The sequence below is a fragment of the Megasphaera sueciensis genome (genome assembly GCF_050219315.1).
In the GTDB taxonomy this organism is placed as follows: Bacteria; Bacillota; Negativicutes; order Veillonellales; family Megasphaeraceae; genus Megasphaera_A; species Megasphaera_A sueciensis.
The window spans coordinates 692,057-749,727 of the sequence record NZ_CP116939.1 but is presented as its reverse complement, the minus strand read 5'-3'; the positions used below and the strand labels follow the sequence as shown (position 1 = coordinate 749,727).

Here is a 57,671-nt window from a genome sequence, read left to right as displayed (position 1 = left end):
ACTTGCTTGCGAAGCTTTCCCTGCCAGGTTAATGGATTCCTTTAAAATCGGGGCTTTGACACGGTGGGCATTGGAACTTCAATATCGCATTATTCCTGATAATTTGGAAAAGGTTATTACTGCAAAAGCTCTCCATACGGATGCCGATACAAATCCACTTGAAGTGGAACGCTGGACAAAAATCAATAACTTACGTACTGAATTAGGTCGTGATACAGAAAAAGGATTATCCATTTTCTCAAGAATAAAAAAGGCATTAGGTGAAAAAAATTATGATGAAGCTTCCGATTTGATGATTACCATGAATGCAAAAATGGATGAATTAGATGCTTTGTATTATGAATATTCTCACAATGCATTTTAAGATGTAAAAAGAAAAGTCTGCTCATTTTAGATGCTATAGATGAGCAGGCTTTTTTATATGTTACGTATGTATCATACCTTGCTTTTAAATGTCATAATTTTTAATCAATAGTAATTAAGAGTGTATAAACAAGATCTTCTATATTTGTAGGTTTGTCAAACATATGTTACATAGCGGAGAGAAAAGATCGGAGAACTTCATTGGGAGATTTCCAAGCCAGGGGACGCATAGGAAAATTATTGTATTCTCTACTACGCACTGCTAACTGTTTTTTGAAATCTGCAAAAGAATAAAAACGATGCTCCGCATAGAAGTACTCGTTGTCTTTTCGATGAGAGCGCTCTACCTTTCCATTATGCCGCGGCGTATACGGCCGTATTTTTTGATGGATAATGTGATAGGCTGCCAATTGTCGTTCAAACAGCGTGAGTTCCGCTGTCTTACTTCGACCAAATCGGTTGGTGAATTCAAAGCCATTGTCGGTTTGGATTTTACAAATGGGAAACGAGAATCTTCGTACCAAGTGTTGGAGAAATATCGTGGAAGAATAGGTGCTCTGTTCTTGGAATGCTTCCAAATACCGAACGCGCGTACATTCATCGATAGCCGTGTATTGGTACATTCTTTCACCCAGCGCATGTGCCTGCCCCACGATGCAAGCAGAAGGAACTACTTTGACATCTACCTGCACTTTTTCTCCAGGGAACAGTGCTTGTTGATAGGGCTTGGGGATGTACTTTGGGTTCGGTACGGATTCCCGTGTGAGTCCGATACGCTTTAAACAGCGATATAGGCCAGTGATGGATCGTGTATATCCCCGTTTTCTTAGCTTGATCCAAAACACGACCAGCCCGGCATGCGGATTTCGTCGTCGCATATTCTGAATAAACGTTATCTCTTGAGACGTGTGTTGATTGGGATGATGGTGAGGGCGTCTGGATCGGGGCTGTAACGATGCCGGGGTCCCATCATAGCGCCATTGCAAGCGATAGATAAACTGGCGATTCGTACGATATTTTATAGCAGCAATAGTCACACCATATTTTCTGGCGTAAGAAAGAATAGATAGACGATACTTTACATCTTGTGTTATGCTGTTCATGAGAGGACTCCCTTTCTGTTATGGTTTTGCGTAGTAACTTAAGCATAACACAAAAAGGTGTTCTCTCATTTCTGTTTTTGTAACATATCTATGGTAAACCTACAGTGTATAAACAAGATCTTCTATATTCCGTATAGAAGATTTAAATTTTTCATGATATAATTAAATTATTGTATTTAAATTTTGTAAATGAGGGAAGCAGATGGTTAAAAAGGGAATACTGTTAGGAATCTTTATTGCCATATTGATTATAATGACTGGTTGTACTACAGATACAGAAAAAAGGGAGCAAGCTAAGCAAATTTCACAGGTGGAACAGGAGACGACAGCACCGGATATCCTATTGAAAATGGTGAGGGGGAATGGTCAACAGCTGCGCTTACGGGATATATATATGGATAAACCTGTATTTCTTAATTTTTGGGCATCATGGTGTCCACCTTGCGTAAAAGAAATGCCTCATATCGATGCACTATATAAAAAATATGGGGATAAAATAAACTTTGTGGTAATTAATATGGATTCAAATGAGGGGGATGTAAGAGCATTTCTACAGAACAATTCATTTGAAATACCTATTTACAGAGGAGATTTGAATAGTATATCGGAAGCTTATCATGTAAATGCGATTCCTATATCTTTTATTATTGATAAAAGAGGTAAAATAATATCACAGCACACGGGGGGGATGAGTGAAAGAGAGATGGAGAAGTTTTTAGGTCCTATTTTATAATATTTTCTCATGTGTATATAAAAACACGTATTAGAAGTAACAGATTATGTAGTGACCCCCATAAGTTAGACCTAGAAATCTAGCTTATGGGGGTCACTACAATATTTCTAATACGTGTTTTTATATACAACGTATCAAATTGCAAAATCTCCATTTATAAAAACGGGGATTTCCGTTCCATCCTCTTTTTTTCCGATAATCGTCAAATCCTCGGAGCCAATCATAAAATCTATGTGAATCATAGAGTTGTTTATACCTGCAGATTTCCGTTCATTTTCGTTTAATTCGGAACCGTTTACCAGGCATGTAGGATATGCTTTTCCCAAAGCCAAGTGGCAAGAGGCATTTTCGTCGAATAAAGTTTCGTAGAAAAGTACATTTGAAAGTGAAATAGGAGAATGGTAAGGAATCAGTGCTACTTCCCCCAAACGAGAAGCGCCGTCATCTACTTCTATTAATTGTTTCAGTATAGATTCCCCTTTATCCGCCTGCAGGTGGATAATACGTCCATCGCAAAAAGTGAGGTTAAAATTATCTATGACATTGCCATTATAGACAAGCGGTTTTGTATTATAGACGATGCCGCTGGTTCCTGTGGATAAGGGTGCCGTATATACTTCTTCAGTAGGAATGTTTGCATTGAAAGGAATATGTGAAGTTGTTTCTTCCGTACCCCCTTGCCAGATATGTTGTTTGGGCAGCACGACCGTTAAATCTGTTCCCCGGTTGTTTGTATAATGCAAACTGTTAAAATGCATATCAGAGAGCCAATTACGGCGTTTTTCCAAAGAAGCCAGATGTTTATCCCAGTCATGTAACGGATCTATTCCATCGGCACGAGAGGAAGATAAAATTTGTTTCCACAACCTTTCATAAGCGCTATTTTCATCCATTTCAGGATATAAAATTTTTGCCCATGTGGTACTGGGGACAGCAGCAACGAGCCACGATACTTTAGATGCCATCATTCCATCTATATATTCTTTTAAAGCTGCATTTTGTGCTTTTTGCCAAGAAAAAATTTTTTCCTGATCTACATGGCTCATTAAATATGGATTTGCTGAAATCAAACTGATAAAGGCAGCTCCTTTGTGGTAGTAATGCAGACTGAATTCACGGCGCCAATTTGGAACATGATTAAATTTTTCTAATGCTTCATATTCATACTGCAATCGTGTGGTATCATCACAGTGCCAATTTATGATTACTTGTGAAGCACCGCAGTTGTAGGCTGCTTCTGTTAATATGGTAACAAATTTACTGGACTCTACGGGGGCACTGACAACCAGTATCTGTTTTTTTTGCAAATTAACTCCTTTTTTTAATAGTGTAAGAGCATACGAGTGAAGCTTATTTTTTTCAATCATTAGGCTGATCTCCTTTTTGTTGATATATATATGCTGTGTGGCCCCATAACCGTGTATTGTAAGCAATTGCAGCTATTCCCAGACTGATAATAAAACCTACCCAGTATCCATATGCTCCCAAGTAAGTCCAATGGGATAGTCCTAAGCCCAAGGGCAGACTAATGATCCAATAGGTAATAAAAGCAATCCATGTAATGCTTTTTACATCTTTGTATCCGCGCAGTATTCCCTGAACTGGAGTGCCCATCGCATCGCAAAAGGCAAAAATAACAGCAAATGTTATAAAAGCTTTAATATGTATAAACGTAGTTGTATCAGATGTGAAAAGAGATGCAATGGGGTTTATAAAAATAAATGTTGCCGCAGAGGTAAAACAGGCAATAATTAAAGCAGTCATTTGACAAAGTACGGCATATTGCTGCGCTGTTTTATATTGTTTAGCTCCTACTTCATAACCAACAACAATTGTAGCAGCAAGACTGATGCTCCAGGGTACAGTATACGTAAGGGTAGAGTAGCTTATAGCCGCTTGATTGGCGGCGAGAAATACAGTACCATATTCACTCATCAACAGGCCTACGATACTGAAAAGGCTTGTTTCACAAAATATGGCAATGCAAATAGGTAATCCTAAACGTAATTGCTGTATCCATAAAATAAACATCACCGGTCTTAAGCGTGTCCAAATATGATAGGAGTTAAAGGGGGCCAATTTTTGAAATAAAATAATAAAAACAAACAATGAAATCCAGGCTGCTATTGAAATGGCATATCCTGCGCCAACTCCTCCCATGGGAGGAATGCCCATACCGCCAAAAATCAATAAACGGAATAACACGATAGTAATAGCCATGTATAGTAAGAGAATTGTCATGGATATATGGGTTTTACCGTGAGCATCGACTATATTTCGCAGCGTCGCTATCATAAATAGAGGAAATACGCCAATACCAAGCGCATGCATATATCCACTGGCAATTTCCCGTACAGGTGGTTCCAGCGTCAGCCAGGAGAGAAAAGGATCAATTACGAGATATCCTGCGGCAAGTATAAATAAAGAGAAAAAAGCTGCAATATAAATGCTTTGCATGATATAAAAAGGGATGCGTTCCAATTTTCGAGCGCCTCTTAATTGTGCGAGGATAGGGGTTATACCAAAAAATATACCGGAAACACCCGCAAAAATAGGATACCATATATTTACACCGACTGCGACACCTGCTAAATCTATAGTACCGGCCTGACCACTGAAAATACTGCTGAAAACAGCAGTTCCAACTTGGGCTATCTGTGTTAAAAAAATAGGGGGAAATAATTTCATAAAATGTTTGCATTGTTCAGGCTGCGGGAATAGCATAGGACCTCCGGATAATAGATATAAAACAAGCCCCGTATAATACGGGGCTGTGTCGGCATTCAAATTATTTTCCCATAGCATTTACTTTCGATGCTAGACGGGATTTTTTACGAGCTGCACTGTTTTTATGGAGAACGCCCTTGGATGCAGCGCTGTCAATAACGCTGCTGGCCTTGTTAAATGCTGTTTTAACGTTATCAGCGTCACCTGCAGAGATAGCTTCTACAGTGCGGCGAATAGCGGTTTTAACAGAAGATTTAACCTGAGAATTTTTTGCATGACGAACTGCGTCTTTTTCCATAGTTTTAATATTGGACTTAATTTGCGGCAATTGATTCACCTCCTCAATCTACAACACACTAAAGTAGTGTAACATAAATAATCAAAAAAATCAATGTCATTCAAATGCTTTTTAAATTTTATGAGAACAATTCAATACATCCCGCATTTTATGCTGAACCATGCCTTTAATGGCTGTACGCGCTGGACCTAAATATTTTCGCGGATCAAAGTTGGATGGATCGTTGATGAGTTGTTCGCGGATAGAAGCCGTCATAGCAAGACGGAGATCTGTATCTATATTTATCTTGCAGACGCCCATTTTTCCCGCTCTGAACAGCATATCCTCAGGGACACCTTGAGCACCGGGGATTTGTCCGCCGAATTCATTGCATTTTTTTACAAATTCAGGCATGACAGTAGACGCTCCATGTAATACAAGCGGATAATCCGGCAGCATATTTGAAATTTTTTCAAGCCGTTCAAAGTCGAGGTACGGAGTACCTTTAAATTTGTAAGCACCGTGGCTTGTGCCTATAGCAACAGCTAGAGAATCGACTCCGGTTCGTTCTACAAATTCTACAGCCTGATCGGGGTCGGTAAAAGTCGCGTCACGGACATTTACATTTACGGCATCTTCAATGCCGGCTAATTTTCCTAATTCTGCTTCTACTACGACTCCTTTATCATGTGCGTAGGCTACTACTTTTTTAGTCAATGCAATGTTTTCTTCAAAAGGATATTTGGAACCATCAATCATAACGGAAGTAAATCCGCCGTCAATGCAGTCTTTGCAAAGCTCATAACTGTCACCATGATCCAAATGCAGGCAAATCGGCAAATCATCAGAGTCAGCAAGCGCGGCTTCTACTAATTTTACTAAATATATATGCTTAGCATATTTTCTCGCACCTGCAGAAACTTGTAAAATTACAGGTGACTGTTCTTCTTTTGCCGCATCTGTGATGCCTTGGATAATTTCCATGTTATTTACATTAAAAGCCCCAATGGCGTATTTACCTTCGTACGCTTTTTTGAACATTTCTTTAGTTGTCACTAATGGCATTTGTAATTCCTCCCAGCGTAGTTTTTACCATATTCTCCCATCCGGCTTCCCGTATTAATTTCTGCATATCTGCCGGGACAGGAGATATAATATTAATTATTTTACCAGTTACAGGGTGAGTAAATTGTACACAATATGCGTGCAGTGCCTGGCGGTTGATTCGTTCTTTGGAACCACCGTACAAATCATCACCGAGCAACGGATATCCTAAATTACTGCAATGCACACGAATTTGATGTGTTCTGCCTGTGTGCAGGGTAACTAGTATCAAGCTGTATTCTGTATTGGCGGCAATACGTTTAAAATCAGACCATGCAGGTTTTCCGTCTTTAGAAATAATTCGTTTTACAATACTTTCCGGGCTTCTGCTGATAGGAAAATGAACGGTTGCTTGAGAAGAGGGAAAGTATCCGCTTGTGATGGCTAAGTAAAATCGATTATAGAATAGATGTTTTCGGGAAAATGCATACTGTATCTGCGGCTGTTTTGCCAGCATAACGATACCCGATGTGTTTCTATCCAGACGATGCATCGGATGAAAGGCACAATGCTGTTTTGTCTGCTGATAATAATAGATAATACCATTGGCTAAGGTTCCTTCTGCATGTCCTGACGTAGGATGCATGAGAAGACCATGAGGTTTATTGATTAATAATAAATAGTCATCTTCATACACAATATCAAGGTCCATAGGTTCCGGATCAAAAAACTGTGTGATCGGCAAATCTACATTCACCTTATCACCCTGTACGACAAAATCACGCCATGTGGCAGGGATATCGTTAATTTTGCAGATGCCGTTGTGTTTGATCTTTCTGCGCATTGTTGCCGATATGCCGTTATGACGCAAAGCGCCTAATAATGAAGTGCGTTTTGTAAGTGATCCAACTGTAAATTCAATCATAGATGTGCATCTCTTTCCCATGCTTTTTCCAATACTTTATACATATCTATTATACAAAATGCTTTGCAATAAATCTATATGTGGAATGATAATTTCATGGTTAAGAATTGTCCCGATATGATGATAACAGTGGATATAATTTTTTTATATTGCCGGTATCGTCATTAGAAAAAGATTGTTATAAAAAAAAGGATATTAGAAACATTTATGGAATAAGTATATATGATGGAAATATCCTCGTTGAATATTATGAAATGTAATATTTCAATTGCTATTTAAATACAATTAGAAAGCAGGAATTTTATATGTTATAAAGAATAATATATATTCGGCAGTAAATATATTTCTTTATCAGGTGATAGATGTGAAGTTTTCCAATGAATTTATTGAACAGGTTCGGCAGGCTAATGATATTGTCAGCGTTATATCTGATTATGTTTCGCTGAAACGACAAGGGCGTAACTTTTGGGCCTGCTGTCCTTTCCATAACGAAAAAACAGCTTCTTTCAGTGTAGCCTCCGATAAGGGATTTTTTTATTGTTTTGGTTGTCATGCTTCTGGAGATGTATTTAAATTTATAATGATGAAAGAAAATTTGACTTTTGGCGAAGCGGTGACCCGATTAGCAGAAAGAGCGCATATTCCGCTTCCGGTTATAGAAAAGTCAGCGCAAGAAATCGAACGAGAAAGGAAAATAGCGCAATTATATGAAGTGAACGAAATGGCTGGGAATTTTTACCATAATTGTTTGCTGAAGACACATTATGGTACAACGGGACTGGATTATTTTCATAAACGGCATTTAGACGATGACACGATCCTTCGTTTTAAACTAGGATATGCACCAGACAGTTGGAATAAATTGACCGAAGCATTTATGAAAAAAGGAATTTCAGGAACCTTGCTGGTAACGCTGGGCTTAGCTAAGGAAAAAAATGGCCGCTTTTATGATGCGTTTCGTAATCGTGTTATTTTTCCCATCAAGGATGGTCGGGGAAGAATAGTAGGCTTTGGCGGCCGTGTTCTTGATGACGGTAAGCCAAAATATTTAAATTCTCCGGAAACTCCTATATTTAACAAGCGCCGTCTTTTATTCGCCATGGATATTGCTCATAAATCTATTTATGAACAACAAAATGTTATCCTGGTGGAAGGGTATATGGATGTTATTGCGGCTCATAACCGAGGAATTTCTAATGTAGTGGCTTCTTTGGGAACCTCTTTTACCACTGAGCAAGCCCGCATCCTGCAGCGGCAGGCAAAAGAACTTATCTTATCCTATGATATGGATACTGCCGGTCGTAAGGCAACGTTGCGTGCGATGGAAATTGTTCGGGGCATGGGAATGCGTATTCGCGTTGTTTCACTGCCGCAGGGGAAGGATCCTGATGAATACATTAACAGTGCAGGACCCGATGCATTCCGGACAGCTGTTAATGATGCTCCGAATGTACTCGATTACATGCTTCAGACGGCGATGCAGCAGTATGACAGCAGCACGCTGGAAGGGAAAGCTGCAGTAACGACAATGATTATGCCCGCTTTGGCAGCGGTAGATAATCGAATTATACTAGAAGCTTTTTTGACGAAAACAGCAAGACAACTTCAAATTGATGAAAGTGCTGTTCGCAGTGAGTTTAATAAATATATCGCGCAACACCCTGAAACCGGCCAATTACAGGTCCATGTATCTAAGGACATTTTAGATAAAAATATGGCTGCCAGGGGAACCGGGACAATGGCTGTAGCCGAAGAAAACATACTCCGTTTTCTGATGGAACAGCCTAAAGCCTGCGAACGCATTCAAGCTAAAATTGATGTAGAATTTTTTATGAATGAAAAACGCCGTAATATTTATCAAATAGTATTGAATGTTTATGGACACCAAGGGATGTACACAAAATCGGACATCCAAGAGAAATTGACCCCTGAGGAGTCCGAGGAATTGGCTCGTATTATGGTTCTGCAGGATATTCCTATGGATGAAGCCGTATTAATGGATTACGTTAAACGGTTCCGCTTGGCAGAATTGCAGAAGCGGTATGAAATCCACAGTAAAAAGGCTGCTGCGTTCAGTCACAGTGGTGACACGCGGTTTGTTGAAGAATTGACTGAATGCAAGCGAATAAAAGAAGAAATGAAGAAGTGGTCATGAAAGGGAGGAAGGAGCTGTACATCATGGTGAAAATGAAGAAAACAGCGGAATTGAAAGACGCAAATATAAATATTGCTGAGGAAGCAGATACTATTATAAGGAAAAAGAATACAAAATCTATGAAAAAATCAACGAAAAAAAAGTCATCTAAAAAGGACAAAGTGGATATTTCACAATTAACAGAGGAAGAACGTAAATTATTAGCGGTCTCCCACATCCAGCAATTAATAACCGAAGGTCAGAAAAAAGGAAATCTGACATATACTGAAATCATGAATGTCATGGAAGAGGATGAGTTGACACCAGACCAGATTGATAAAATGTATGAAACCTTTGCAGAAAAAGGCATTGATATACTGGGAGAAGTCGATCAGGTTAATCCAAATGAGGATTTGGATGAAGAAGATAATGAAAAGTTATCGGATACGGATTTGTCAGCAGTTGATTTGACCGTTCCCGAAGGGGTTAATATAGATGATCCGGTTCGCATGTATTTAAAAGAAATAGGTAGAGTACCGCTGTTGTCGGCAGATGAAGAAATTTCTCTGGCAAAAGCAATCGAAAAGGGAAATGCGCCGGAAGCGGAACAAGATGATATTCATGTCGGCGTTATTGCTAAAAAGAAACTGACAGATGCTAATCTGCGACTTGTTGTCAGTATTGCAAAACGTTATGTAGGGCGGGGGATGTTGTTTCTGGATTTGATTCAGGAGGGGAATCTGGGACTACTAAAAGCGGTAGATAAATTTGATTACAGTAAAGGATATAAATTCAGTACCTATGCTACATGGTGGATCAGGCAGGCAATTACCCGGGCGATAGCCGATCAAGCACGGACTATTCGAATTCCAGTGCATATGGTGGAAACAATCAACAAACTTATCCGGATTTCCCGGCAATTGTTGCAGGATAAAGGTCGAGAACCGTTGCCGGAAGAAATTGCTGATAAAATGGGGATTTCTGTAGAACGTGTGCGGGAAATTATGAAAATTGCCCAGGAGCCGGTTTCTTTGGAAACGCCTATTGGGGAAGAAGAGGATTCTCATTTGGGTGATTTTATTGAAGATCAGGAAGCGGTTGCTCCTGATGATGCAGCTTCTTTTATTTTACTGAAAGAACAAATTGAAGATGTGTTTTCGTGTCTTACAGAACGTGAACGTAAAGTGCTATATCTTCGTTTTGGGTTAAAGGACGGCAGACCGCGGACCTTAGAAGAAGTCGGACAGCATTTCAATGTTACGCGGGAACGTATTCGCCAAATTGAAGGAAAAGCTCTTAGTAAACTACGTAATTGGGGCAAGCGCGAAAAGATTAAAGATTTTTTATAATAAATTCAAGTCTTGACGGCTCGGTGTTATTAGCGTATACTATTCGAGTAAGGTTTGATGACCTTACGGCCCGGGCCTATAGCTCAGCGGTAGAGCCACCGGCTCATAACCGGTTGGTCCCTGGTTCGATCCCAGGTGGGCCCACCATGAATAAAAGAAGCTATTTCCTCTGGAAATAGCTTTTTTGATATCAAATTTCAGACAGGATGAGTTCTATGAGGTTATCTAAGCGTTTAGCATCAGCATTATCTTTAGTGGTACCAAACACCCGTATTGCCGATATAGGGACAGATCATGGATACATTCCTGCTATTGCCTGTGTCAATGGAATTTCCCCGGAGGCTATAGCGGTAGACATAGCTCCTGGGCCGCTGGCAGCGGCTAAAGAACATATTGTTCAATTAGGGGTGCTTGACCGTGTTTCTTGTCGGTTGGGAAATGGATTGCAGTGTATCCAGCCCGGTGAAGTAGACGGCATCGTTTTCTGTGGCATGGGAGGATTGTTGATTTGTCAATTGCTGTCGGAAGCACCGGATATATGCAGTACGTTGTCTTATTTAATCATTCAGCCGATGAGGGATGTTTCTCACGTACGGCGTTATATATATGAAATAGATTGGCATATTGAGAACGAAAGGCTTGTCTTTGAGGATAATCATTTATACGAAATCATATATGCTGTCCCAGGACACCGAGCGTCTTTGGAGGAATGGCAATATGAAATCGGTCCGGTGAATTGGGAAAAGCAAGGTCCGTTGTTGTCGACGTTGATTTGCCAGTTGATTGAAAAATATAAGGTGATACGTGCAGGGCTTCAGAAAAGTAAATTTGATGCAACGAAACAAATAAAAGAAGTTCAAGCACATATTACTGTATTGGAGGAAAAAAAATGGCTGTACAATTGCAAAAAATAATTCGTCTTATGGAATCCTTTGCTCCACCGGAACTTGCAGAATCATGGGATAATCCGGGATTGCTGCTGGGAAATCCTGATGATGAGATTCAGTCCGCTATGGTAACGCTTGATGTAACGATGGAAAATGTAGATTATGCAGCTCATCACAATATAGATCTTATTATCAGTCATCATCCTGTGATTTTTAATAAACTCGCAGCTATCCGTACGGATACATATGATGGACGATTATTGCAAAAACTCCTAGTTCATCATATTGCGGTGTATAGCGCGCATACAAATTGGGATAGTGCCGAAGGCGGTGTTAATGATATACTGGCTGAGCAAATTGGATTGAAAGAGGTGGAAGGTCTTATTCCGGTAAAGAAAGAAGCGTTATATAAGTTTGTTGTATATGTTCCCCGAAATTATGAAGATACCGTACGGCAGGCTTTGGGAGAAGCCGGTGCCGGATTTATCGGGAAATACAGCCACTGCATGTTTTCCGTTTCCGGTGAAGGACAGTTTAAACCGCTGGCAGGAACACATCCTTTTATTGGAGAAATCAACAGATTAGAGAAAACTGCAGAAATCCGCGTGGAAACCATTATTCCCGAATCGAGACTCAGCCTTGTAGTATCCGCTGTAAAGATGGTTCATCCCTATGAAGAACCCGCTTTTGACATATATCCTATGGTCAATAAAGGCAGAACGTATGCGTTGGGCCGCATTGGCTGCCTGAATGAACCGGAAGAAGCTCGTATCGTATTGCGAAAAATAAAGCGTGCTCTTCATATTCAAATATTATCATATGCCGGCAGCGAAGGCTTGCCAATAAAAAAAGTAGCTCTTTGCGGTGGAGCGGGAGCATCGTTACTTAAGCAGGCTAAGCAGGCCGGCGCAGATTTATATCTTACAGGCGACGTGAAGTATCATGAAGCGCAGGAAGCGGTAAAATTAGGCATTGTTATTGCTGATGGCGGTCATTTTGGTACAGAAAGATCGTCTATGACTGTTTTACTGCAAAGATTACAGACTGCGTCTATAGAACGAAACTGGGAGGTTGCTTGGAAAGAAGATAGGACCAGCTGCGATATTTTTAAACATTGCTGATACACTAAAGATGATTGTTCGTGCAGGGAGAAAGGAAGAATATCATGAGCAGAACAAAACAGATGGAGCAACTGAAAAATGAACCTTTGTATGCTATTTTAGGAGAATCACTGTCATTGGGTCGGAATAATCTTGAAACGGCAGCAGCCGTTATAGATGCAGGCGTAAAAATTATTCAATATCGTGAGAAGAATAAGACATGGCGTCAAAAATATGCAGAAGGAACAGCTATTGCGGAAATGTGCCGCCAACATGGGGTGACGTTTATTATGAATGACTCCGTTGATCTGGCAATTGCCTGCGGTGCTGATGGTATTCATGTCGGACAAGATGATGCGCCGTTTGCCATTGCACGTAAGATAGCAGGGCCGGATATGATAATCGGAGTATCTACTAATACGGTTGAAGAGATTCATGCAGCGGTTCTCGATGGTGCGGATTATGTGGGTTTTGGACCTATGTTTCCTACACAGTCCAAAAAAGATGCCAATCCGGTTGTGACGGCAGATGCTGTTTCCTATGCATTGCATGAATGCCCGATTCCGGTTGTTGCTATTGGTGGAATAGAGACAGAAAACATTAGCAGTTTATATCAACAAGGTTTTCGTCTTTTTGCTATGATTAGTGCCATTGTTTCACAACCAGACATAACATCGGCGGTAACTCATTTGCGGGAATTGATTGAAATTAGTAAAAAATCTGTTTGACCGGGCCGACATTTTATGATAATCTAATTGGGATGAGTATGAAAAGCAATCGCCAGTATGTGAATATTGGAGGAAAGTCCGAGCTCCATAGGGCAGGATGCCGGATAACGTCCGGCGAAGGCAACTTTAGGGACAGTGCCACAGAAATGTGTACCGCCACGTACGTGGTAAGGGTGGAACGGTGCGGTAAGAGCGTACCAGCGGTAAGGTAACTTACCGGCTAGGCAAACCCCATCTGGAGCAAGACCGAATAGGGAAGGGATGAAGCGGCCCGCTGATCTTCCGGGTTGTGTCGCTTGAGCGTAACAGCAATGTTACGCCTAGACAGATGATTGCTGCTGCGCAAGCAGAACAAAACTCGGCTTACTGATTACTCATCTGCGAATGGTACAGGCTTTTTACTTTAAGCAAAAAGCCTGTTTTTTCTTAATAAAAGAGAGACTTTTCTTACTTTACATTTATTACATACCATGCTATTATCGTAATAAGTGGTTAAAAGCACTAAAATATCAATTATGCATACGTGAAGGTATGTGTAAAAGTGAGGGATTCAAGTTGGCATTGATAGTGAAAAAATTTGGCGGAAGCTCAGTAGCGACACCTGACAAAATGCGTGTTATCGTTAACCGTGTGTTGAAGGGGGAACAACCAGATGATAAGATTGTCATCGTTGTTTCAGCTATGGGGAATACTACTGATGATTTAGTGAGTCTTGCTAATGAAGTTACCAGTAAACCTATAGGACGCGAAATGGATATGCTTCTTTCTGTGGGGGAACAAATTTCTATTGCGCTGATGGCGATGGCTTTTCAAGAAGCCGGACATAAGGCAATATCCTTTACGGGGGCACAAGCTGGAATTACTACAAGCAGCGCATTCAATAAAGGCCGTATACTGGATATACAGCCAGAGCGTATTTTAAATGCTTTGAACAACGGCAATATCGTTATTGTTGCCGGATTCCAAGGAATTACTGATATAGGCGATATTACAACGTTGGGCCGCGGTGGATCGGATACGACGGCAGTTGCTATTGCAGGCGCTATGAATGCTGATGTATGTGAAATATATACAGATGTAGATGGAGTGTATTCTTCGGATCCGCGTGTTGTACCTGCTGCTGTTAAAATGCAAGAAATTACATATGGTGAAATGTTGGAAATGGCGAGACTGGGAGCTGGCGTTATGCAGCCACGGGCAGTAGAGATGGGCAGCCGGTTTAATGTCCCTATTCATGTGCGCTCTACATTTAATGACCATCAAGGAACCATGATTCAGGAGGCATATTCCATGGAAATCAAACAGTATATGATTCGCGGCGTAGCCGATGATAAAAATGTGGCAAAAGTTACAGTATTAGGCATTCCCAATAAACCGGGTTATGCATATCAAGTATTTTCTGAACTTGCGGATAAAAATATTGATGTGGATATGATTGTACAGAGTGTCCGGGTTGCCAATGAGGGGGAAACAGACATTACTTTTACTATTTCCCGTTCCGATTTGATTGCAGCTAAAGAAGTACTGGATCATCTCTGCAAGGAATTAGGCGCTGACAACGTACTTATTGACGATAAAATGGCTAAAGTGTCCATTGTAGGTGCCGGTATGGCTGGACATCCCGGAATTGCTGCGGGAGTGTTCGGTGTATTGGGAGAAAATGATATTAATATTGAAATTATCTCCACTTCAGAAATCAGTATTTCCTGTTTAATTTCTGAAGAAAATGTGGAAAAAGCTGTAAAAGCCATCCATGCACGCTTCTTTGATGAACACTGAGGCGCATATGTCTGTATTAGATAATTTTGTTGAAGAGATGTTGAAGCAGGAGGTACCAAAAGCTGCGCTTATAGACAGGATGCTGCGGGGCCTGCGTAAAGAACGGATGCCGCAGTTTAATGTACCGCCTAGTAAATATACGTTTGAATCCAATTTACATGGTTTAATGTATGATTACCAGAATTGTTGTGTTACGATATCTTATAAAGTGGCAAATTCTGTTTATCCGGATTTAACGATATCTTTTAATACATTTAGAGTGATATTAGAAGGACTTGCTGTATGCATCCGAAAGCAAAAATGGTAAATAAAAACCGCAATCTCAATATGCATTGGGATTGCGGTTTTTTACAGGAGGAAAATTTATGTATGCAGGTGTGGATATTATACAAATAAGCAGGATGGAACAATTGGCTGTCCGCCGCGGAACTTCTCTGGAAAAAGTATTTACACAACAGGAACTGGCATATTGCCAAAACCGCGGTTCATCCCGGTATGCTTCTTTGGCGGCTATGTTTGCAGCTAAAGAAGCGTTTTTTAAAGCCTTAGGTACTGGATTTCGACAGGGGAAATGGACGGATGTTGAAATATGCCATACAGATTTAGGAAAACCTTATTTCAAGTTATATGGCTATTATGCAGCAACAGCGGCTGACTATTCCAACCATGAGCCGGCGCTTTCTATTAGTCATGATGGTGAATACGCCATAGCACAAGTTGTGTGGGAGTAATTAATTACAGGAGGTTTTGATATGAAAAAATTATGTACAGCAGACCAAATGCACCATATGGATCAGACCGCAATGTATGGGAAATATAAAATTGCACCTGTGGTTTTAATGGAAAACGCCGGCCATGCTGTTGTGGAAAAAGCGAAAAATCTGATTATCAGCTGGCATAACAAAATGGTTATCGTTTTTTGCGGAAAAGGAAATAACGGAGGCGATGGGTTTGTCATTGCCCGTCATATACTGGCTGAAGGAGCACATGTTTTTGTATATGTTTTAGGCAATGAAGCGTCGTATAGCACGGAAGCAAATCATCATTTGCAGACGTTATATGCCATGGCAGATGAAGGCCCTTGTGTGATAGAAAATTATACAGAAGAAAGTGATGACAGCCAACGGCTGCATCAGCGTCTGAAAGAGGCGGATATCATAGTTGACGCTATGGTGGGAACCGGATTTCATGGACAATTGCATAATCCGACGGCATTTTTTGTGCGCTGTATTAATGACGCGGCAAAGAATGGAAAAATTAAGGTTATTTCTGTTGATATTCCCACGGGTGTTAATACTGACACGGGAGAAATAAGCGGCAATGGTGAAGAAAATGCCGGAGAACCCATATATGCCGATATGACGGTGACTTTTGGCGCATTAAAGAAAGGAATGCAGTTTTATCCTGGAAAAAAATGCTGTGGTTCTATTGTATGGGATCCTATTGGGATGCCTGTTTCTTTATTACGAAATCGAGAACAGAATGCGGCATATCTTCTGGAAACAGCGGATATCGGACATATTCTTTCTCCCCGGGCGCTGGATAGTCATAAGGGAATGCATGGAACGATTGCTGTTGTCAGCGGCAGTCGGGATATGATAGGCGCACCTCTCATGACGTGCCGCGGAGCCATGCGGGCAGGTGCAGGAAAAATATTTCTTCGGGTACCTGAACAAACAGCGCCTTATTGCATCGGAAAATTGCCGGAGATTATGGTCAGAGGTGTTGGCAGTGGCAGCGAGTTTTCAGAAAATGACGCACTCCAGATTCTAGAAGAAGCTAAAAAATGGACAGTAATCGCCATGGGTCCTGGGATGGGGAAAAACTTGAAAACTAAAACGTTTATACAAGAAGTTATCAGAAATACAACGTGTCCTATTATTATTGATGCGGATGCGTTAAATCTTATTCATTCGGAAAAAAAATTTATTTCAACATATGGGCATCGTATTATTATGACGCCTCATCTTGCTGAATTCAGCCGGTTAAGCGGTGTTTCTATTGCAGAGGTAAAAAAAGATGTTATTGAAGCAGCTAAACATTTTGTATACGAATGGAACGTGACACTTGTGTTAAAAGGTGCGCCGACAGTTATTGTTTCATCTGATGCGCAGACGGCATATGTAAATCCGACAGGGAATGCAGGAATGGCTGCAGGCGGTATGGGTGATATTTTGACTGGTATGATTGCCGCTTTTGCGGCACATGATGGAATGCCGGATTTGTGTGCAGCGGCTTGTTCCGGTGTTTTTATACATGGGGCTGCCGGCGATTATTGTTATAATACATATGGACCGTATGGATATTCTCCCTGCGAAGTAGCTGATGCGGTACCACATGTCATAAAAGAATTAGAAATGGCTGGAAATACCGCACTAAAAGATAGAAACTTGTTTGGAACAATGGAATCTGTATAATGGGTTGTCCGCACCGGAAGTTTCTAATGTTTTTTTTAGAAATGTGTCTTATATTGGCGGTTATAGTAATTGCAGGATGCGGTCGGGTACATCCCGGAGGCTCTTCATTCGATACAGCAGGTGATACGGTTTGTATTTCTGTTTTACATGTAGGGCAGGCGGATGCGGCACTTATACAATATCGCGGAAAAAATATGATGATTGATACCGGTGATGTCGACAGCCGTGCATCTTTAATCAAACAGCTGCAGGAACGGCGCGTGAAGGAAATTGAGTCTATTATTATTACACATCCTCATGGTGATCATTTAGGCGGTATGTCCGCGCTGTTTAAAAATTTTAAAATTCATCAAATTTATGATAACGGAGTCAGTTCGAATAATGCCATGTATCGCAATTACTTAAAACATATAAAGGAATATAATATTTCACGCAGCGTTTTACGTAAAGGAGACATTGTGGTATTAGGAGAGGGTATTCGATTTGAAGTACTATCTCCGAGGAATACTCTTATTTCAACGGAAAACACAGAAAATGAAACAAGAAACGGAGCTGCTAATGATAATTCCATCGTATGCCGTTTAACATATAAAAATTTTTCTATGCTTTTTATGGGAGATGCGCAAAAAGAAGCTGAAAAACGTCTTCTTGCTGATTACGGAAGCCATTTAAAATCCGATGTGCTGAAAGTAGGACATCATGGCAGCAAAACTTCATCTTCTGTCACTTTTATCAAGACTGTTCGTCCTATGGCAGCCATTATTTCCTGTGGTGCCGGCAATCGATATAATTTTCCTCATACAGAAACATTACAGATATTAAAAAAAGAATCTGTACAAATTTTTCGTATAGATCGGGACGGTATTGTTACCATATACAGTGATGGCGTCAAATTTAATGCAGAAAAGGAGCATTGATATGAAATTCATTGGCAGTATAGACAGGATCACGGAACAGGATGCATATATTATCGTTGATGATGCGGCGGAACATGAAATCCGTATTCCATTAGACTGTCTTCCGCAAGGAGCGGATGAAGGTATGGCATATACGCTAGAAATTATAAGAAATAAAGAAGCAGAAAAAAAAATGCAGGAAGAAATTAAATTATTACATAGGCAAGTATAAATACGAAATACTTTCTTAACAGGGCATTCTATATTTCATTAATGAAGAAAAACATGGTATAATATAAAAGCTAAGAAACCCAAAAAGGAGAAGATACCATTGTTTAAAAAACTATTATTAATTCCGATTTTGGCCATTATGTGCATTTGCCCGTTATTTCCGGTGCATGCTGCGAATAGTACAATAACGAATGTCAAGGTTGTTACCCGAAATGATGCAGAAGTTCCTTTTGTCAGAACCGTGCTGGAAGTGACAAATACAGTAAAGCCTAAAGCTGTATTGGATAATACAGGAAAATATATTACTATTTCATTGCCTAATACGCAGATTGCTGATGGAGTAGCTCGCACCTATGCGGGGGATAAAAATGTTATATCACAGATTTCGTTGGCACAACATATGTATGCTACGGATATCAATATTCGTGTGCCTCAGGTTTTAAACAAAAACGATATTAAAATTTTTTCTTTAAGCAGTGACTATAAAAATGGTCGACCGAACCGTATTGTCATTGATATAAATGATAAGTCTGGAACCGTAAAACAATGGAGACAGTGGCAATCTAAACAACAATACCAAGAAAACAGTGCGGCTGATAATCAAAACGTGACGGCATACGCGGTTCCCGCATATAATTTGAATAATTCATATAGTTTAACCTCTGGCTTAAAGAATAAGATTATTTGCATTGATCCCGGGCATGGCGGCAGTGATTCCGGAGCTTTAGGCGCTTTTTCAAAAGAAAAAGATATTACACTGGCAATCTCTATGCGTCTGAAAAAGCTTTTAGAACAGGCAGGGGCAAAGGTAATTATGACACGTACGACAGACGTTGATGTATATGCACCTAATGACGGGGCAGTAGAAGAACTACAGGCTCGTTGTGATGTAGCAAATGCGGCTGGTGCTGATGCGTTTGTATGTATTCACATTGATTCGTATTCCACTCCTGATGTCGGAGGTGTAACGGCGTATTATAATAATAAAACGCCGTATGATTTAGGATTGGCAAAATATATTCATAAAGAAAACATGAACGCCACGGCATTTCCGGATCGTGGTGTACAAACTGCAAATTTCTATGTGCTGCTGCATACGAATATGCCGGCGACATTGGTGGAATTGGGTTTTATTTCCAATCCCAATGAAGAAAAAACATTAAACACAGAAGCCCAGCAACAAAATTTTGCTGAAAGCATCTGCCAAGGATTGTCAGATTATTTTCAAAATTCTGGCAAATGATACGGTTTATATTGACAATTCTTTATTACTAAGGTAAAATGAATAGGTCATAGCATAGCACAGTGGCTGTGGTAAGCCGCATGAAGAGGCTGATAAGTCCGTAAGGCGCCGTATTCAGCGAGTATATTGATGAGGAGGTGTCACTATGTACGCTATTATTAAAACCGGGGGTAAACAGTATCGTGTTGCTGAAGGCGATAAAATTTTTATCGAAAAATTGGCTGTTCCCGCCGAATCAGAAGTTATTTTTGATGAAGTTTTGGCAGTTGTCAACGATGGAGATGTGAAGATTGGTTCTCCTGTCGTTCAAGGTGCGAAAGTAACAGCTAAAGTTTTAGAACACGGCAAAGAAAAGAAAATTTTGGTATTTAAATACAGAGCAAAATCTAATTATCGTCGTCGTCAAGGCCATCGTCAGCCGTTTACAAAAGTCGTTATTGAAAAGATTGAAGCATAATGATTTCAATTACGCTGCAGTATGATCAATTGCATGAAAACAATGGATTTTCTGTGTCGGGCCATGCAGACTATAGTGAGTCAGGCAGTGATATTGTGTGTGCTGCTATATCAGCTGTTACACAGACCGCGCTGCTGGGTTTGATGGAGTATCAGCAGGAGTCAGTTGATTATAAGATAGCTGATGGTTTTTTGAATGTTCATGTGGATTGCGTTACTGACGAGACACGAGTTATTTTAAAGACTTTGGTTTTAGGGTTAGAACAAATTGTACGGCAGTATGATTCGTACGTCGTACTGAACAGATAAGTCAGGAGGTGGACACAATGTTTAAATTTGATTTACAGCTCTTCGCTCATAAAAAGGGACAGGGCAGTACACATAACGGCCGTGATAGTGAATCTAAGCGTCTTGGTGTTAAATGTCATGACGGTTCTACTGTAAAAGCCGGCAACATTATCGTACGCCAGCGCGGGACTCATTTCCATCCGGGTACTAACGTAGGTATTGGTAAGGATGATACGTTATTTGCTACGGCAGCTGGCAAGGTTGCATTTGAACGTGCCGGTAAGGTTAATCGTAAGGTAAGTGTATATCCGGTTGAAGCTTAAGTAGAATATAAACCCCTGCAGTTTATTATTGCGGGGGTTTTGTTATACTACCTTTGTGTTTTTTTTCACAAATTTTATCTCATACTATTGGCAAGCTCTATTTTGTGTGCTATACTACGCATAGTGCAAAAATGATTACAGTTAAATACATGATTCAGTCGGTATCATGGGAACCGGACTAAATTATAACTGTGATGGCATGCATTAATAATTAGCGACTTGTATCTCGTTGAGAACAAGAACGGAGGAATCGAATATGCAAAAAGAACTAGGTATGAAATCTACGGCGGCGCCTGTAAGACGTCCTTTATTTACGACAAGAGAATTAACTATTGTGGGAATGCTTTCCGGTATTACGATGTTGCTGGGGCTTACCGGATATGGTTTTGTTCCGCTGCCAATGATGAAAGCAACAATTTTACATGTACCCGTGATTATAGGAGCGTTAGTCGCAGGTCCAAGGGTAGGCGCCATGGTAGGGTTTATGTTTGGTTGTTTTAGTATTTTTCAAGCCATTACCTCTCCTGTAATTTTGTCTTTCGCTTTTTTAAATCCTGTTATTTCTATTTTGCCTCGGGTTTTAATTGGCATTGGCGCCTATTATATATATCATTTTTTGAGTAGAATCATTACTAAGCAATCTGTAAGTATGGCACTTGCAGCATTGGCAGGATCAATGATTAATACCATCGGGGTTATGGGTGGTATCTATGTAATTTACGCAAAAGATTTTGCAGCGGCTCGTGATATTCCTTTGGATAATGTAGTTAACATTATTCTTGGTATTTGTACGTTTAACGGTATTCCAGAAGCCGTTGTATCAGCTGTCATTACGGTTCCCGTGGTACTGGTTTTGAATAAAGTGGTCCATAATAAATAAATTATGGTAAAACGGTGTTGTCGAGTATATTCGATGACACCGTTTTGTTTTTTGTCTATTGACAAGACTTATATAATTTTATAAACAATATTGAACATATTTAATATATTTCTTACTTTGTAAATTTATGGCGAGAGCGCATTTGATATTATATTTATTGGTATAAATGATATGCTGAACAAAAAGATAATCGGATTATAACAAAATGTTTTTATATAAATTCTCCTGTAACATGATATAATAAAACATATAAGTGATACGGTGTTTAAATATCATATACTGAGGTGAAGTCAATATGATTCTCTATTTTTCCGGAACAGGTAATTCTTTAAGCGTCGCAAAAAAATTAGCTATTTTAACCGGCGATACAGCAATACATATCTCGGATTTGATGGGGGATGGAACAAAAATTTACGATGGAAGAATTGGGATTATTTTCCCGATCTTTTTCTTCGACATACCAGATCCGATGCGTGTTTTTGTAGAATACACACGTTTTAATCCATCTGCGTATATTTATGGGATTGCAACATGTGGCGGATCAGAAGGAAATGCTATTTATAATTTAAAAAATATTCTTTTGCATAAAAATTGCCGTTTATCTTATGGTAATGTGTTAAAAATGCCTTGTAGTAGTACGATCGCATCACGAAAAAATATTAAATATAAACTTGCGTATTTAGAGGAGGAGGAAAAACGGATTCAAGATATATCTCAAGATATTCTGCAAAAGCGAAAAAATTCAGACAGTATTACCTATAAGATTAAAGGTTCAATTTTTAATATTGGGTTTATTAATAAAAGGGCAAAAAAATATTTTGCAGTTTCTGCTGATACAAATATTTGTGTAGAATGTGGTATTTGTGAACAAATTTGTCCCAATGACAATATTGTATTAGATGAAACAGGTATTCATATAGGCACAGACTGTTCTTATTGCATGGCATGTGTTCATTGGTGTCCACATGCCGCGATTAAGGTTCACGGTAAACATGTTCAGATAAAAGATCAATATCATCATCCAGACATTGGTTTGGCGGAAATGTATCGTCGTTAGATGTTCAATATAAAAATACCTCTTAGTTAAAAATAGCTAAGAGGTATTTTTATATTGAAAATAATTTTCATATTATAAGTGAAAATAAAATATTTGCAATATAAAAAACATACAATATAATATATCATAAATAAGATAAATTACAAATATAAAGATAGAGAACAATAATAGTAATATATATAAAAAGATATATATAAATTGATAATTAATCTTAATTTACATGTTGACTTTGTGACAAAAGTCAATTATAATTTTAATAATAATGATTATCATTATTATTAAAAAGGAGGCATTGTAATGGTAAAAAAGAATTTTGGAATTAAAGACGCAGGTATCGCTTTAAGTATGTACCTATGGGGTAAGGTTGGAAAAGGAAACCGCATAAAATGACAGAATGACTCGAAACAACGGTGAAAACGCAAGAAAATTGAAATTCCTATGGAGAAAATGATTTTTAAAATTAGAACAGCTCAGAAAACCCATAAGAGAAAGGAACCGTATTAAAGCAAATGGCTGTTTCTGAATAAGAGACGGCTTTTTATTCTGAAATAATCAACGGATATATTTTTGAATTTTATCGGTAACGACTATCAGACTGAAAGGGAGAATGAAATGAAAAAAATTATGATGAATACTGTTATAAGCTTAGGGATACTTTGTACGCCTGGTTTTGCATTAGGTAATGAAACAACTGCAACAGCTGTTGCTTTATCGCCTGATACAGAGGCAGCTGCGGAAGAAAAAATGACTCCAGGGGAATTAACTTGGTCCGGCGATGTTTCGATAAAATATGAACGTGATACGATGGAGGATTCTCCCCACATGGATGGATTAATGTATAGTCTCCGCTTAAATGCTGAAAAACAGTTATCTCCTGGATTTTCTCTATATGCCCGTCTGGGTGCTCAATACGCTACCCAGCCAAGTTTAGGTGATTTTAATACCGATGCCTATGATGTGAATAAAAAAGGTGTTATCGCAATAGATCTGTTTGGAGTAACGTATAAAAAAGGAAGTTTTTCTTATAAACTCGGGAGGCAGGATATGACGATTGGAACGACGGCCTTGTTATATAGTCGTTCAAATACAAATATAGGAATCCGTAATTTTGTTGATGGGCTAACAGTGGAAGGGAAGATAGGAAATATTGCTTTAACCGGCGTTGCAGTGCAGGAGGATAATGATGGGTCTGCCGATAATCGCCTATATGCAATACATGGTACCTATGATGTAAATGAACGAATGCAGGTCGGCGCTACATTAGGACGTTATATCTATGCAGATGGTTCCGGTCAAAACACGACGAATGGGGCTGTAGATGCCGTGTATAAATTTAAAAAAAGCACTTTTACGGCAGAATTAGCTAAATCCAATGCGGATCAAGATAATAAAGCATATGCCGTAACTTGGAATTATGCTTTCAATGATAAGACAGCAGTATATGTTACGGCATTTCGGGTAGAACCATATGCCGATATGGGACAGCAAAGTGATTTCGATAATAACAACCGTGGATTTTATTATGGCATTACGCATCAATTGACTAAAAATGATAGTGTTGAAGTCGTATATAAAGATCAGAAAACACTGCGGGATGCTGAGGATGCTCCCAGTGGTTCTCATAATACAAAAATTGAAGCTACGCTTACACATGCTTTTTAATCTGTTTGGACCAGCTATATCTTTTTTTTGATGTAGCTGGTTTTTTGTAGTATTTTTTGCAGACTGTTTGAAGTGTCATATATAGTTGTTTATAATAAACATTATCAATATATTTATGATATGAGTACTAAATATACAACTTATATGTTGTGAACTTTAGGTAATTATCTAAATATATATCAAGTAATTACCTGTTTTTATCAGTTGTATTTGATAATTCATATCATAATTGATATTGACAATTATTATCAAATAAGATAAAATAAAAAAGTAATATTTGATGTATTATTTTTAGGAGAGGTGAGGATATGAGTGTAGTCATTGTTGGTGGTAATGATTGTATGGTATGTAGATACAAAAATCTTTGCAAAAAATATGATTGTAAAGCGAAAGTATTTACCCAGGTTCCGAGTGACTTTAAATCGAAAATTGGATTTCCTGATTTGGTGGTTTTATTTACCAGCACAGTAAGCCATAGTATGGTACGTTGTGCTATAAAAGAAGCCCAACGAAAAAATGCCGTTATAGTACGTTCCCATACGAGCAGTTCGTCCGCTTTAAAATCTATATTAGATGGTCATGTGGAATGCTGAAATAATAATTTTACCGGTAATCGCGAAAGGAGCTGAATTATTGTGCTATTGGAGCAATTATTGGTGTACCATGGTGCGCCAACCTTGGCTGGATTAAAAATTGCAAATTTGATCAGTATTCCTGAAACGGAATATAAAATTGTAAAAAACAAGTTACTTATTGAATATAACCGTTTATGTAATAATAAAGGAATATATTTTCAAATACTTTGTTCTTGCAAAAACAGATATCTTTTATATATCTATAATAAGGAAAGAGTAGAAAGGTATATAACAAAGGCAGAAAATGAGCATTTTTTGTCTGACGCAGGATATGAACCGGGACTCAGATTAGAAACACAGTTGATTATTCTCTCTGCTAGAGTCAAACAAAAAAATACATTTCCTCATGAGTTGGGAATTTTTTTAGGATATCCTGTGGCAGATGTAAAAAAATTTATTCAGTTTGGCGGCGATCAGGCGAAAATTTGTGGAGAATGGAAAGTATATACCAATGTAAATACGGCAATTGAAACATTTCGGCAATATTCTTGCTGCCGTCAGGATTATTTGCATCGATATAATTTGGGATACTCTTTATGGAGTTTAATTGTTGCGTAACGCATATATGCTGATGATATAAATCATGGCTTATATATATTTTTTTAGGAGGTAATAAAAATGGTAGAAATCGTATATTGGAGTGGCACAGGAAATACAGAGGCTATGGCGTCAATCATAGAGAAAGCAGTGAAGGATGAGGGCAAAGAAGTGGAAAGAGTAAGCTTTGAAAATACGGATGCAGATTCTGTTGCAGCACATGATGTTATTATAATGGGATGCCCGGCGATGGGGGCGGAAGTTTTAGAAGAAACGGTAGTTCAGCCTTTCTTTGATGAGTTAAAAGGGAAATTATCCGGTAAAAAAGTAGGCCTTTTTGGATCTTATGGATGGGGAACTGGGGAATGGATGGAAAATTGGATTGCAGAAGTAAAAGATGCCGGGGCTATTTTTATAGATCCCGCAGTTACCGTAAACGGTACACCGGAAGATACAACTGATTGTACTGCATTGGGGAAAGCGGCGGCAGCATTAGCCTAAAAAGTATTGCGCATGATGACACTTTGCCATGTGCGGTGAAGTGTCATTTTTCTGCATACAATGTCTGCAAATAATATCAAGACACAATATAAATGATATTGTTTATCATTGACAAAGCAATGTACTGTTGTGTATAATTATGATAGTAAAAATCAATATCAATGGAGGCGAAGATAATGGAAAGTATGAAATTATCGGAGATGAAGAAGGGAGAAACCGGTGTAGTTGAAACATTGCATGGACATGGCAATATACAACATCGGTTAGTGGATATGGGGGTTGTAAAAGGAACTCATATTACAGTAATAAAAAAGGCTCCATTGGGTGATCCTGTAGAGGTTAAAGTCAAAGGATGTGCATTGTCGTTACGATTAAATGAGGCGGCTATGATTGGCGTTTCTTGCGAGAGGGGGAGACAGTAGTCATGAGTGAAGCAGGAATAATCAAGATTGCCTTGGCGGGTAATCCCAACTGCGGAAAGACGACCATTTTTAATAATATTACCGGAGCCAAACAACATGTTGGAAATTATCCCGGAGTTACAGTAGAAAAAAAAGAAGGAACTTGCGTTTTTGATAACAGGAAGATGTTATTTGTTGACTTACCGGGTACATATAGTTTGACGGCACGTTCGTTGGATGAAGTGGTAGCAAGAAACGTTATTATTAATGAAAAACCGGATTTAATCGTTAATGTGTGTGATGCCTCCAATCTTGAACGAAATTTATATTTAACAGCACAACTTATTGAACTGGGACGTCCTGTGGTATTGGTTTTAAATATGATGGATATAGCGGACCGCATGGGAATTAAAATTGATATTCAGAAATTGCGCGAGCGCCTAGGGGTCGCAGTGGTTCCTGTTATAGGAAGTAAAAATTTAGGCACTAAAGAAGTATTGCATGCGATTATTAAGGCTGCCAGTGTGAATACATTTCATAATCCAGAAGTTGACTACAGCAATGAATTAGAACCGTCTATTCATGTATTAACGGATGCTATCACAAAACAAGGTATTATTCGTTATCCTATCCGATGGCTGGCTATAAAGTTGTTAGAAAATGATAGTGAAGTAATAGATAGTGTAACCGCTCTGCAAAATACAGAACATATTTTAGCGTTAGCGGCTACTTTACGTGATAGTTTAAAAGAAAAAATGGATTTAGAATTTGTCTTTGCCCAGTATAGACATCAGTTTGCTGTTGCTGTTTATAATGATGCTGTTTTAAATACAGGTACTAGTGATTCCTTATCTGATAAAATTGATTATATCCTTACGAATCGAGTGTTAGGACTTCCCATTTTCATGTTCATTATGTGGCTTATGTTTAATATCGTCATGGAAGTGGGAGCTATTCCTCAAGATTGGCTGAGCAGTGGGTTTGATGCCTTAGGAAAATGGATTGGCCCCATGATTGCCAGCGAACAACTGAGGTCATTAGTTGTGGATGGGGTTATTGGCGGTGTTGGCGCTGTTTTAAGCTTTGTACCGTTAATTATATTATTGTATTTGTTTATCAGTTTGTTGGAAGATACGGGTTATATGGCTAGGGCTGCATTTTTGATTGATCGCATTATGCGTGCTTGCGGATTGCACGGAAAATCGTTCATTCCTATGATATTAGGCTTTGGGTGCAACGTACCGGGTATTATGGCTGCCCGTACACTAGATAATCCAAAAGACAGAATGGTCACCATTTTAGCACTTCCCTTTATGAGCTGCGGTGCCCGGCTTCCGGTATATACACTTCTTATTGCCGCCTTCTTTACAGCTGGACAATCGGGAACCGTGCTGTTTGCTATGTATATACTGGGAATTATAGTTGCCGTTGTACTGGCTACAGTGTTACGTTCCACTGTATTTAAAGGAGAACAGGAACCTTTTGTTATGGAAATGCCGCCATATCATATTCCCACGGTAAAGGGCGTCTTGATTCATATGTGGGAACGTACCGTATTATATCTGAAAAAGGCGGGGACTATCATTTTAGGAGCATCCATTTTAGTGTGGTGCTTGACTGCATATCCTATGGATGTGGAATATTCGCGTGATTATGATGCCGCTAAAGAAAAAATAGCCGCGTCTGTTGATATACAGCAAGTCCCTATTTTAAAGGATATGGGGTTGGACTCCATGGAACAGGATCCTACGTTAGCAACGATGTATGAAGCAATGACTACTGCGGCTGACAAAGCAAAAGATGATAAGGAAAAGATTGAACAAGGTGCTTATCCGGAAGCCTTCGCCGCATTGCAAAAATCGGATCCTGCTGTTTATAACAGAGCTATTCCATTATATGATATACAGCAAAAAGCGGATGCTGATACTGATGATTTAGAAACAGCCCAAAAGTCTGAAAAATTACAGCAAAGTTATGCGGCATCTATTGGACACTTTGTTGAACCTGTTCTTCGTCCTCTGGGATTTGACTGGAAAATAGGAGTAGGCCTTGTGGCCTGCACGGCTGCCAAAGAAGTAATGATAAGTACACTGGGAACTATCTATAGTGTAGGTGCCGACGCCGATGATGATGATAATTTGATTACGTTTTTATCTGAGGATCCTGATTTTAATCCGGCAGTAGCGTTATCTCTAATGGTATTTTCGTTGTTATATATGCCTTGTTTGGCAACACTGGCGGTTATGAAAAGAGAAACAAACTCTTGGAAATGGCCGGCCATGTCTGCAGGATTAGGTATAATACTGGCGTGGGTGTTTGCCTTTGCTGTTTATCATATTGCTTTATTGGCAGGATTGGGAGCATAATAAATATATACTAACGTTAAGGAGGTGCAGATTTTATGGATATTTCAACTTTGATTGTTGGAAGCATCGTAATTTTAGCTGCAGCATATATGATTCGACATTTTCGTGATATTGTCAGTGGTAAAAGCGGTTGTTCCTGCGGCACTTCGTCATGCTCTGCGTGTCAGTCTAAACACGCCTCTGTGAATACGGATACAACCACATCATTGCCGCCTTGCTGCCGTGATAAAAATTAAATTTATCGCATAGAAGGAGTATAGTTTGCAATTATAGAATACCTTTTCTATATCTAGTAGACCTGGTTTGGGTTTATAATTGATGTAGGAAAGGTATTTTTTATTTGTAAATAAAAAGGAGGATTCGGTAATGGATTCAAGAGATAGGTTATGTGAAATCGGCAAAAAAATGTGTTGGTATAAATTGGTGGTGGCTTGTGATGGAAATATAAGCTATCGCAAGGAAGATGGGCATATTATTATTACACCTTCTGGAGTTTCCAAAGGCAGTTTGACTAGCGATATGTTATTAGAACTTGATGTACAAGGAAATATCATAACCGGCAAAGGAAAACCTTCATCGGAAACTAATTTGCATTTGGCAATATATCGTAAGCGGCCAGACGTCAAGGCCGTTGTACATGCACATCCTATTGTTTCGACAGCGCTGACAGTAGCAGGGGTAGCATTTCCGGATAATATTATAACGGAAGGACGAGATTATCTGGGGCATGTTGCAACGGTTCCTTATGCCGATCCTGCTTCTATGGAACTTGCAGAATCTTGTGCAGCTGTTTTGGCTGATGTTAATGTAATTCTTATGGCAAATCATGGGGCGGTTTCTGTTGGTAATGATTTATACCAAGCGTTATATCGGATGGAAACGCTGGAAGCTGTAGCCAGTGTATATCGAGACGCTTTAATCTTATCCCAAGGGATAAACCATACTGGAAAATTAAAATTTGTATAATGAAAATGAGAAAAAAATTGTAAAAAAAATTTTTTATTTTAAAAATAAATTAACAGCATGGTTGACGTATAAACCGTTACAAATAAGCGTCTTTTTGAAACCCTGAATAAGAAAAACTTATTTATTTTTTAAAAAAACCTATTGTACACTTATTGCAAAATGTCTATAATGAATTCAAGATATAAATTAAGGTAATAAATGGTATGAGCTCGACGAAAAGCAATGAAGAAACAGTATTGCTATAGATTGCCTGACAGAAGGCTTGATTATCATTTAATACTCTATTGTCAAAAGGTGATGTTTTTTTTAATGATAACTATATTGTATGATTTTATTTTAATTGGCGCCAGTTAAAAGTATCTGATCAATGTATTTATCGGTGTTTTAATTATTTGCTGATACGTATTGATTTCCATACTACTGATTTTACTATCAGTAGTATGGGGGGGATACTGTATCTATGCGCAAATATTCTGTATTTAAGGTGAATGGAGGTTTTTTTAAATGGCAAAAGGTGAAGTTTCTCAGGAATTAATTGAAAAGTTAAAATCTATTGTAGGTGAAAAGTATTGTATTACAGACAAAGAAAAATTGGAACCCTATGGCCACGATGAAGTAACGGATCCTCATTATATGAAACCAGCACAGTGTGTTGTTCTTCCGGCTAATACACAGGAAGTAGCAGCTTGTGTAAAGGCTTGTTATGAAGCCGATACAATTATGGTTCCCCGTGCAGCTGGTACAGGTCTTGCAGCTGGTGCGGTAGCGATTTTTGGCGGCGTAATTATTTCTATTGAACGAATGAACAAAATTATTGAAATTGATAAAGAAAATATGATTGTTACTACGGAACCGGGTGTAACAACAGCTGTTTTACAGAATACGGTTAAAGACGCCGGCCTTTTCTACGGCGGAGATCCCTGCAGTGGGGATTCTTGCTTTATCGGCGGCAACGTTGCAACGAATGCCGGCGGTAACCGTGCTGTAAAATATGGTGTAACCCGGGATCAGGTTCTTGGCATGGAAGTTGTTACTCCCGCAGGGGATATTGTTGAATTAGGCGGGAAAGTACGTAAAAATGCTACAGGCTACAGCTTAATGCATCTGTTTATTGGTTCTGAAGGAACTTTGGGAATCATTACCAAAATATATCTTAAATTAGTTGCTTTACCAAAATTCTCGATGGATCTTTTAGCAGTATTCGATAATTTAGATGATGCTATTGCCTTGACACCAAAGGTAATGAATGCCGGAATCACGCCTGTATGTGTTGAATTTATGGATAATGCTTCCATTAAACAGGTTGAAGTATTCTTAAATGAAAAATTGCAGCATTCTGACATAGGAAATTATATTATCGTTCAGATTGCCGGTGATAATGAAGATTTACTTGATGAACAATGCGAAAAAATTGATGAATTGGCCAGAGAAGGCAACGCATTGGATGTATTAGTTGCTAATCCGACGGTTATCTGGAAATCCCGTAAAGCCTATTTGGAAGCCGACCGTGCTCGCAGCTTGGTATTCTCCATGGAAGATATCGTTGTTCCTATGACAGAAATTCCGGGCGCAGTCAGCCAAATTTCCCGTTTGGGTGAAAAATATAATGTAGCAATGCATTGTGCGGGTCATTGTGGTGATGGCAATGTACATATCGATATCTTGAAAGATGATCGCACACAGGAAGAATGGGAAGATATGTTGCCGAAGATTCAGCAGGAAATATATAAACTTGTATATTCTCTTAAGGGCCGTGTATCTGGTGAACATGGAATTGGATACAAACGTGCTGCTTTGATGGCAAAATACACGAATCCTGTTGAAATTGAAATGATGAAAGCTGTTAAGAGAGGCTTGGATCCTAAGAATATTATGAATCCTGGCAAAGTTGTGGACGTAACCAAATAAGATCGGATTCAGAATAGTCTTTTAATATGCGAAAAACAAGGCATTTTATAAAAATGCCTTGTTTTGTTATAAATACGACAGATTTCGTCATAATTTTTTTGTATAATGATAGAATATATTATATACATTATATAAGGAGATAAGGAGGAATTTTTATGATATTACAATATGGCTCCAATCGTATTTGGTCGGAAAACGAAAAAAAAGAATTGATTGCGGAAGTTCTTTTCCCATTTGAAGGGGATGCAGTCGTAAATATTACGCATACTTTTGTAGATGACTCACTGCGTGGACAAGGGGCAGCAGGAAAACTGATGCAGGCTGCTGCAAATGTAATTCGGCAGAATCATTGGAAAGCGAAAATTACTTGCTCTTATGCTGTGGTTTGGTTCCAAAAACATCCTGAATATAACGATATTTTAGATTAACAGCAAAACATACGTGCTTATTTAACTTCATTTGCTGTTTTGGACCAATCTTTTGGTTCGACAACATACGTTGTTTGTTTTTCAAATGTAACAAAACCGGGAGCTGCATGTGCCGGTTTTTTGACATATCGGCACAAGGTGCAATCTACATCTACTTTAGAAGAGGCTCTTGCTTTGCTGTGATATGCTGCTAATTGGGCAGCAATTAAAATTTGATGTTCTGTCGGTTCTACTCGATGGCAGGCTAAAATAACATGTGATCCGGGTGTGTCTTTTGCATGAAACCATAAGTCGTAGGGATGCGCTTTTTTGAAAGTTAAGAAATCATTTTGACGATTATTATGACCAATCCAGATTTCGAGACCATCTGCTTTTATGGTTACTATATTTTGTGAAAATTCTTTACGTAATTTGTTTTTTGATGTTGACTTTATAAGACCCATTTTCAACATTTCTGCTTTTATGTCGAGTAGTTCATGTTTGTCTGTTGTGTTATCAAGTGCATAGTCCAAAGAATATAAATAATCCAGGTATTCTTTATTCTCCGCATGAAGTTTTTGCGATATTTGTACACGGTTACGCATTTTTGTGTATCGTTTATAGTAACGATTTGCATTATCCGTCATAGAATAGGCGGGATTTAAGGAAATGGTTATGGGTTCTTGGGTATCTGATAATAAATTTGTTATAGTAATAGATGATTCATGATCCCGCTTCATATAAGCGTATATCATAAGAAGGTCTCCATACAACTTGTATATATCCATTTTGTCGGTTTCTTTCATTTCTAAAGCGATGCGTTTTATTTTACGTTTTTGCTTTTCGATTAATTTTAAAACCTTTTTTCTAAGTTCTTCCTGCTCACTGTTTAAACTGCGATGAGTGTGTTCATATTCACTTAAATATTCTTCGATGGATTCATAATACCGGTGAGGATACTTTTCCAAGCTTTTTAAAAGCAATGGGAAAAGAATATCCCGATTGTCACGGACATATACATAGGCTCCTTTGACATCATTAAGTTCATACCCAAACGTTTCAATGGAGCGGCACCATGTAAAAATATCGGCGGGAGACATTTCTGCAACATTTTTTTCCAAGTGGCAGTCCGTGCGAAAAGAAAGTTCATCAAGAACGATGGTACTCATTCCGTTAAAACGTTTCAACATCCATTTGCCTAAAGGGATATGGGTATCGACAGTCATGATATCTGCTAATTCCTGTGCGGAAAAATCAAATGGGTTCATACGCATGAAATTTGGAGGGAAGTCGTACGGTTCTTTAGGATAAATAGTACGTACGGCTTGTTTTCCTTTTGTTGTCTTGATCAACGCTTCCAGAATGATTCCGTTTTCAGTAAAGATTACATTGCTGTATTTTCCCATAAGTTCTATATGTATTTTTCGTGTAACTACTTGCCCTCGTGTATCTAGAACATCCACAGAAATTTCGATCAAACGATCTAAGTGAAGTTGTTGAATCGCTGCAATACGTCCGTTTTCATAATACTTACGCAGAAACATGCATAATCCGGTAGGAATGTCCGGGGTTGTAGGCATGTGATTTGTTACGTATACACGCGGGGCATCATCCAATGTAATAACTAAATGATGACTTCCCGCATCATTAAAAATGCGAAAATATAGGCTGCGATGATCTAGCTGATATATTTTTGAAATCTGACCGCCTACTAAAATTTGCTGTAATTCTTTTGTTATACTATGTAAAGTAATTCCATCTATATTCATGTGGGTACTCCTTTTTTTATTATCTCTTCTATTGTAGTATATTTTCAATTAAAAACCTATAGTAAAAAGTATTTTCCTTTTAATAGTGGACATAGATGACTGATTTGGGCTATACTATCATACAGAATGGCGTATAAGGAGGTCATCGGCTTGCGAAGTATGACTGGATTTGGTTCAGGAACTTATAGTAACGAAAATTTACAAGTTACGATAGAAATTAAGGCAGTAAATCAACGCTTTTTAGAGTTATCGATACGCATGCCGCATGCATATCTGGTATTAGAAGACCGCATACGAAATGAATTGAAATCAGTTCTGCATCGTGGAAAAGTGGACGTATATGTTACTGTAGCAGAATTACTATGCAAAGAGCCGCAGATACGAATTGATTCTGCTAATTTAACAGACTGTAAATATGCACTGGATAAAGTAAATGAAGAGTTGTTTCATGAAAAGACAACATTATCTCAAATTATTTCGCTGACTAAGGACTGGTTTATTCAAGAACCGCCAAAAATTGATGCAGATGATTGTTGGCCGGTTTTTTTCGTTGCGTTGCAAGCTTCTTTGAATCGTGTTGTACAGATGCGTGAAGCGGAGGGGCTGAATATCAAAAAAGATTTATTGCTGCGTGCTGATAAAATAGAGAATATAGTTCATTCTATTGCAGAACGAAAGGATGATATTGCGGCACATTATGAAAGCAGATTACGCAAACGAATAATAAGTATGTTTAATGAGATAAAAGCTGTTCCTGATGAAGAACGTCTTTTGCAGGAAGTTGCCATGTATGCGGATAAGGTTGATTTTACGGAAGAAGTTGTGCGATTTCGCAGTCATGTGGTACAATTAAGGAGAATTTTAGAAGAAAATGGCGATATAGGACGGCAATTAGATTTTCTTATTCAAGAATTAAATAGAGAAACCAATACCATTGGTTCGAAGGCTGCTGATTTAGATGTCACAGAATATGTTTTGCAATTGAAAAATGAAATTGAAAAAATCAGAGAACAAATTCAAAATATTGAGTGATGGTGAGAATATGAATTTCAATCTTTTAAATATCGGTTTTGGAAATATGGTCGTGGCAAATAAGGTAGTTGCTATTATTAGTCCCGAATCGGCACCGATAAAACGAATGGTGCAGGAATCGAGAGAACATAATATGCTGATAGATGCCACCTTTGGCCGTAAAACTCGTTCCGTATTGATGATGGATAACGGGCAAATCATTTTATCCGCTATTCAGCCGGAAACAATTTCGCATCGTATTCTTACCGTTGGGAACGAAAACGAAGCAGTATACAATGATGATGAAGAAAGGAAGTAATGACATGAACGATCCCGGATTACTCATCGTTGTGTCGGGACCTTCGGGAGCTGGAAAGGGAACTATTTGCGATGCTTTGCGAAAGCGTTTTTCGAACATCTATTATTCTATTTCCATGACGACCAGAGAACCGCGTAATGGGGAAGTGGATGGAACAAATTATTTTTTTACGGACAATTTTCATTTTGAAGAATTGGTTCATACAGATTCTTTTTTAGAATATGCGCAGGTATATGAGCATTATTACGGAACGCCTAAAGAATACGTGTTTAATATGCTCCAGCAAGGAAAGAATGTTATGCTGGAAATAGATATTCAAGGTGCAATGCAGATAAAAAAGAAATATCCTAAGGCAGTGTTTATTTACGTTATTCCGCCTTCCTTGGATATTTTGGCTAACCGTTTGAAAAGCCGTCATACCGATTCGGCAAATGTTATTGCCGGACGATTGGCTAAAGTAAAAAATGAGTTAGAATGGTTATCAGAGTATGAATATGTAGTTATTAATGATGTATTAGAATTGGCTGTTGAACGCGCTGCTGCGATTATTGTGGCGGAACAGTGCAAAGTTTCCCGTAATCATCATTTAATAACTTCCATTCATGCACAATTTGAAGATTAGGAGTGATATGTTATGTTAATTAAACCGACCTTAGAATCTCTAATGACAAAAGTAGATAGCAAATATACATTGGTAACATTGGCGGCTAAACGCGCGCGTGAGTTAAATGACGGTGATGCACCACTTGTGGATACAAAATCCGAAAAGGTTGTATCTATTGCTATGGAAGAGATTGATGAAGGTAAAATTACATATAAAGCCCCGAAAAGCGGCATAAAATAAAAGTTGGTGATTCCGATGTTATTAAATAATAAGAAGGTTATTCTCGCTGTTTGTGGGGGTATTGCGGCATTTAAGGCCGCTGAAATTGCCAGTTTATTGTGTAAACGAGGCGCGGAAGTCAAATGTATCATGACTGAAAATGCGGCAAAATTTATTACCCCTCTGACATTACGTGAAATAACAGGTAATCCTGTTACTGTATCTATGTGGAACGAAGTAACTAATTGGCATGTTGAACATATCGCGTTGGCATCTTGGGCAGATGTGTTTCTTATCGCACCGGCTACGGCTAATTGCATTGGAAAAATTGCCGGTGGCATTGCTGACGATATGCTTACCACTACGGTAATGGCTACTAAGGCTCCTGTTGTCATTGCGCCGGCTATGAATACAAATATGTATTTAAATCCGATTGTTCAACACAATATGGAAAAGTTAAAAAAATATGGGTATTCCATTATTACACCTGATGCAGGATTATTAGCTTGTGGTGTTACAGGAATCGGTCGTCTTCCTCAACCTGTTTCCCTTGTTGATTATATTGAAATGAAAGCTTGCTGTACTGCACAGTTAAAAGGGAAAAAGGTAATTGTAACTGCCGGTGGAACGCGGGAGGCAATCGATCCGGTGCGATTTATTGGAAACCATTCCAGCGGCCGTATGGGCTTTGCCATTGCCAAAGCCGCTGTATTGGCCGGCGCTGATGTAACCTTAATAGCTGGAGTTACAAGTTTAGAAACACCACTAGGTGTAAAGCGCGTTGATGTTGTCAGTACAAGAGATATGAAACAAGCGGTAGATTCGCTATATGATGACACCGATATTGTTATAAAAGCAGCCGCTGTTGCTGATTATCGTGTTCAAACCCCAGCCAAAGATAAAATTAAAAAATCAGAAGATACATTAGTATTATCAATGGAAAAAAATCCTGATATATTGTATGAACTGGGACAACGTAAAAAAAATCAGATACTTGTCGGATTTGCTGCGGAAACAACAAATGTGATTCACTATGGAATGGAGAAATTGAAGAAAAAAAATCTGGACATGCTTGTTGCAAACGATGTAAGTGCTGCTGGTGCAGGATTTAAAGTAAACACAAATGTTGCAACATTGCTATTTCCTGATGGAATGAGCGAAAAGTTTGATATAATGGATAAATTTGATTTGGCTGCTATTATTATTGATCGTGTTACAAAAATAATCAATAAATCTTAAGAAAAGGTCTTGCAATATTATCGTATATCATTTAAAATAATAAATTGAAATGAATATTGCCATCAAGAGACGACGGAGGGATTGGCCCGATGATGCCGCAGCAACCTTTCAGCTAATGAAAACGGTGCTAAATCCAACAGTGCAAACTGGAAGATGGGTATGAAAATAACCCCTCTTTTACAGAGGGATTTTTTTTAGGAGGAAAATAATAATGACAAAAAATCGCGAATTTTTTACATCTGAATCTGTTACAGAAGGTCATCCTGATAAAATGGCTGACCAAATTTCAGATAGCATTCTTGATGCTATTTTGGAAAAAGATAAAAATGCCCGTGTTGCTTGTGAAACTTTGGTTACCACTGGAATGGTACATGTGGTTGGTGAAATTTCAACTACATGTTATGTTGACATTCCGCATATTGTCCGGGAAACGATTCGCGGCATTGGGTATACCCGAGCTAAATATGGTTTTGATTGTGATACTTGCGGTGTATTGGTTTCACTTGACGAACAGTCACCGGATATTGCCATGGGTGTTGATAAAGCCAGGGAAGTAAAAGACGGTGATAGTGATGCATTCGATGCAATTGGAGCCGGTGATCAAGGAATGATGTTTGGATACGCTACCAATGAGACAGATGACTATATGCCGCTGCCTATTTCTTTGGCACATCGGTTAGCCCGTCGGCTGTCCAAGGTCCGCAAAGATGGTACATTGTCGTATCTTCGCCCCGATGGCAAAACGCAAGTGACTGTCGAATATGATAATGGCCGGCCAGTACGCATTGATACGATTGTAATTTCTGCACAGCATAGTCCTGAAATTACACGGGAACAAATTGAAAAAGATTTACTGGAATATGTCATCAAACCGGAACTTGCAGATGGATTATTTGATGACAAAACAAAATTGTTCATTAATCCAACAGGACGGTTTGTTATCGGCGGACCTCAGGGAGATTCAGGACTTACCGGTCGTAAGATTATTGTTGATACCTACGGAGGTATGGCTCGGCATGGCGGCGGTGCGTTTTCGGGTAAGGATCCTACGAAGGTGGACCGTTCAGCTGCTTATGCAGCTCGTTATGTAGCCAAAAATGTTGTGGCAGCAGGATTAGCTGATAAATGTGAAATCCAGCTTGCGTATGCCATCGGAGTAGCTAACCCGGTATCCATTCATGTGGAAACTTTTGGTACAGGTAAAGTCGAAACTGATGTAATTGAAACTCTTATAAAAAAACATTTTGATCTTCGTCCAGCGGGTATTATTGAAATGCTTGATTTACAACGACCCATATACAAACAAACAGCTGCATATGGACATTTTGGTCGTAATGACTTGGATCTTCCATGGGAAAAAACAGATAAAGCAGAAATGCTTCGGAAAGAAGCCAATTTATAATAGTACAAAGTTTGTTTATTTTGCGTTATAATATAGGTGCGCATAAATTATCAAAGAGAGACATTTATGTCTCTCTTTTTTTTTGACAGGAGTATATCATTATGATTGCAGAAGTAATCATCAATATAACCGCTAAAAGACTGCAAAAAACATTTTCCTATATCATTCCTGAAGAACTTTTCGTTCATGTGGGGACCCGCGTGTTAGTTCCTTTTGGTCATCGCCAAGAAGAAGGTGTTATTGTAGCTCTTCACCAAGACTATCCTGTACAACATGAGTATGTATTAAAACCAATTATTTCGGTCTTGTCCGTACAAGCGGGATTTCAAGAAGAAATGATCGCTACTGCTTTGTGGATCAGTGACTATTATTTATGCAGTATATCCGATTCACTGCGTTTGTTTATGATTGAAAAGAAAGGAATCGTTGCCCATACGTATGTGTCTGTCGAAAATAAAGATATGCTTTTGCTGATGGGAGGAAAAAACATATGGGAACATCTCAAAAATAAGAAGAATGTAGATAAAAAAACATTATGCAACCAATTTAGTCAAACATTTATTGAAAAACTTATTGAAAAACATGTTTTGAAAGAAGAAAAACAGTTACAAAATAAAATTGCTGATAAAACAGAGAAATGGTTGTATTTTGCAGAGGATGACCATCAATGTATATTAAAAAATCGTAAGAAGCAAATGCAATTATTGGCGGAATTAAAGGAAAAAGAAGCTGCTCCCATTTCCTTTTGGATCCAAAAGGGTTATAGCCGAGACATTATACAGCATTTGGTTCAAACGAAACTAGCGGTTATTAATATTAAATTAAAGCAGACTGTAGATTTAACAGAAAAAGAGACAGCGGATAAACCGTGGCAGCTTACACCCGAACAGAAGCATGCGGTCACTGTAATTAAAAATGATACCCACGGGTATACTTATGTATTGCACGGTGTTACGGGCAGCGGAAAAACTGAAATATATATGAATTTAGCCGAAAATGTTATTGCTCAAGGCAAACAAATTATTGTTCTTGTGCCTGAAATAGCTTTGACAGGACAAATTGTGCGAAGATTTATACGTCGTTTCGGAAATGATATTGTTGTTATGCACAGCCAATTGTCTAAAGGAGAACGCCAGAATAACTGGCTTCGTATGCAAAAGGCGGAAAGTCATATTTGTATTGGTGCCAGATCCGCCATATTTACGGCTGTTTCCAATCTTGGCCTTGTTATTGTTGACGAAGCGCACGATAGTTCTTACAAACAGGATGAAACACCACGCTATCATGCTGTTGCTGTTGCTCGTAAACGAGCTTCTTATTACGGATGTCCTGTTATTTTGGGAAGCGCTACTCCGTCCTTGGATTCCTATTATAAAGCCCGCAATGGCGAATATGTTCTTTTAGAACTAAAGCAGCGAGTTAAAAATAAACCACTGCCTCACGTTACCGTCGTAGATATGCGGGAGGAGTTAGCACGAGGAAACAGAAGTGTTATTTCTGACGCGTTGTCTAAATTACTGGATCAAACGCTGGCATGCAAGCAACAGGCTATTATTTTATTGAACCGACGCGGATTCTCTACTTTTGTGATGTGCCGGAAATGCGGGTATGTCGTAAAATGTAAGACCTGTGATGTGGCAATGGTATATCATAAAAGCCAGCATACTCTGCGGTGTCATTATTGTGATACGGAAACTCCGGTTCCTGTTATTTGTCCTTCTTGCGGGAGCAAATATATTAAGTTTTTTGGCACAGGAACGGAGAAAGTAGAGGAACAGCTGCATGACATGTATCCGCAGGCTCGTATAGTTCGCCTTGATCAAGATACAACTATCAGGAAAAACAGCGGTGACAAGATTATCGAAGCGTTTCGACGACATGAGTATGATATCCTTTTAGGTACACAAATGGTTGCGAAAGGGCATGATTTCCCTGATGTGAGTGCAGTGGGAATTTTATCTGCCGATAGTTTGTTAAATCTCCCGGTATATTGGGCAGGGGAACGTACTTTTCAGCTTTTAACTCAGGCAGCTGGGCGGTCGGGCAGAGGAAATGTACCCGGGCATGTCGTTATGCAAACGTACGCTCCGGAACATTATGTAATACAATGCAGTAAATATCAAGATTACAAGTCTTTTTACGAAAAAGAAATTTCATATCGGCAAGAATTGTTATATCCGCCATTCCATCAAATCGTTAAGCTTATTATTACTTATGAAGATGAAGCGTTCATGTGGAAAATTGGAAACCGTATATATGATTTGCTGTCTGCCTGGAGGCTTCAATACGATCAGAACATTGAGATTATCGGTCCCTATGTCGATACGATAAAAAAAATACGTAATAAATTCCGTATTATCGTCCTAATCAAAGGGGCTGATTTAGTGAAAATAAAAAAATACATAAAAGAAGAGGCAGAATTTCATAAAACTGGTATAATAATAGATGTAGATCCAAGCATTTAATATGAGGTGAATTTTTAATGGCTATACTTACAATTGTAAAGGCGGGAGCTCCTATTTTAAAAGGAACAGCTCAGCCGGTTGAAACGATTACGAAACAAACTAAAAAATTATTGGACGACATGGCAGAAACAATGTATGCTGCCGAAGGCGTAGGCCTTGCTGCCCCCCAGGTAAATGTACCGCAGCAGCTGATCGTATTAGATGGAGGCAATGGATTGATTGAACTTATCAATCCAAAAATAATTGAAACATCTAAGGAAACGGAAATTGGCAGTGAAGGCTGTTTAAGTGTTCCCGGATATTATGGCGAAGTAGAACGATACAGTAAAATCAAAGTGAAATCCTTGAATCGTCGGGGAAAAATCGTATATTTTAATCCAGAAGGGTTTTTAGCACGTATATTCCAACATGAAATTGATCATTTAACGGGTATTTTGTTTATTGAAAAAGCAAATAATTTACGATTAGTGGAGGGATAAGTGAAACATATGCGGATTGTTTTCATGGGAACTCCAGACTTTGCAGTACCTTCCTTACAGGCGATTCATCATCAAGGATATGATATTGCTGCTGTCGTAACACAACCGGACAAAGAGAGAGGAAGAGGAAAACGAATTTCCTCTTCTCCAGTAAAAGAATGTGCGGAATTATTGAAAATTCCGGTATTGCAACCCCGTACGATGCGTGACGAAACAATACTTGCACAATTGCAGAAATTACGGCCGGATGTTATTATTGTTATTGCGTATGGTAAGATACTTCCTAAGGAAGTATTGGAAATCCCACCATTTGGCTGTCTTAATGTACATGGGTCCTTATTGCCTAAATATAGAGGGGCAGCTCCTATCCAACGAGCCATATACGAAGGGGCTCACACCAGCGGCATTACGATTATGATGCTCGATGAAGGCATGGATACGGGAAAAATGTTAAAAAAATGTGCAATTCCTTTGGATGTAAAAGAAACGACAGGAACATTGTTTAAAAAATTATCTAAGATTGGTTCACAGGCTTTGATTGAAGTTTTAAATGACTTGAAACATTATGAAGCTCATGCTGAAGCACAATGTCATACAGAGGCAACTTATGCTGATAAAATTACCAAGGAAATGGCAGAAATAAATTGGGCTGATGAGGCAGCACATATTGAATGCCTGATTCGTGCATTAGATCCGCAGCCCGGAGCGTATTGCATGTATCAGGGAAAACGCTTGAAGATATGGAAGGCTGATGTGGTATCTGGAAGAGACGCTTTACCGGGAACCATTCTTGAAGTAACAAAGCAATATTTTACTGTACAAACCGGAAGTAACGCAATACAGATATATGAAATACAGCCAGAAAGCCGCAAACGGGTAACGTCGGCCCAATTTTTACAAGGGTGTGCCTTGATTCCAGGACAAGTATTGCAGAGGTAAAATTCGTGAATTCATATCGATCTTATGCTATATTTTTATATACGGCCGGGACAGCTACGGCATGTATCGCAGCTGTCCTGTTTTTATGTTGGAAACTTCTTGAACCAGGATTGTCTATGTATATCCCTATATTACAGCCTATTATAGGGATCGTATTGTTTTTTGCGGCAATTTGCTGCATAATTCTATACGGATTACTTTGGATAGTTGCATATACCAATTTTTTGAAAGGTAAAAAATTAAATCGTATTTTTAATACCTATTTGCGTATCGTTTACCCATTGACTAAATTGTTTTCTTCTAATAAAAAAAATGTAAACGAAGCGTATATTGCATTTCTTAATCATTTAGTTCTTCGCTGCCATTTTTCCATACCACCTCATCATGTACTTATACTAGCACCTCACTGTCTGCAGTGGGATCAATGTCCGCATAAAATAACAAGAAATATCAATAACTGCCATATGTGCGGCAAGTGTTCCATTGGAAGAATTCGAGAATTGGCAGAAAAAAGAAATATGCATTTTTCTGTAGCTACAGGAGGGACTCTTGCCCGGCAAATAGTACGGGAATATCGCCCGCAGGCAATTGTTGCCATCGCCTGTGAGCGGGATTTGATCAGTGGCATGCAGGACGTCTCGCCATTGCCTGTATTAGGCTTATTAAATGAACGGCCCTATGGCCCTTGCTTCAATACAACTGTTGACATAGAAAAGTTGGAAAAATTATTAGATATCATTACAGGGAGAAAATTATGAATGTACGCGAATTAGCCTGTCAAAGTTTATTTACGGTTTGTCAGGACAAAGGCTATAGCAATATTGTCGTATCACACACTTTGCAGAAATATAAATTAGTTGATCGGGATCGCCGGTTTTACACAGAACTTGTCTATGGTACACTGCGTCATTTGAATTATTTGGATTGGATTATTGACGCAGTAAGCACACGTAAAATAATGAAACTGGATCCTATTTGCCTGGTTATTTTGCGGATGGGATTATATCAGATTTTTTGTCTTACAAAAGTTCCTGAATCGGCAGCTTGTAATGAGTCTGTAAAATTGGCAACTCGTTTTGGCAATAAGGGAATGGCAAAATTCGTTAATGGAATTTTGCGCAACGGGATTCGCCGCCGTATGGAATTTACTATTCCGACATTGGAGGACAATACAATTTTACATCTTTCTCTGACATACCATCAGCAGCAATGGCTGATAAAAAAATGGATTGCTGATTATGGCACAGAGGAAACGATTGCATTATGCCGTTATTTTGAAACGATTCCCCGTCTTTGCCTCCGGGCAAATACTACGAAAATCTCCCGAGACGAATTATTGCATAATCTGCAGCAGCGGAATATGGATGCTGAGATTGCGCCATATGCACCGGAGGGAATTTATTTAAACGCGATTCCTTCTATACACGATATTCCCGAATTACAGCAAGGGCTGGCTTTTATTCAAGATGAATCATCCATGTTGGTGGCCCATGTGCTTGATCCTAAACCTAACGAGGTGATATTTGATGTTTGCGCTGCTCCCGGAGGTAAGACCACGCATATTGCAGCACTGGCAGGAGATACGTCCATTGTATATGGATGCGATATTTATGATCACAAATTGCAGCTTATAGAAAAGAATGCCAACCATCTGGGACTTTCTAATGTTCGAGTATTACTCCAAGATGCTGCAACAATTGGTGAGATGTATGCGAATCGTGCGGATCGCGTATTAGTGGATGCTCCTTGTTCTGGATTGGGTGTTTTAAAGCGGAAACTGGATTTGCGGTGGCGTAAAAAAACGATGGATTTAAAAAGACTGCCGGTGCTGCAGCTAACTATCTTGGAAAGTGCTTCAAAGTGTGTAAAATCGGGAGGAATTCTTGTTTACAGTACTTGTACGATGAATGATGATGAAAATGTTCATGTTGTAGAAACGTTTTTAAAACGACATCCGGAGTTTAAGCCGGAAAAAGCTTCTGATTATTGCAGCATTTACAAAGAAGGACCGTATATACAATTACTGCCGCAAGTTGATAATTTGGACGGATTTTTTATTGCACGATTACGAAGAGGAGAATAAATATGGTCAATGTTTTTGATATGACAAAACATGAGTTGGAACAATTTTTAGAAATGTATAATATCAAAAAGTTCAGAGCTTCACAAATATTTCAATATATTTATAAACAAGGAATTACGAACTGGGATGATATGGTTCTCTTGCCTAAAAAAGACAGAGAATTACTTCAGGAAAAGGCTCCTATATATTTCCCTGAAGTAATGGATAGATTGGAATCCAGTGATGGGAGAACAGTGAAGTTATTGCTGCGTATGGCCGATGGCAATACGGTTGAATCTGTAATGATGAAGCATGATTACGGAAATTCTATATGTGTTTCCACACAGGTGGGGTGTTCTGTAAAATGTGTATTTTGTGCATCGGCAAAAAATGGATTTATACGGAATTTAACTGCCGGAGAAATGATAGTTCAACTTTTAGCATTTAAAAAACAGGTAGATTCGGAGCTGCATTCATTGGTTCTTATGGGAACAGGAGAACCTTTATTGAATTATGAAAATGTTCTCCGGTTTTTGCACATGATTCATGAAAAGGAAACATTTTATATGGGATATCGAAATATTACTCTATCAACGGCAGGTATTGTACCGCGTATGTATGACTTGGCTGAGGAAGGAATTCCTATTACATTAGCCGTCTCATTGCATGCACCTACAACAGACATACGAAAAGAACTGATGCCCATAACAAACACCTATCCGCTGGAAGATGTATTAACGGCTGCCGATACTTATTTTCTTAAAACAGGACGTAAGGTTACGTATGAATACATTCTTATAAAAAATGTAAATTGCAGTATTTCGTGTGCTGAAATACTGACACGTATCATGAAAGGGAAAAATATCCTTATCAATATCATTCCCCTCAACGATAATTATGATGTTGGATTACGCAAACCGAGCCAGATGGAAACAAATCGTTTCTTTTCTTATTTACAAAAGCAGGGATTAAATGTTACACTACGGAAAGAGATGGGAAGTCAAATACAAGCCGCCTGTGGTCAATTGCGCATAAAGCGCGAAAATATTTGACATATGCAGATGAATATGATTGAATTGTGTATGTAAAGCAGTACCGCGAAAGGACGTGGGGATTTGGGCATATACGGTGAATCCAAAATTGGATTGGTGCGAAAAGTAAATGAAGATTCGTTTTATATCAGCCAAGAGCAGGATGTTTTTGTTGTTGCCGATGGTATGGGTGGATATGTCGGCGGAGAAATTGCCAGCAGCACGGCTGTAGAAGCTATTGCTTACTATTTTCAAAATTATACGCATGTCTCACCAGTTCAGTTGGAAAAAGCTGTTCAATATGCAAATTCCTGTATATTAAGCAAGGCTATGATAGAACCTTCCTTAAAGGGAATGGGAACTACTGTATCTTTGCTTACAATAGCAGACCATAAAGCAAACTGGGCTCACGTAGGGGACAGCCGTATTTATGTTTTGCGGAATAATCAGCTGACTCAAATCACTGTTGATCATTCAATCGTAGAAGTTTTATTGGATGAAGGAAAAATAACCAAAGAAGAAGCAGAACATCATCCCAAAAAGAATATTTTGACCCGAGCCGTTGGAGTAGATCGTGATCTTAAAGTTGACACGGGTTCTTTTGATATTTTTCCTGGTGATCGAATATTGCTATGTACGGATGGATTAAATTCATTTGTTAATAAGGATGACTTACAAAAAGCATTGCAAGAGTATTCCCGCAAGGAACGGGATATTATAAATGATTTATTTGAACGCGTTTATGTAAATGGCGCGAATGATAATGTAACGGCTATTTTGGTTACTATTTGATATAATTTTCAGAACATATACATGGTGGAGAATCCAAAATGATTGGTCATATATTAGATAATCGATATAAAATATTGGAAAAAGTCGGTTCTGGCGGTATGGCGTGTGTTTATAAAGCACAAGATATTTTATTGGATCGGATAGTCGCAGTCAAAATCCTTCATGAAAAACTTGGGAATGATCATGATTTTCTGGTTCGTTTTCGTCAGGAGGCACAGGCAGCTGCCAAATTATCGCATCCTAATATAGTAAATATATATGATGTCGGATATGATGAAAATGTTCATTATATAGTGATGGAATACATTCGCGGAGAGACTCTTAAGGAATTTATTGAAAAACACGGACATCTTCCTATCAATAATGCCATACAAATCACGTTTGATATTGGTGAGGCTCTGGAACATGCACATAGTAACGGTATTATTCATTGTGATATAAAGCCGCATAATATATTAGTTACCGAATCAGGCCATATTAAAGTTGCTGATTTTGGGATTGCCAGAGCTGTTAATTCTACTACAGCTAACGCCAAAGATGGTTCTATTCTCGGCTCAGTTCATTATTTTTCACCGGAACAGGCCAGCGGCGGAAAAATTGATGAGCGTACAGATATTTATTCCTTAGGTGTCGTCATGTATGAAATGATGACAGGTGTCGTACCTTTTCATGGGGATACAGCAATTACCGTTGCACTTCAACATGTCCAAGATGAAATACCGCTTCCCAGTAAATATAATCGCCGTATTCCGCAATTGGTAGAGCGGTGTATCCTAAAGGCAATGGCCAAAAATCCAGATGACCGTTTTCAATCTGTAAGTGAAATGATGGCGGAAATGCGTTTGGCTCAGGGATTTGTCAATCCTAACAAAGGGGCCTTGCCTATTATTAAAAACAATTTTAACACACAGAAGATTCAGCCTGTAAAAGTAAAAGAACCGAATAAATCCAACGTGTTTACCCGTATTATGGATAACATTAGTAACCATTCTAAAAAGTCCATTATTATGGCCATGCTTGGGGTTTTTGTCATCGCTTTTTTATGGGCATTTTTTTCTTTTGGTAATTTCTGGAGCACGGAGGAAATAACCGTTCCTGATGTAACCGGAAAACAGGTGGAAATTGCTAAACAAATATTGACGAAGGAAAATTTAAACGTCTCTATTAAGGAAATTGATAATTCTGATGTTCCTATTGGACAGGTCATCACACAAACCCCAACAGGGGGGAGCGTTGTAAAGGCCAAACGAACCATTTATCTTACTGTCAGTAAGGGACATGATGGTTCCGAGGTACTTATTCCTGATTTACGGGGATTAACCTTAGATGAAGCAAAGTTGAAATTAAAAGACATAGGATTATCCATTGGACATGTTACTCACTCCAGCAGCAGCAAATATAAAGAAGGAACGATTATGAGCCAGAGTCCCTCTTCGCCTAAAAAAGTCCCTAAGGATACGTCAATTGATGTTGTTGTGTGTGAAAATTCTGAAACAAAAGATCAGCAGTCATCTGCTCCTAATGTTATCGGTATGCCTTTGGATGCTGCAGTGAAAGCGTTGGAAAGTGCAGGATATTCTGCTGGTACAATTGCTAATATTGACAATAGTAAAGATACTAGTCAAGCACAAGTTACCATGCAGTCAGCAGATGGCAGTAATCCGAATGTAATCAATTTGAACGTAGAATATAGCAAAACTACGACAGATGATAAGAATAATAATCAAGAGGCTCCCGGAACTACTCATACAGGAACCGTTAATATCAGTGTACCTGCTGGAGCCTCCAGCCAGCATGTACAAATTATTGTAAGCGATGATAATGGCTCACATGTTGTTTATGATCGTAATCAATCAGGGGGGGACAGTATCACTAAAAATGTCAGTGGTACAGGTAAAACACGAGTACGTGTTTATATAAACAATTCTTTGGTTCAAGACAAATACATCTAGGAGGATCATGGTCAAAGGAAAGGTAATCAAAAACTATAACGGCTATTATTATATCGACTTGGACTTGCCGGAATCTTTGATAGAATGCCGGCGCCGTGGTAAGTTGAAACAGAAAATACTTGTTGGTGATGAAGTGGAAATAACCGTACTGGACAATCATACCGGTGTTATCGAACAATTACTGCCGCGGCGCAACGAAATTCGTCGTCCGGGACTTGCAAATATTGATCAGATGGTTGTTATTATGGCGGCGCAATCACCGGCTCCTAACCGCTTTTTAGTGGATAAAATGCTGATGACCTGTGAGTATGCAGGCATTCACCCGCATTTATGTTTGAATAAATGCGATTTAGATAGAACTACGGCTGAGGCATATCGAGATTTTTACGAATCATGTGATTACAAAACATTGATCGTATCTGCGCAAACGGGTGAAGGAATGGATGAAATATTATCACTTTTACCACAGAAAATGACAGCATTTGCCGGCCCTTCCGGAGTGGGAAAATCCAGCCTTTTATCTCGTATTTTAGGACGAAACGATCTAACTATCGGATGTGTGAGCAGTAAAATACAACGCGGCAGGCATACAACAAGACATTCAGAAATAATGAAGCTTAATTATAAAACTTATGTAGTGGATACACCTGGTTTTAGCGCATTGGAATTTGAACATTTAGATCCTAAGGAATTATTTTGTCTTTTTCCGGATATGATTCCTTATTTTGGAAACTGCCGCTTTTCCTCCTGCCTGCATCGCACAGAACCCGATTGCTCGGTTAAACGTGCTGTGGCTGAAGGAAAAATAAAAATGGAACGATATGAAACATATTGTAAAATTTTAACAACTATATTGGAAAGGAAGCGATAATACGTATGATTAAGATTGGACCTTCTCTTTTGTCCGCAGACTTTTCAAAACTATCTGAAGAAATAAAGGATATAGAACAGAGTGGTGCAGACTTTTTGCATTTAGACTTGATGGATGGGCATTTTGTTCCTAATTTAACGTTTGGAATCCCTGTTATTGAAACAATACGCAAATGTTCAGACCTGCCTTTTGATGCTCATTTAATGGTAGAACATCCGGAAAATTATATTGAAGGCTTAGCAAAAGCAGGGATTACCTATGTTACTGTACATCAGGAGGCATGCACCCATTTAGACCGCGTACTGCATCAGATTAAAGAAGCTGGCATGAAGTGCGGGGTGGCTCTGAATCCAGCTACGCCGGTGTCTTCTTTAAAGAATATAGCATCATTTCTCGATATGATAGTAATCATGAGTGTAAATCCAGGTTTTGGCGGACAGAAATTCATTTCTTACACAACCGATAAAATCAAAGAGTCTTGCCGTATACTGGATAATGCAGAAAATACACATGCCGTTGTTGAAGTGGATGGCGGTATAAATCCGAAAACGGCAAAATTAGCAGTTGAAGCTGGGGCGATGTTTCTGGTTGCCGGCAGTGCAGTTTTTGGTGCCGACGACCGAAAAACAGCAATAGCTGCGCTGCGTTGAAGCGCGTATATGGCTGATTTATGTATAAATATTGCATTTGGTTTCTTTTTATGATACCATAATAAAGGAATTACAAGAGAATATAGATATAGTCTTTGAGGCAAGGTGCGAAAGTGTTACTTTCAATTCCTGACCGGCGGTAAAAGTCCGCTAACCTCGTCATGAGGTTGAATCGATGCAATTTCGATACCGACAGTACAGTCTGGATGGGAAAAGACAGCAGATATCTTTTTTTGTTGCGCTGAAAAGGCTATTGGTGTTTTTACCGATAGCCTTTTGCTATTTATAAATGGAAAGGAATGAATCTATTGGAACCCATAGAATATATGCAAAAAGCTCTTTCTCTGGCAAAACTGGCAGCCGGATATACATCACCCAACCCGGCCGTTGGTTGTGTTATCGTTAACAACGGGCATATAGTCGGCACGGGATACCATCATAAAGCAGGGACTCCTCACGCCGAAGTGTGGGCTTTGAAAGAAGCAGGAGAAGAAGCCAAGGGAAGTACCGTATATGTTACACTTGAACCATGTGCACACTATGGACGTACCCCGCCGTGCGCTAAAACATTAGTAGAAAAAGGCGTAGCCAAAGTTGTAATTGCTATGTTGGATCCTAATCCGCTGGTAGCCGGCAAGGGAGCGGCTATCCTGCGTACTGCGGGAATACAAGTGGAAGTCGGCCTTTTATCTAAAGAAGCAGTTAAGCTTAATGAAGCATTTATCAAGTGGATGCTTGTAGAAAAACCATTTATTGCAGCTAAATTAGCGGAAAGCCTGGATGGGAAAATTGCTACACGTACGGGAAATTCTCAATGGATTACAAATCATTGGGCACGCAGCTACGGACATTATCTCCGTTCTGTGCATGACGGCATTTTGGTTGGTATTGGGACGATTTTAGCCGATAATCCTATGCTGACATGCCGTATTGATCGGGAAGCGCAGGAAACGCCTCACCAACCTACCCGAATTATTCTTGATTCCCATGGACGTATACCCTTGCAATCTCGCGTCGTTACTGACCGGACGACTTCAACAATTGTTGTAACGACAGAAGTTTGTTTGCCTGCAAAACGTATTTCTTTGGAGAACGCAGGAGTTACTGTACTTGAAGTACCCATGAATAAAGAAAGACAAGTTGATTTATCGGCAGCGATGGACAGTTTGGGTGAAAACGGAATACATAGCATCCTGATCGAAGGAGGCGCCGCTGTACAAGGAAGTTTTTTTGATGCCCATCTAATTGATAAAATTTATGCATTTATTGGAAATAAGGTGTTAGGGGGGATGCAGTCTCTGCCGGCTGTAGCCGGTATCGGTGTTGCTTCTCTTGATCAATGCATACCTTTGGTGTTCGAATCGGTACAGGTAAAAGAAAATAATATACTGATTGAAGCTTATAATGCAGAAAGGAAGGGGACCTATGTTCACTGGCATCATTGAGGAAATCGGAACTATCGGCTCTTTGGATCGCAGAGCCGACTCCATTCGTTTAACCATCCAAGCCAAAAAAGTGCTTGAAGATACGCGAATAGGGGACAGTATAGCAGTCAATGGAGTTTGTTTAACCGTTACTATGCTGACCAACAACGGATTTACGGCAGACGTTATGCATGAAACTATGATGCGCTCGTCTTTGCGGGACAGCAAGAGCGGTTCACAAGTGAATTTAGAACGTGCACTCCAAGTTGGCAGCCGGTTGGGCGGGCATATTGTGAGCGGTCATATCGATGGAATAGGCCATATTAACCGTATTACTGTTGATGGGATTGCTCGTATTATTGCTGTTGCGATTCCTGAAGATATGGCACCTTTTATTGTTGAGAAAGGTTCCATTGCCATAGACGGTATCAGTTTAACTGTAGCATCTGTTCATTCAGAATACTTTACCGTTTCTGTTATTCCCCATACGATGGAAAACACAATATTACTTACGAAACGTGTGGGGGCTGTTGTTAACCTGGAAACAGATATGATTGGTAAATACGTTTATAACTTTACTGCAGATTATACATCTTCGAGCGCAAAAAAATTAACACTGCAGCATTTATTGGAAAATGGTTTTTGATTTATTTATTAGAGGAGAGTGCTATAATGGAAATGTTAAAAGAAGGAAATTTATTAGGTTCTGGTTTAAAATTTGGTATTGTTGCTGCTCGTTTCAACGAATTTATAACAAGCAAGCTTTTAGGCGGTGCGTATGATGCACTGTCCCGCCATGGCGTAGATAAAGAAAATGTTACAACCGCATGGGTACCCGGAGCTTTTGAAATTCCACTGATTGCACAGAAAATGGCAGAATCGAAAAAATTTGATGCAGTTATTTGTCTTGGTGCTGTTATTCGCGGAGCTACCAGTCATTATGATTTGGTTTGCGGAGAAGCTGCCAAAGGAATTGCTCAAGTTTCATTGAAAACAGGTGTTCCGGTTATGTTTGGCATCCTTACAACCGAAAATATTGAACAAGCTGTCGAACGTGCGGGCACTAAAGCTGGAAATAAAGGCTTTGACGTGGCTGTCAGTGCTATTGAAATGGTCAATCTTATAAAAGAATTAAAAAAATAATGTTTGTTGGATGAACAGGGACTGGGAAAATTTCCGGTCCCTGTTCCCATATAATAAATAAAGTAATAAATAAAATTTAAAGTTTTAAAGTTGCGAAATTAGAATCATTTCTTATTACTGTTGCAATAATTGTATAGGATGAAGCATTGTATAGAATGTTTCATTATTTCATAATCCCTGAAGGAAGCGTAACTGTACACTAAACAACGATTAATATGCAAAATGAGATATCTGTTTGTCCCTCTCTCGTAATAGCCTATTATAAACAAAATAAGTAAAAGTTATTAAGAAAAACAAAAACGCTCTTGATTACTAATGACGTTTTGCCTATAATGAAATTAAATTATTAGTTTATGTAATACGTATGATAATAAACACGGCATGGCTTACATCCCTTTACATCGGGCGGCGCAATGTAACGCTATGCCGATGGTGTATTATGTAGTAAATAATTTATTTTTATAAGGCAGGTGATAGGCTTAGGGTCAAGATATAGTGTAGCGTGTTTTTTATAACAAAAATAAGTATTTGGAAATGATAAGAGACATACACGCTTTACCCTATATGGCCGAAATGAAATAACTAAAAGGTGGAGTTTTTTGTTTTAAGTTCGTATGAAAGGGTGTGTTTAAGGATGATGGTTATTTTAGCATTATTGCCAATTTTATGGCTGGTTATAGGCCTGGCAATTTTGAAAGTTCCTGCATGGAAGGCTTGTACGATTGCCGTAATTATTTCGTTTATTGTCGCTATTGCAGCGTATGGACAAGGTACTATTGTTATGGGATCTGCTGCATTGGAAGGTGTGGCACTGGCAATTTGGCCTATCCTATTAGTTATTACAGCGGCTATTTTTACGTATAATTTGGTATTATATACGAAGGCTATGGATATCATCAAGCAAATGCTTACTAGTGTAAGTAATGACCGCCGTATCATTGCTTTACTGCTTGCTTGGGGATTCGGTGCATTTATGGAAGGAATGGCTGGATTTGGTACCGCTGTTGCGATTCCTGCCAGCATGATGTTTGCTTTGGGATTTGATCCGATTAAATCTATACTGGCCTGCCTTATTGCCAATACAGTGCCAACACCATTCGGATCTATCGCTATTCCTACTACTACGATGGCTTCTCTTACTGGATTGGATTTATCCCAGTTAGGAATTTATACGGCAATGATGAATGCTGTTTTAGATATTACGTGTCCGTTCTTGGTAGTGATGGTTATTGCCGGGGGTCCAAAAGCTTTAAAAGGCGTTTTTGGGGTCACTTTAATTTCTGGACTGGCACTTCTTATTCCGGAATATTTGATTTGTATTGCTATCGGACCTGAATTAGCTGTTATTGCTCCATCTATTATCATTATGGGTGCCATTGTTATTTGTGCTAAAATATTTAAAAATGACAATCCTGAATATGCAATGGATACCAAAGTCGAACCTGTTGACTTCAATACAGGGGTTAAAGCTGCCATGCCATTTATTTTGATTTTTGTATTTTTACTTATTACATCTAAATTGGTTCCATTTATCAATACTCCGCTGGCAGCTATTCAAACAGCTGTCCCAATTTATATCGGAGCAGGGGCTAAACCGTATACGTTTGTTTGGATTGCAACTCCTGGCATCATGATTTTCTTGGCTGCATTTATTGGTGGCAAAGTACAAGGTGCATCATGGAGTGAATTGTTTAACGTATTTGGCTCAACGCTGAAAGGACTTCGCTTTACCTATATTACGATCATAGCTGTTGTTGTAACCGCAAAACTGATGACATACAGTGGTATGACGGCGGATATTGCAAAAGCCCTTGTATATGCTACAGGTACGGGATATCCTGCTTTTGCACCTGTTGTGGGTGCTCTTGGTGCATTTATTACTGGCTCTGCGACAAACACAAATGTTCTCTTTGGGCCATTGCAAACGGCTGCTGCTGCGGGCATTCCAGGGTCTAGTCCTGCTTGGCTTGCTGCTGCAAACTCTGCCGGTGCAGGTATCGGCAAGATGCTTTCTCCTCAAAGTATTGCCTTATCTATCGGTGCTGTTGGCACGGTTGTTCAAGGTAAAGAAAGTGTTATTATGAAGGGAATTTTTGGATATTTTGTTCTGTATCTGGTGATTGCAGGTGCATGGTGCTTTTTTGGTCAAGCGTTTCTTTAATTCGTCTATATAAAGAATAGTATAAAAAATGAACTCGATATACCATCGAGTTCATTTTTGCTTTTATTGTTCCTGTTCTTCCTCTTTATATGATTCCACATCAGGAATATCTTTTGTGTTGAAACCGATAATACGTCGTGGAGCAGAAATATCATCATTTCGAGGAACTGCAACCAACAGCAGATTGAGTTGTGATAAGTGCTGTACCAGTTCAACTTTAGAATTATCTGAAAGTTCTCCATAAAAAACAATCATATTAGGGTCCCAGTACCCAACGTCTTGTATACTGAACGTGATATTTCCTGAAGATACTAACCGACCGCCAGCTTGCATAGTATCAGGAAGATCTGATTCAAAATGGTTAATCAAGGAGACGATTCGTTTATACATATCTGATGCTAAATAAGGCGTTTCAGGATCGTTTTCTTCATAACTTTCCGAATCGGATGGAGGTATTATAGTGATATCCTTTGTTTTATTGTTCTTTTTTGCCATGCATATCACATCCTAAATAATTTATTTTAATCATTCATACTATATATTCACCAAATTAGTACGCTTTTCCTGCCGGCATATATAAATTGCGTCCGTTTTGATGTATAATATGTAATATCAGTACTGAAGAAGGGACGATTTATTTATTATGTTATATACGGATAAGATTATACATTACACAACAGAAGAACGTATTCGTGTTTCTATTGCGTTAACAAAGAATATTGCTGAAACCGCTCGTAAGCGCCATGGATTATCCCCCGTAGCCGCTGCGGCGTTAGGAAGAACTATGACAGGTGCGTTGCTCTTAGCGGGTGATTATAAAAATCATGAAGGCGTTTCGATTTGTATTAAAGGAGATGGACCTTTAGGAGCTATTTATGCGGATGCTTTTGATACCAATAAAGTTCGTGGTTATGTTGATAATCCAATTGTCGATATTCCTTTGAAAGAAAATGGCAAGCTGGATGTAGGAAAGGCTGTGGGGCAAGGAAAGGTTATGGTAACTCGCTTCACACCCGAAAAAACAACGTATACCAGTCAATCAAATCTCGTTACAGGAGAAATTGCCGAAGATTTAGCTTACTATTTATATACTTCCGAACAAGTCCCTTCAACAATCAGTTTGGGCGTATTAGTAGAGAGAGATTATTCTATTGCTGCTTCTGGAGGTTTTTTAGTCCAAGCGCTGCCAGGTGCTGCTGATGAAAATCTGGCGCAGGTCGAAGCAAATATATCAGGTATAGGCGCTATTACAACGTATTTATCAAATCATATATGCGGTGAAGGATTGATTGAGTGTATTTTGCATGGATTGCATTATAAGGAACTGTACAGACAAAATCTGCATTGGCAATGTACTTGTTCACAGCAGCGGATTGAAAATGTCCTTCTATCTTTAAGCGATGCAGATAAGCAGGAATTATTAAAGGACCCGCAGGTGGAGATGACATGCCACTATTGTGGGAAAAAATATGTGATCAGTCAAAAGGAATTGCAACATTTATATCATTGCTAAAAAAGGAGATGACTGCTATGGGACGTATTGCTATTATTGGCGGTACCGGTGTATGTGATGCTACGATGCTGAATCAGGTGAAAGAAGATACCATGGATAATTTCTATGGCACAATTAAATATATGAAGGGGACTTATAAAGGAAAAGATATTGTTTTTTTGCCGCGGCACGGGAAAAATCACCAAATTCCACCGCATCTTATTAATTACCGGGCCAATATCCTTGGATTAAAACAACTAGGAGTAACAACGATTATTGCTACGACAGCAGTAGGATCGCTGAACCAATCGTATAAACCGGATGATTTTGTACTTCAAGATCAGTTTCTTGATTTTACAAAAATGCGTCATACTACTTTTTTTGATGGTGGTAAGAATGGAGTTGTCCATGTAGATATGACAAGTCCATATTGTCCGCATTTACGGCAGACTATTGTTGAAGCTGGGGCGGAGCTGGGGTATACCGTACATCCCCAAGGAACCTATGTATGTACAGAAGGTCCTCGTTTTGAAACACCAGCTGAAATTAAAATGTTTGAAAAATTAGGGGGAGATCTTGTCGGTATGACAAATGTTCCTGAAGTTTGCTTAGCGCGGGAAGCTGAAATGTGTTATTCTACCATTTCTATGATTACCAATTTTGCCGCCGGAATTTCACCGACTCCATTGACGCATTCCGAAGTAGTGGAATGTATGGCAAAAAATTCGGAACGATTGAAAAAATTGATTTTAAAATCAATTGAAATGTATGTAGATGATGAATCTTGTGAATGCCGCCATACGTTAAAAGATTATGGAGGATTTACGATATAATTATGGATACAATGCGTTGGAAGAATGGCCGCTTGATTCTTTTGGATCAAACAAAACTGCCGGCTAAAGTGATGTATATTACCTGTACCCATTGGAACGAAGTACGGGATGCTATTCGGATCCTTGCTGTACGAGGAGCTCCGGCAATTGGAGTCGCTGCTGCCTATGGCATGGTGTTGGCTGCGTATGAAGTCTTAAAAAACAATCCTACCATCACGACGTCTGAGTATATTGCCGAGTTGCAGCATATCAGCAAAAAAATGGATGCAGCAAGACCGACAGCTGTTAATTTGCATTGGGCACTGACTCAAGTAATGACGACTGCTAACCATATGACAGCCGCAGCTGCTTGGGAAATAACTAAGATTCTCGAAAAACAAGCCATAGCCATGCAGCATGAAGATGTAGCCATTAATACAGCACTATCCACTTATGGGGCCGACGAATTATTGAAATATACGAATAAACCACTTACTATTTTAACTCATTGT

60 protein-coding genes, 1 tRNA gene, 1 other RNA gene and 2 riboswitches (2 of these 64 running past the window's edge) are annotated in these 57,671 nt (G+C 39.0%); of the genes, 54 read left to right on the top strand and 8 right to left on the bottom strand.

Going from position 1 to position 57,671, the window contains the following annotated elements; translation table 11 throughout:
* Window positions 1-364: the final stretch of a glutamine synthetase gene (locus NXG62_RS03620; protein ID WP_427113618.1), read on the top strand. Its footprint begins 1,538 nt before the window's first position; the window shows 364 of its 1,902 coding nt (coding positions 1,539-1,902); its start codon lies off the left edge, out of view; it ends in the stop codon at window positions 362-364.
* A gap of 166 nt (window positions 365-530) precedes the next feature.
* Here NXG62_RS03620 and NXG62_RS03615 read toward each other — a convergent pair whose 3' ends face one another.
* Window positions 531-1,466 (bottom strand): DDE-type integrase/transposase/recombinase, encoded by a 936-nt coding sequence (locus NXG62_RS03615; RefSeq protein WP_427113617.1) that lies wholly within the window; start codon window positions 1,464-1,466, stop codon window positions 531-533.
* Between the two features lie 202 nt (window positions 1,467-1,668).
* On the opposite strand from NXG62_RS03615, the gene NXG62_RS03610 reads away from it, so the two are divergent.
* A complete protein-coding gene (locus NXG62_RS03610) occupies window positions 1,669-2,199 on the top strand; it encodes a TlpA family protein disulfide reductase (protein ID WP_427113616.1) in 531 nt (176 codons plus the stop codon).
* A gap of 134 nt (window positions 2,200-2,333) precedes the next feature.
* Here NXG62_RS03610 and NXG62_RS03605 read toward each other — a convergent pair whose 3' ends face one another.
* From NXG62_RS03605 to NXG62_RS03585, 5 genes are all read right to left on the bottom strand, one after another.
* Window positions 2,334-3,566: an aminopeptidase gene (locus tag NXG62_RS03605; RefSeq protein ID WP_427113615.1), complete on the bottom strand. Its 1,233-nt coding sequence runs from the start codon at window positions 3,564-3,566 to the stop codon at window positions 2,334-2,336.
* Window positions 3,559-4,923: an MATE family efflux transporter gene (locus tag NXG62_RS03600; protein WP_427113614.1), complete on the bottom strand. Its 1,365-nt coding sequence runs from the start codon at window positions 4,921-4,923 to the stop codon at window positions 3,559-3,561. Before NXG62_RS03600 ends, NXG62_RS03605 begins: the two co-directional genes overlap by 8 nt.
* 64 nt (window positions 4,924-4,987) lie before the next feature.
* The gene (rpsT, locus tag NXG62_RS03595; protein ID WP_427113613.1) at window positions 4,988-5,254 is read right to left on the bottom strand and encodes a 30S ribosomal protein S20; all 267 of its coding nucleotides are present in this window, start codon (window positions 5,252-5,254) and stop codon (window positions 4,988-4,990) included.
* An 81-nt stretch (window positions 5,255-5,335) separates the two neighbouring features.
* Window positions 5,336-6,268 (bottom strand): class II fructose-1,6-bisphosphate aldolase, encoded by a 933-nt coding sequence (gene fba / locus NXG62_RS03590; RefSeq protein WP_427113612.1) that lies wholly within the window; start codon window positions 6,266-6,268, stop codon window positions 5,336-5,338.
* Window positions 6,249-7,172, bottom strand: coding sequence for an RluA family pseudouridine synthase (locus NXG62_RS03585; RefSeq protein ID WP_427113611.1), 924 nt, complete (start codon window positions 7,170-7,172; stop codon window positions 6,249-6,251). Before NXG62_RS03585 ends, fba begins: the two co-directional genes overlap by 20 nt.
* Window positions 7,173-7,536: 364 nt before the next feature.
* On the opposite strand from NXG62_RS03585, the gene dnaG reads away from it, so the two are divergent.
* The 29 genes from dnaG to NXG62_RS03440 all read left to right on the top strand — a co-directional run bounded on the left by dnaG (window position 7,537) and on the right by NXG62_RS03440 (window position 32,344).
* Window positions 7,537-9,327 (top strand): DNA primase, encoded by a 1,791-nt coding sequence (dnaG, locus tag NXG62_RS03580; protein WP_427113610.1) that lies wholly within the window; start codon window positions 7,537-7,539, stop codon window positions 9,325-9,327.
* Between the two features lie 32 nt (window positions 9,328-9,359).
* Window positions 9,360-10,655, top strand: coding sequence for an RNA polymerase sigma factor RpoD (rpoD, locus tag NXG62_RS03575; RefSeq protein WP_427114231.1), 1,296 nt, complete (start codon window positions 9,360-9,362; stop codon window positions 10,653-10,655).
* 72 nt (window positions 10,656-10,727) lie between these two features.
* A tRNA-Ile gene (locus tag NXG62_RS03570) sits at window positions 10,728-10,802 on the top strand.
* 68 nt (window positions 10,803-10,870) lie between these two features.
* Window positions 10,871-11,569 carry a tRNA (adenine(22)-N(1))-methyltransferase gene (locus tag NXG62_RS03565; protein ID WP_427113609.1) on the top strand — a complete coding sequence of 233 codons (699 nt, stop codon included), beginning with the start codon at window positions 10,871-10,873 and terminating at the stop codon, window positions 11,567-11,569.
* On the top strand, window positions 11,545-12,663 hold the full coding sequence (locus NXG62_RS03560; RefSeq protein ID WP_427113608.1) for a Nif3-like dinuclear metal center hexameric protein: 1,119 nt from the start codon (window positions 11,545-11,547) through the stop codon (window positions 12,661-12,663). Before NXG62_RS03565 ends, NXG62_RS03560 begins: the two co-directional genes overlap by 25 nt.
* 44 nt (window positions 12,664-12,707) lie before the next feature.
* Complete coding sequence (gene thiE, locus NXG62_RS03555) at window positions 12,708-13,370, top strand: thiamine phosphate synthase (RefSeq protein ID WP_427113607.1); 663 nt, start codon at window positions 12,708-12,710, stop codon at window positions 13,368-13,370.
* Between the two features lie 33 nt (window positions 13,371-13,403).
* An RNA gene (rnpB, locus tag NXG62_RS03550) (RNase P RNA component class A) lies at window positions 13,404-13,751 on the top strand.
* A 174-nt stretch (window positions 13,752-13,925) separates the two neighbouring features.
* Window positions 13,926-15,149: an aspartate kinase gene (locus NXG62_RS03545; protein ID WP_427113606.1), complete on the top strand. Its 1,224-nt coding sequence runs from the start codon at window positions 13,926-13,928 to the stop codon at window positions 15,147-15,149.
* Between the two features lie 7 nt (window positions 15,150-15,156).
* Complete coding sequence (locus NXG62_RS03540; protein ID WP_427113605.1) at window positions 15,157-15,456, top strand: hypothetical protein; 300 nt, start codon at window positions 15,157-15,159, stop codon at window positions 15,454-15,456.
* Window positions 15,457-15,514: 58 nt separating this feature from the next.
* Window positions 15,515-15,880, top strand: coding sequence for a holo-ACP synthase (acpS, locus tag NXG62_RS03535; protein ID WP_427113604.1), 366 nt, complete (start codon window positions 15,515-15,517; stop codon window positions 15,878-15,880).
* Window positions 15,881-15,901: 21 nt separating this feature from the next.
* Window positions 15,902-17,566 carry an NAD(P)H-hydrate dehydratase gene (locus NXG62_RS03530; protein WP_427113603.1) on the top strand — a complete coding sequence of 555 codons (1,665 nt, stop codon included), beginning with the start codon at window positions 15,902-15,904 and terminating at the stop codon, window positions 17,564-17,566.
* A 26-nt stretch (window positions 17,567-17,592) separates the two neighbouring features.
* Window positions 17,593-18,483, top strand: a complete 891-nt coding sequence (locus NXG62_RS03525) for a ComEC/Rec2 family competence protein (RefSeq protein WP_427113602.1) — start codon at window positions 17,593-17,595, stop codon at window positions 18,481-18,483.
* Between the two features lies 1 nt (window position 18,484).
* The gene (locus NXG62_RS03520) at window positions 18,485-18,694 is read left to right on the top strand and encodes a DUF3006 family protein (protein ID WP_427113601.1); all 210 of its coding nucleotides are present in this window, start codon (window positions 18,485-18,487) and stop codon (window positions 18,692-18,694) included.
* Window positions 18,695-18,793: 99 nt separating this feature from the next.
* Complete coding sequence (locus NXG62_RS03515; protein WP_427113600.1) at window positions 18,794-19,936, top strand: N-acetylmuramoyl-L-alanine amidase family protein; 1,143 nt, start codon at window positions 18,794-18,796, stop codon at window positions 19,934-19,936.
* 145 nt (window positions 19,937-20,081) lie between these two features.
* Window positions 20,082-20,393 carry a 50S ribosomal protein L21 gene (gene rplU, locus NXG62_RS03510; protein WP_427113599.1) on the top strand — a complete coding sequence of 104 codons (312 nt, stop codon included), beginning with the start codon at window positions 20,082-20,084 and terminating at the stop codon, window positions 20,391-20,393.
* A complete protein-coding gene (locus NXG62_RS03505; protein WP_427113598.1) occupies window positions 20,393-20,701 on the top strand; it encodes a ribosomal-processing cysteine protease Prp in 309 nt (102 codons plus the stop codon). Before rplU ends, NXG62_RS03505 begins: the two co-directional genes overlap by 1 nt.
* Window positions 20,702-20,718: 17 nt before the next feature.
* Complete coding sequence (gene rpmA / locus NXG62_RS03500) at window positions 20,719-21,003, top strand: 50S ribosomal protein L27 (protein WP_091649889.1); 285 nt, start codon at window positions 20,719-20,721, stop codon at window positions 21,001-21,003.
* A gap of 256 nt (window positions 21,004-21,259) precedes the next feature.
* On the top strand, window positions 21,260-21,883 hold the full coding sequence (locus tag NXG62_RS03495) for an ECF transporter S component (protein ID WP_427113597.1): 624 nt from the start codon (window positions 21,260-21,262) through the stop codon (window positions 21,881-21,883).
* A 295-nt stretch (window positions 21,884-22,178) separates the two neighbouring features.
* Window positions 22,179-22,940 (top strand): EFR1 family ferrodoxin, encoded by a 762-nt coding sequence (locus tag NXG62_RS03490; protein ID WP_427113596.1) that lies wholly within the window; start codon window positions 22,179-22,181, stop codon window positions 22,938-22,940.
* Between the two features lie 612 nt (window positions 22,941-23,552).
* On the top strand, window positions 23,553-24,602 hold the full coding sequence (locus tag NXG62_RS03485; RefSeq protein WP_427113595.1) for a hypothetical protein: 1,050 nt from the start codon (window positions 23,553-23,555) through the stop codon (window positions 24,600-24,602).
* Between the two features lie 308 nt (window positions 24,603-24,910).
* Complete coding sequence (locus NXG62_RS03480) at window positions 24,911-25,195, top strand: DUF2325 domain-containing protein (RefSeq protein ID WP_427113594.1); 285 nt, start codon at window positions 24,911-24,913, stop codon at window positions 25,193-25,195.
* A gap of 42 nt (window positions 25,196-25,237) precedes the next feature.
* Entirely contained in the window at window positions 25,238-25,795 is a 558-nt protein-coding gene (locus NXG62_RS03475; protein WP_427113593.1) for a DUF3793 family protein, read from the top strand.
* Window positions 25,796-25,855: 60 nt separating this feature from the next.
* Window positions 25,856-26,275, top strand: a complete 420-nt coding sequence (locus tag NXG62_RS03470) for a flavodoxin (protein ID WP_427113592.1) — start codon at window positions 25,856-25,858, stop codon at window positions 26,273-26,275.
* 176 nt (window positions 26,276-26,451) lie between these two features.
* A complete protein-coding gene (locus tag NXG62_RS03465) occupies window positions 26,452-26,697 on the top strand; it encodes a FeoA family protein (protein WP_427113591.1) in 246 nt (81 codons plus the stop codon).
* A 2-nt stretch (window positions 26,698-26,699) separates the two neighbouring features.
* Window positions 26,700-29,042, top strand: coding sequence for a ferrous iron transport protein B (gene feoB, locus NXG62_RS03460; protein WP_427113590.1), 2,343 nt, complete (start codon window positions 26,700-26,702; stop codon window positions 29,040-29,042).
* A 35-nt stretch (window positions 29,043-29,077) separates the two neighbouring features.
* Window positions 29,078-29,278: a FeoB-associated Cys-rich membrane protein gene (locus NXG62_RS03455; RefSeq protein WP_427113589.1), complete on the top strand. Its 201-nt coding sequence runs from the start codon at window positions 29,078-29,080 to the stop codon at window positions 29,276-29,278.
* 130 nt (window positions 29,279-29,408) lie between these two features.
* Window positions 29,409-30,008, top strand: coding sequence for a class II aldolase/adducin family protein (locus NXG62_RS03450; RefSeq protein ID WP_427113588.1), 600 nt, complete (start codon window positions 29,409-29,411; stop codon window positions 30,006-30,008).
* A gap of 504 nt (window positions 30,009-30,512) precedes the next feature.
* On the top strand, window positions 30,513-31,916 hold the full coding sequence (locus NXG62_RS03445) for an FAD-binding oxidoreductase (RefSeq protein ID WP_427113586.1): 1,404 nt from the start codon (window positions 30,513-30,515) through the stop codon (window positions 31,914-31,916).
* Window positions 31,917-32,071: 155 nt separating this feature from the next.
* Window positions 32,072-32,344, top strand: a complete 273-nt coding sequence (locus tag NXG62_RS03440) for a GNAT family N-acetyltransferase (protein ID WP_427113585.1) — start codon at window positions 32,072-32,074, stop codon at window positions 32,342-32,344.
* Window positions 32,345-32,361: 17 nt separating this feature from the next.
* Here NXG62_RS03440 and NXG62_RS03435 read toward each other — a convergent pair whose 3' ends face one another.
* Entirely contained in the window at window positions 32,362-34,092 is a 1,731-nt protein-coding gene (locus NXG62_RS03435) for an Rqc2 family fibronectin-binding protein (protein ID WP_427113584.1), read from the bottom strand.
* A gap of 159 nt (window positions 34,093-34,251) precedes the next feature.
* On the opposite strand from NXG62_RS03435, the gene NXG62_RS03430 reads away from it, so the two are divergent.
* From NXG62_RS03430 to NXG62_RS03335, 20 genes are all read left to right on the top strand, one after another.
* Window positions 34,252-35,124 carry a YicC/YloC family endoribonuclease gene (locus NXG62_RS03430; RefSeq protein ID WP_427114230.1) on the top strand — a complete coding sequence of 291 codons (873 nt, stop codon included), beginning with the start codon at window positions 34,252-34,254 and terminating at the stop codon, window positions 35,122-35,124.
* Between the two features lie 10 nt (window positions 35,125-35,134).
* Window positions 35,135-35,422 carry an extracellular matrix/biofilm regulator RemA gene (remA, locus tag NXG62_RS03425; protein ID WP_427113583.1) on the top strand — a complete coding sequence of 96 codons (288 nt, stop codon included), beginning with the start codon at window positions 35,135-35,137 and terminating at the stop codon, window positions 35,420-35,422.
* A gap of 4 nt (window positions 35,423-35,426) precedes the next feature.
* Entirely contained in the window at window positions 35,427-36,044 is a 618-nt protein-coding gene (gene gmk / locus NXG62_RS03420) for a guanylate kinase (RefSeq protein WP_427114229.1), read from the top strand.
* A gap of 12 nt (window positions 36,045-36,056) precedes the next feature.
* Window positions 36,057-36,266, top strand: coding sequence for a DNA-directed RNA polymerase subunit omega (gene rpoZ, locus NXG62_RS03415; protein WP_322351603.1), 210 nt, complete (start codon window positions 36,057-36,059; stop codon window positions 36,264-36,266).
* Between the two features lie 15 nt (window positions 36,267-36,281).
* On the top strand, window positions 36,282-37,484 hold the full coding sequence (gene coaBC / locus NXG62_RS03410) for a bifunctional phosphopantothenoylcysteine decarboxylase/phosphopantothenate--cysteine ligase CoaBC (protein ID WP_427113582.1): 1,203 nt from the start codon (window positions 36,282-36,284) through the stop codon (window positions 37,482-37,484).
* A 56-nt stretch (window positions 37,485-37,540) separates the two neighbouring features.
* Window positions 37,541-37,644, top strand: a riboswitch (SAM riboswitch).
* A 51-nt stretch (window positions 37,645-37,695) separates the two neighbouring features.
* On the top strand, window positions 37,696-38,886 hold the full coding sequence (gene metK, locus NXG62_RS03405) for a methionine adenosyltransferase (RefSeq protein ID WP_427113581.1): 1,191 nt from the start codon (window positions 37,696-37,698) through the stop codon (window positions 38,884-38,886).
* A gap of 101 nt (window positions 38,887-38,987) precedes the next feature.
* Entirely contained in the window at window positions 38,988-41,351 is a 2,364-nt protein-coding gene (gene priA, locus NXG62_RS03400; RefSeq protein WP_427113580.1) for a primosomal protein N', read from the top strand.
* A 17-nt stretch (window positions 41,352-41,368) separates the two neighbouring features.
* Window positions 41,369-41,830: a peptide deformylase gene (gene def / locus NXG62_RS03395; RefSeq protein ID WP_427113579.1), complete on the top strand. Its 462-nt coding sequence runs from the start codon at window positions 41,369-41,371 to the stop codon at window positions 41,828-41,830.
* A gap of 9 nt (window positions 41,831-41,839) precedes the next feature.
* Window positions 41,840-42,769: a methionyl-tRNA formyltransferase gene (gene fmt / locus NXG62_RS03390; protein ID WP_427114228.1), complete on the top strand. Its 930-nt coding sequence runs from the start codon at window positions 41,840-41,842 to the stop codon at window positions 42,767-42,769.
* Window positions 42,770-42,774: 5 nt separating this feature from the next.
* Window positions 42,775-43,527 (top strand): DUF116 domain-containing protein, encoded by a 753-nt coding sequence (locus NXG62_RS03385; protein ID WP_322351618.1) that lies wholly within the window; start codon window positions 42,775-42,777, stop codon window positions 43,525-43,527.
* Window positions 43,524-44,852 carry a 16S rRNA (cytosine(967)-C(5))-methyltransferase RsmB gene (gene rsmB, locus NXG62_RS03380; protein WP_427113578.1) on the top strand — a complete coding sequence of 443 codons (1,329 nt, stop codon included), beginning with the start codon at window positions 43,524-43,526 and terminating at the stop codon, window positions 44,850-44,852. Before NXG62_RS03385 ends, rsmB begins: the two co-directional genes overlap by 4 nt.
* Window positions 44,853-44,854: 2 nt before the next feature.
* Complete coding sequence (rlmN, locus tag NXG62_RS03375; protein ID WP_427113577.1) at window positions 44,855-45,883, top strand: 23S rRNA (adenine(2503)-C(2))-methyltransferase RlmN; 1,029 nt, start codon at window positions 44,855-44,857, stop codon at window positions 45,881-45,883.
* 63 nt (window positions 45,884-45,946) lie between these two features.
* A complete protein-coding gene (locus NXG62_RS03370) occupies window positions 45,947-46,654 on the top strand; it encodes a Stp1/IreP family PP2C-type Ser/Thr phosphatase (protein ID WP_427113576.1) in 708 nt (235 codons plus the stop codon).
* Between the two features lie 38 nt (window positions 46,655-46,692).
* Window positions 46,693-48,606, top strand: coding sequence for a Stk1 family PASTA domain-containing Ser/Thr kinase (gene pknB / locus NXG62_RS03365; RefSeq protein ID WP_427113575.1), 1,914 nt, complete (start codon window positions 46,693-46,695; stop codon window positions 48,604-48,606).
* Between the two features lie 7 nt (window positions 48,607-48,613).
* Window positions 48,614-49,477, top strand: coding sequence for a ribosome small subunit-dependent GTPase A (rsgA, locus tag NXG62_RS03360; protein WP_427113574.1), 864 nt, complete (start codon window positions 48,614-48,616; stop codon window positions 49,475-49,477).
* A 5-nt stretch (window positions 49,478-49,482) separates the two neighbouring features.
* Window positions 49,483-50,127 (top strand): ribulose-phosphate 3-epimerase, encoded by a 645-nt coding sequence (gene rpe / locus NXG62_RS03355; protein ID WP_427113573.1) that lies wholly within the window; start codon window positions 49,483-49,485, stop codon window positions 50,125-50,127.
* Between the two features lie 87 nt (window positions 50,128-50,214).
* Window positions 50,215-50,349: riboswitch (FMN riboswitch) on the top strand.
* Window positions 50,350-50,435: 86 nt separating this feature from the next.
* Window positions 50,436-51,572, top strand: a complete 1,137-nt coding sequence (ribD, locus tag NXG62_RS03350) for a bifunctional diaminohydroxyphosphoribosylaminopyrimidine deaminase/5-amino-6-(5-phosphoribosylamino)uracil reductase RibD (protein ID WP_427113572.1) — start codon at window positions 50,436-50,438, stop codon at window positions 51,570-51,572.
* Window positions 51,553-52,197 (top strand): riboflavin synthase, encoded by a 645-nt coding sequence (locus tag NXG62_RS03345; RefSeq protein ID WP_427113571.1) that lies wholly within the window; start codon window positions 51,553-51,555, stop codon window positions 52,195-52,197. Before ribD ends, NXG62_RS03345 begins: the two co-directional genes overlap by 20 nt.
* A gap of 26 nt (window positions 52,198-52,223) precedes the next feature.
* Complete coding sequence (gene ribH, locus NXG62_RS03340) at window positions 52,224-52,694, top strand: 6,7-dimethyl-8-ribityllumazine synthase (protein WP_427113570.1); 471 nt, start codon at window positions 52,224-52,226, stop codon at window positions 52,692-52,694.
* Window positions 52,695-53,331: 637 nt separating this feature from the next.
* Window positions 53,332-54,855, top strand: coding sequence for an L-lactate permease (locus tag NXG62_RS03335; protein ID WP_427114227.1), 1,524 nt, complete (start codon window positions 53,332-53,334; stop codon window positions 54,853-54,855).
* 63 nt (window positions 54,856-54,918) lie between these two features.
* On the opposite strand, the gene NXG62_RS03330 is transcribed toward NXG62_RS03335, so the two are convergent.
* Entirely contained in the window at window positions 54,919-55,350 is a 432-nt protein-coding gene (locus NXG62_RS03330) for a DUF6173 family protein (protein ID WP_427113568.1), read from the bottom strand.
* A gap of 148 nt (window positions 55,351-55,498) precedes the next feature.
* Between NXG62_RS03330 and hslO the strand changes: the two genes are divergently transcribed.
* The 3 genes in view from hslO to mtnA are tightly spaced (at most 17 nt apart) and all read left to right on the top strand, a layout consistent with a single transcriptional unit that may run on beyond the window.
* On the top strand, window positions 55,499-56,368 hold the full coding sequence (hslO, locus tag NXG62_RS03325) for an Hsp33 family molecular chaperone HslO (RefSeq protein WP_427113567.1): 870 nt from the start codon (window positions 55,499-55,501) through the stop codon (window positions 56,366-56,368).
* 17 nt (window positions 56,369-56,385) lie between these two features.
* A complete protein-coding gene (gene mtnP, locus NXG62_RS03320; protein WP_427114226.1) occupies window positions 56,386-57,180 on the top strand; it encodes an S-methyl-5'-thioadenosine phosphorylase in 795 nt (264 codons plus the stop codon).
* A 2-nt stretch (window positions 57,181-57,182) separates the two neighbouring features.
* Window positions 57,183-57,671, top strand: the beginning of a protein-coding gene (mtnA, locus tag NXG62_RS03315; RefSeq protein ID WP_427113566.1) for an S-methyl-5-thioribose-1-phosphate isomerase. It continues 582 nt past the right edge of the window; the window shows 489 of its 1,071 coding nt (coding positions 1-489); it begins with the start codon at window positions 57,183-57,185; its stop codon lies beyond the right edge, outside the window.

What these genes read in the sequence shown, in the direction of transcription:
- NXG62_RS03485 (WP_427113595.1), top strand. Translation starts at nt 23,553, where the DNA reads ATGAAAAAAATTATGATGAATACTGTTATAAGCTTAGGGATACTTTGT.
- NXG62_RS03445 (WP_427113586.1), top strand. Translation starts at nt 30,513, where the DNA reads ATGGCAAAAGGTGAAGTTTCTCAGGAATTAATTGAAAAGTTAAAATCT.
- ribH (WP_427113570.1), top strand. Translation starts at nt 52,224, where the DNA reads ATGGAAATGTTAAAAGAAGGAAATTTATTAGGTTCTGGTTTAAAATTT.
- rpoZ (WP_322351603.1), top strand. Translation starts at nt 36,057, where the DNA reads ATGTTAATTAAACCGACCTTAGAATCTCTAATGACAAAAGTAGATAGC.
- NXG62_RS03585 (WP_427113611.1), bottom strand. Translation starts at nt 7,172, where the DNA reads ATGATTGAATTTACAGTTGGATCACTTACAAAACGCACTTCATTATTA.
- NXG62_RS03520 (WP_427113601.1), top strand. Translation starts at nt 18,485, where the DNA reads ATGAAATTCATTGGCAGTATAGACAGGATCACGGAACAGGATGCATAT.
- NXG62_RS03330 (WP_427113568.1), bottom strand. Translation starts at nt 55,350, where the DNA reads ATGGCAAAAAAGAACAATAAAACAAAGGATATCACTATAATACCTCCA.
- NXG62_RS03470 (WP_427113592.1), top strand. Translation starts at nt 25,856, where the DNA reads ATGGTAGAAATCGTATATTGGAGTGGCACAGGAAATACAGAGGCTATG.
- fba (WP_427113612.1), bottom strand. Translation starts at nt 6,268, where the DNA reads ATGCCATTAGTGACAACTAAAGAAATGTTCAAAAAAGCGTACGAAGGT.
- acpS (WP_427113604.1), top strand. Translation starts at nt 15,515, where the DNA reads ATGTATGCAGGTGTGGATATTATACAAATAAGCAGGATGGAACAATTG.
- priA (WP_427113580.1), top strand. Translation starts at nt 38,988, where the DNA reads ATGATTGCAGAAGTAATCATCAATATAACCGCTAAAAGACTGCAAAAA.
- rsgA (WP_427113574.1), top strand. Translation starts at nt 48,614, where the DNA reads ATGGTCAAAGGAAAGGTAATCAAAAACTATAACGGCTATTATTATATC.
- coaBC (WP_427113582.1), top strand. Translation starts at nt 36,282, where the DNA reads ATGTTATTAAATAATAAGAAGGTTATTCTCGCTGTTTGTGGGGGTATT.
- NXG62_RS03560 (WP_427113608.1), top strand. Translation starts at nt 11,545, where the DNA reads ATGGCTGTACAATTGCAAAAAATAATTCGTCTTATGGAATCCTTTGCT.
- NXG62_RS03540 (WP_427113605.1), top strand. Translation starts at nt 15,157, where the DNA reads ATGTCTGTATTAGATAATTTTGTTGAAGAGATGTTGAAGCAGGAGGTA.
- gmk (WP_427114229.1), top strand. Translation starts at nt 35,427, where the DNA reads ATGAACGATCCCGGATTACTCATCGTTGTGTCGGGACCTTCGGGAGCT.
- rplU (WP_427113599.1), top strand. Translation starts at nt 20,082, where the DNA reads ATGTACGCTATTATTAAAACCGGGGGTAAACAGTATCGTGTTGCTGAA.
- NXG62_RS03440 (WP_427113585.1), top strand. Translation starts at nt 32,072, where the DNA reads ATGATATTACAATATGGCTCCAATCGTATTTGGTCGGAAAACGAAAAA.
- rlmN (WP_427113577.1), top strand. Translation starts at nt 44,855, where the DNA reads ATGGTCAATGTTTTTGATATGACAAAACATGAGTTGGAACAATTTTTA.
- NXG62_RS03615 (WP_427113617.1), bottom strand. Translation starts at nt 1,466, where the DNA reads ATGAACAGCATAACACAAGATGTAAAGTATCGTCTATCTATTCTTTCT.
- NXG62_RS03495 (WP_427113597.1), top strand. Translation starts at nt 21,260, where the DNA reads ATGCAAAAAGAACTAGGTATGAAATCTACGGCGGCGCCTGTAAGACGT.
- NXG62_RS03565 (WP_427113609.1), top strand. Translation starts at nt 10,871, where the DNA reads ATGAGGTTATCTAAGCGTTTAGCATCAGCATTATCTTTAGTGGTACCA.
- NXG62_RS03600 (WP_427113614.1), bottom strand. Translation starts at nt 4,923, where the DNA reads ATGCTATTCCCGCAGCCTGAACAATGCAAACATTTTATGAAATTATTT.
- NXG62_RS03430 (WP_427114230.1), top strand. Translation starts at nt 34,252, where the DNA reads ATGACTGGATTTGGTTCAGGAACTTATAGTAACGAAAATTTACAAGTT.
- rpoD (WP_427114231.1), top strand. Translation starts at nt 9,360, where the DNA reads ATGAAGAAAACAGCGGAATTGAAAGACGCAAATATAAATATTGCTGAG.
- feoB (WP_427113590.1), top strand. Translation starts at nt 26,700, where the DNA reads ATGAGTGAAGCAGGAATAATCAAGATTGCCTTGGCGGGTAATCCCAAC.
- NXG62_RS03435 (WP_427113584.1), bottom strand. Translation starts at nt 34,092, where the DNA reads ATGAATATAGATGGAATTACTTTACATAGTATAACAAAAGAATTACAG.
- NXG62_RS03465 (WP_427113591.1), top strand. Translation starts at nt 26,452, where the DNA reads ATGGAAAGTATGAAATTATCGGAGATGAAGAAGGGAGAAACCGGTGTA.
- NXG62_RS03480 (WP_427113594.1), top strand. Translation starts at nt 24,911, where the DNA reads ATGAGTGTAGTCATTGTTGGTGGTAATGATTGTATGGTATGTAGATAC.
- def (WP_427113579.1), top strand. Translation starts at nt 41,369, where the DNA reads ATGGCTATACTTACAATTGTAAAGGCGGGAGCTCCTATTTTAAAAGGA.
- NXG62_RS03345 (WP_427113571.1), top strand. Translation starts at nt 51,553, where the DNA reads ATGTTCACTGGCATCATTGAGGAAATCGGAACTATCGGCTCTTTGGAT.
- mtnP (WP_427114226.1), top strand. Translation starts at nt 56,386, where the DNA reads ATGGGACGTATTGCTATTATTGGCGGTACCGGTGTATGTGATGCTACG.
- NXG62_RS03450 (WP_427113588.1), top strand. Translation starts at nt 29,409, where the DNA reads ATGGATTCAAGAGATAGGTTATGTGAAATCGGCAAAAAAATGTGTTGG.
- hslO (WP_427113567.1), top strand. Translation starts at nt 55,499, where the DNA reads ATGTTATATACGGATAAGATTATACATTACACAACAGAAGAACGTATT.
- NXG62_RS03505 (WP_427113598.1), top strand. Translation starts at nt 20,393, where the DNA reads ATGATTTCAATTACGCTGCAGTATGATCAATTGCATGAAAACAATGGA.
- NXG62_RS03605 (WP_427113615.1), bottom strand. Translation starts at nt 3,566, where the DNA reads ATGATTGAAAAAAATAAGCTTCACTCGTATGCTCTTACACTATTAAAA.
- NXG62_RS03530 (WP_427113603.1), top strand. Translation starts at nt 15,902, where the DNA reads ATGAAAAAATTATGTACAGCAGACCAAATGCACCATATGGATCAGACC.
- NXG62_RS03455 (WP_427113589.1), top strand. Translation starts at nt 29,078, where the DNA reads ATGGATATTTCAACTTTGATTGTTGGAAGCATCGTAATTTTAGCTGCA.
- rpmA (WP_091649889.1), top strand. Translation starts at nt 20,719, where the DNA reads ATGTTTAAATTTGATTTACAGCTCTTCGCTCATAAAAAGGGACAGGGC.
- NXG62_RS03335 (WP_427114227.1), top strand. Translation starts at nt 53,332, where the DNA reads ATGGTTATTTTAGCATTATTGCCAATTTTATGGCTGGTTATAGGCCTG.
- fmt (WP_427114228.1), top strand. Translation starts at nt 41,840, where the DNA reads ATGCGGATTGTTTTCATGGGAACTCCAGACTTTGCAGTACCTTCCTTA.
- thiE (WP_427113607.1), top strand. Translation starts at nt 12,708, where the DNA reads ATGAGCAGAACAAAACAGATGGAGCAACTGAAAAATGAACCTTTGTAT.
- rsmB (WP_427113578.1), top strand. Translation starts at nt 43,524, where the DNA reads ATGAATGTACGCGAATTAGCCTGTCAAAGTTTATTTACGGTTTGTCAG.
- NXG62_RS03610 (WP_427113616.1), top strand. Translation starts at nt 1,669, where the DNA reads ATGGTTAAAAAGGGAATACTGTTAGGAATCTTTATTGCCATATTGATT.
- pknB (WP_427113575.1), top strand. Translation starts at nt 46,693, where the DNA reads ATGATTGGTCATATATTAGATAATCGATATAAAATATTGGAAAAAGTC.
- rpe (WP_427113573.1), top strand. Translation starts at nt 49,483, where the DNA reads ATGATTAAGATTGGACCTTCTCTTTTGTCCGCAGACTTTTCAAAACTA.
- metK (WP_427113581.1), top strand. Translation starts at nt 37,696, where the DNA reads ATGACAAAAAATCGCGAATTTTTTACATCTGAATCTGTTACAGAAGGT.
- NXG62_RS03525 (WP_427113602.1), top strand. Translation starts at nt 17,593, where the DNA reads ATGTTTTTTTTAGAAATGTGTCTTATATTGGCGGTTATAGTAATTGCA.
- remA (WP_427113583.1), top strand. Translation starts at nt 35,135, where the DNA reads ATGAATTTCAATCTTTTAAATATCGGTTTTGGAAATATGGTCGTGGCA.
- NXG62_RS03490 (WP_427113596.1), top strand. Translation starts at nt 22,179, where the DNA reads ATGATTCTCTATTTTTCCGGAACAGGTAATTCTTTAAGCGTCGCAAAA.